43 protein-coding genes (1 of these 43 running past the window's edge) are annotated in these 57,671 nt (G+C 62.6%); 29 read left to right on the top strand and 14 right to left on the bottom strand.

What is annotated here, in order from left to right; all coding sequences use genetic code 11:
* From IAE77_RS10635 to purH, 3 genes are all read left to right on the top strand, one after another.
* Positions 1–20: the 3' end of a hypothetical protein gene (locus IAE77_RS10635; RefSeq protein WP_294225903.1), read on the top strand. 403 nt of this gene lie to the left of the window's left edge; 20 of the gene's 423 nt are visible here — the last part of the coding sequence; the start codon falls outside the window, past its left edge; the stop codon is at positions 18–20.
* A gap of 11 nt (positions 21–31) precedes the next feature.
* On the top strand, positions 32–472 hold the full coding sequence (locus tag IAE77_RS10630) for a hypothetical protein (RefSeq protein ID WP_294225901.1): 441 nt from the start codon (positions 32–34) through the stop codon (positions 470–472).
* A 118-nt stretch (positions 473–590) separates the two neighbouring features.
* Positions 591–2,129, top strand: coding sequence for a bifunctional phosphoribosylaminoimidazolecarboxamide formyltransferase/IMP cyclohydrolase (gene purH / locus IAE77_RS10625; RefSeq protein WP_294225898.1), 1,539 nt, complete (start codon positions 591–593; stop codon positions 2,127–2,129).
* Positions 2,130–2,171: 42 nt separating this feature from the next.
* Here the strand turns inward: purH and IAE77_RS10620 are convergent, their stop codons facing one another.
* On the bottom strand, positions 2,172–2,465 hold the full coding sequence (locus IAE77_RS10620) for a 4a-hydroxytetrahydrobiopterin dehydratase (RefSeq protein WP_294225895.1): 294 nt from the start codon (positions 2,463–2,465) through the stop codon (positions 2,172–2,174).
* A gap of 96 nt (positions 2,466–2,561) precedes the next feature.
* On the opposite strand from IAE77_RS10620, the gene lepA reads away from it, so the two are divergent.
* Positions 2,562–4,358: a translation elongation factor 4 gene (gene lepA / locus IAE77_RS10615; RefSeq protein ID WP_294225892.1), complete on the top strand. Its 1,797-nt coding sequence runs from the start codon at positions 2,562–2,564 to the stop codon at positions 4,356–4,358.
* A gap of 12 nt (positions 4,359–4,370) precedes the next feature.
* On the opposite strand, the gene IAE77_RS10610 is transcribed toward lepA, so the two are convergent.
* Positions 4,371–5,117 (bottom strand): hypothetical protein, encoded by a 747-nt coding sequence (locus tag IAE77_RS10610; RefSeq protein WP_294225889.1) that lies wholly within the window; start codon positions 5,115–5,117, stop codon positions 4,371–4,373.
* 112 nt (positions 5,118–5,229) lie between these two features.
* The gene (locus IAE77_RS10605) at positions 5,230–8,352 is read right to left on the bottom strand and encodes a bifunctional serine/threonine-protein kinase/formylglycine-generating enzyme family protein (RefSeq protein WP_294225886.1); all 3,123 of its coding nucleotides are present in this window, start codon (positions 8,350–8,352) and stop codon (positions 5,230–5,232) included.
* Positions 8,353–9,088: 736 nt separating this feature from the next.
* On the opposite strand from IAE77_RS10605, the gene IAE77_RS10600 reads away from it, so the two are divergent.
* The 7 genes from IAE77_RS10600 (at position 9,089) to IAE77_RS10570 (ending at position 27,525) form a co-directional block, all read left to right on the top strand.
* The gene (locus IAE77_RS10600; protein WP_294225883.1) at positions 9,089–9,790 is read left to right on the top strand and encodes a hypothetical protein; all 702 of its coding nucleotides are present in this window, start codon (positions 9,089–9,091) and stop codon (positions 9,788–9,790) included.
* A gap of 120 nt (positions 9,791–9,910) precedes the next feature.
* Positions 9,911–10,519, top strand: a complete 609-nt coding sequence (locus tag IAE77_RS10595) for a hypothetical protein (RefSeq protein WP_294225880.1) — start codon at positions 9,911–9,913, stop codon at positions 10,517–10,519.
* 139 nt (positions 10,520–10,658) lie between these two features.
* Entirely contained in the window at positions 10,659–11,474 is an 816-nt protein-coding gene (locus IAE77_RS10590; RefSeq protein WP_294225877.1) for a LuxR C-terminal-related transcriptional regulator, read from the top strand.
* 174 nt (positions 11,475–11,648) lie between these two features.
* Positions 11,649–19,796 carry a cadherin-like beta sandwich domain-containing protein gene (locus IAE77_RS10585; RefSeq protein ID WP_294225874.1) on the top strand — a complete coding sequence of 2,716 codons (8,148 nt, stop codon included), beginning with the start codon at positions 11,649–11,651 and terminating at the stop codon, positions 19,794–19,796.
* 214 nt (positions 19,797–20,010) lie between these two features.
* On the top strand, positions 20,011–23,466 hold the full coding sequence (locus tag IAE77_RS10580; RefSeq protein WP_294225871.1) for a hypothetical protein: 3,456 nt from the start codon (positions 20,011–20,013) through the stop codon (positions 23,464–23,466).
* Between the two features lie 131 nt (positions 23,467–23,597).
* Complete coding sequence (locus tag IAE77_RS10575; protein ID WP_294225869.1) at positions 23,598–26,939, top strand: S41 family peptidase; 3,342 nt, start codon at positions 23,598–23,600, stop codon at positions 26,937–26,939.
* 94 nt (positions 26,940–27,033) lie between these two features.
* A complete protein-coding gene (locus IAE77_RS10570; RefSeq protein WP_294225866.1) occupies positions 27,034–27,525 on the top strand; it encodes a hypothetical protein in 492 nt (163 codons plus the stop codon).
* A gap of 81 nt (positions 27,526–27,606) precedes the next feature.
* On the opposite strand, the gene IAE77_RS10565 is transcribed toward IAE77_RS10570, so the two are convergent.
* The 7 genes from IAE77_RS10565 to IAE77_RS10535 all read right to left on the bottom strand — a co-directional run bounded on the left by IAE77_RS10565 (position 27,607) and on the right by IAE77_RS10535 (position 31,029).
* Complete coding sequence (locus IAE77_RS10565; protein WP_294225864.1) at positions 27,607–27,963, bottom strand: hypothetical protein; 357 nt, start codon at positions 27,961–27,963, stop codon at positions 27,607–27,609.
* A gap of 113 nt (positions 27,964–28,076) precedes the next feature.
* Positions 28,077–28,622, bottom strand: coding sequence for an SRPBCC family protein (locus tag IAE77_RS10560; RefSeq protein WP_294225861.1), 546 nt, complete (start codon positions 28,620–28,622; stop codon positions 28,077–28,079).
* Between the two features lie 78 nt (positions 28,623–28,700).
* Positions 28,701–29,012: a hypothetical protein gene (locus IAE77_RS10555; RefSeq protein WP_294225858.1), complete on the bottom strand. Its 312-nt coding sequence runs from the start codon at positions 29,010–29,012 to the stop codon at positions 28,701–28,703.
* Positions 29,013–29,030: 18 nt separating this feature from the next.
* Positions 29,031–29,777 (bottom strand): ROK family protein, encoded by a 747-nt coding sequence (locus IAE77_RS10550; protein WP_294225854.1) that lies wholly within the window; start codon positions 29,775–29,777, stop codon positions 29,031–29,033.
* Positions 29,774–30,466, bottom strand: coding sequence for an HAD family hydrolase (locus IAE77_RS10545; protein ID WP_294225851.1), 693 nt, complete (start codon positions 30,464–30,466; stop codon positions 29,774–29,776). Before IAE77_RS10545 ends, IAE77_RS10550 begins: the two co-directional genes overlap by 4 nt.
* Before the next feature lie 23 nt (positions 30,467–30,489).
* On the bottom strand, positions 30,490–30,618 hold the full coding sequence (locus IAE77_RS10540; protein ID WP_294225848.1) for a hypothetical protein: 129 nt from the start codon (positions 30,616–30,618) through the stop codon (positions 30,490–30,492).
* 174 nt (positions 30,619–30,792) lie between these two features.
* Complete coding sequence (locus IAE77_RS10535) at positions 30,793–31,029, bottom strand: hypothetical protein (RefSeq protein WP_294225846.1); 237 nt, start codon at positions 31,027–31,029, stop codon at positions 30,793–30,795.
* A gap of 197 nt (positions 31,030–31,226) precedes the next feature.
* Between IAE77_RS10535 and IAE77_RS10530 the strand changes: the two genes are divergently transcribed.
* Both IAE77_RS10530 and IAE77_RS10525 read left to right on the top strand, forming a co-directional pair.
* Positions 31,227–31,886: a sigma-70 family RNA polymerase sigma factor gene (locus tag IAE77_RS10530; RefSeq protein ID WP_294225843.1), complete on the top strand. Its 660-nt coding sequence runs from the start codon at positions 31,227–31,229 to the stop codon at positions 31,884–31,886.
* Between the two features lie 182 nt (positions 31,887–32,068).
* Complete coding sequence (locus IAE77_RS10525; RefSeq protein ID WP_294225840.1) at positions 32,069–32,815, top strand: endonuclease/exonuclease/phosphatase family protein; 747 nt, start codon at positions 32,069–32,071, stop codon at positions 32,813–32,815.
* Here the strand turns inward: IAE77_RS10525 and IAE77_RS10520 are convergent.
* Positions 32,799–34,094 carry a phospholipase D-like domain-containing protein gene (locus IAE77_RS10520; RefSeq protein ID WP_294225837.1) on the bottom strand — a complete coding sequence of 432 codons (1,296 nt, stop codon included), beginning with the start codon at positions 34,092–34,094 and terminating at the stop codon, positions 32,799–32,801. The genes IAE77_RS10525 and IAE77_RS10520 overlap by 17 nt on opposite strands.
* 17 nt (positions 34,095–34,111) lie before the next feature.
* Positions 34,112–35,692: a hypothetical protein gene (locus IAE77_RS10515; protein WP_294225836.1), complete on the bottom strand. Its 1,581-nt coding sequence runs from the start codon at positions 35,690–35,692 to the stop codon at positions 34,112–34,114.
* Positions 35,693–35,825: 133 nt separating this feature from the next.
* Here IAE77_RS10515 and IAE77_RS10510 point away from each other — a divergent pair, with 133 nt between their 5' ends.
* The 5 genes from IAE77_RS10510 to IAE77_RS10490 all read left to right on the top strand — a co-directional run bounded on the left by IAE77_RS10510 (position 35,826) and on the right by IAE77_RS10490 (position 43,006).
* Positions 35,826–36,140 (top strand): hypothetical protein, encoded by a 315-nt coding sequence (locus IAE77_RS10510; RefSeq protein WP_294225833.1) that lies wholly within the window; start codon positions 35,826–35,828, stop codon positions 36,138–36,140.
* Positions 36,137–36,556, top strand: coding sequence for a low affinity iron permease family protein (locus tag IAE77_RS10505; protein WP_294225830.1), 420 nt, complete (start codon positions 36,137–36,139; stop codon positions 36,554–36,556). Before IAE77_RS10510 ends, IAE77_RS10505 begins: the two co-directional genes overlap by 4 nt.
* A gap of 57 nt (positions 36,557–36,613) precedes the next feature.
* Complete coding sequence (locus IAE77_RS10500) at positions 36,614–40,411, top strand: translocation/assembly module TamB domain-containing protein (RefSeq protein ID WP_294225827.1); 3,798 nt, start codon at positions 36,614–36,616, stop codon at positions 40,409–40,411.
* Entirely contained in the window at positions 40,408–42,441 is a 2,034-nt protein-coding gene (locus tag IAE77_RS10495; RefSeq protein ID WP_294225824.1) for a BamA/TamA family outer membrane protein, read from the top strand. Before IAE77_RS10500 ends, IAE77_RS10495 begins: the two co-directional genes overlap by 4 nt.
* Positions 42,442–42,556: 115 nt before the next feature.
* Positions 42,557–43,006 carry a hypothetical protein gene (locus tag IAE77_RS10490; RefSeq protein ID WP_294225821.1) on the top strand — a complete coding sequence of 150 codons (450 nt, stop codon included), beginning with the start codon at positions 42,557–42,559 and terminating at the stop codon, positions 43,004–43,006.
* A 34-nt stretch (positions 43,007–43,040) separates the two neighbouring features.
* On the opposite strand, the gene IAE77_RS10485 is transcribed toward IAE77_RS10490, so the two are convergent.
* Both IAE77_RS10485 and IAE77_RS10480 read right to left on the bottom strand, forming a co-directional pair.
* Positions 43,041–43,205 (bottom strand): DUF1328 domain-containing protein, encoded by a 165-nt coding sequence (locus IAE77_RS10485; protein WP_294225818.1) that lies wholly within the window; start codon positions 43,203–43,205, stop codon positions 43,041–43,043.
* A gap of 40 nt (positions 43,206–43,245) precedes the next feature.
* Positions 43,246–43,797 (bottom strand): DUF892 family protein, encoded by a 552-nt coding sequence (locus IAE77_RS10480; RefSeq protein ID WP_294225815.1) that lies wholly within the window; start codon positions 43,795–43,797, stop codon positions 43,246–43,248.
* A gap of 227 nt (positions 43,798–44,024) precedes the next feature.
* On the opposite strand from IAE77_RS10480, the gene IAE77_RS10475 reads away from it, so the two are divergent.
* From IAE77_RS10475 to IAE77_RS10425, 11 genes are all read left to right on the top strand, one after another.
* Complete coding sequence (locus IAE77_RS10475; protein WP_294225812.1) at positions 44,025–45,140, top strand: hybrid sensor histidine kinase/response regulator; 1,116 nt, start codon at positions 44,025–44,027, stop codon at positions 45,138–45,140.
* Between the two features lie 20 nt (positions 45,141–45,160).
* Positions 45,161–46,504, top strand: coding sequence for a sigma-54 dependent transcriptional regulator (locus IAE77_RS10470; protein WP_294225809.1), 1,344 nt, complete (start codon positions 45,161–45,163; stop codon positions 46,502–46,504).
* A 225-nt stretch (positions 46,505–46,729) separates the two neighbouring features.
* On the top strand, positions 46,730–47,059 hold the full coding sequence (locus IAE77_RS10465; RefSeq protein WP_294225805.1) for a hypothetical protein: 330 nt from the start codon (positions 46,730–46,732) through the stop codon (positions 47,057–47,059).
* Positions 47,060–47,159: 100 nt separating this feature from the next.
* The gene (locus IAE77_RS10460; protein WP_294225802.1) at positions 47,160–48,965 is read left to right on the top strand and encodes an AI-2E family transporter; all 1,806 of its coding nucleotides are present in this window, start codon (positions 47,160–47,162) and stop codon (positions 48,963–48,965) included.
* 5 nt (positions 48,966–48,970) lie between these two features.
* Complete coding sequence (locus IAE77_RS10455) at positions 48,971–50,152, top strand: phosphatidylserine/phosphatidylglycerophosphate/cardiolipin synthase family protein (RefSeq protein WP_294225800.1); 1,182 nt, start codon at positions 48,971–48,973, stop codon at positions 50,150–50,152.
* Positions 50,153–50,274: 122 nt separating this feature from the next.
* Positions 50,275–51,705: a malto-oligosyltrehalose trehalohydrolase gene (gene treZ / locus IAE77_RS10450; protein ID WP_294225797.1), complete on the top strand. Its 1,431-nt coding sequence runs from the start codon at positions 50,275–50,277 to the stop codon at positions 51,703–51,705.
* Positions 51,702–53,030 carry a circadian clock protein KaiC gene (kaiC, locus tag IAE77_RS10445; RefSeq protein WP_294225792.1) on the top strand — a complete coding sequence of 443 codons (1,329 nt, stop codon included), beginning with the start codon at positions 51,702–51,704 and terminating at the stop codon, positions 53,028–53,030. Before treZ ends, kaiC begins: the two co-directional genes overlap by 4 nt.
* A complete protein-coding gene (locus IAE77_RS10440; RefSeq protein WP_294225790.1) occupies positions 53,027–53,380 on the top strand; it encodes a circadian clock KaiB family protein in 354 nt (117 codons plus the stop codon). Before kaiC ends, IAE77_RS10440 begins: the two co-directional genes overlap by 4 nt.
* Before the next feature lie 21 nt (positions 53,381–53,401).
* Positions 53,402–53,758, top strand: coding sequence for a circadian clock KaiB family protein (locus IAE77_RS10435; RefSeq protein ID WP_294225788.1), 357 nt, complete (start codon positions 53,402–53,404; stop codon positions 53,756–53,758).
* 3 nt (positions 53,759–53,761) lie between these two features.
* Entirely contained in the window at positions 53,762–55,459 is a 1,698-nt protein-coding gene (locus tag IAE77_RS10430) for an ATP-binding protein (RefSeq protein WP_294225785.1), read from the top strand.
* Positions 55,456–57,648 carry an ATP-binding protein gene (locus IAE77_RS10425; RefSeq protein WP_294225782.1) on the top strand — a complete coding sequence of 731 codons (2,193 nt, stop codon included), beginning with the start codon at positions 55,456–55,458 and terminating at the stop codon, positions 57,646–57,648. Before IAE77_RS10430 ends, IAE77_RS10425 begins: the two co-directional genes overlap by 4 nt.
* Positions 57,649–57,671: the final 23 nt, after the last annotated feature.

Genomic DNA, 57,671 nt, shown 5'->3' with positions numbered 1-57,671 from the left:
AACTCGCCCAGATGGGCTGATCCCACCGTTAATGGCTGTGAATGAAATCCGCGACACGCCCGGACGCCTGCTGTTCGGTTGGGTGGTGCTGCTGACTTCGTTGGTCGTCCTGTCCTGGCGCATTCATCTGCGGCAGACGGAATATGAGTGGACCGAGTATCCCACGGCGCTGGGTGACACGAACTACTACGCCGCTTTGGGGCCGGATGACCGTTACCAGCCGAACCTGCGTTTCAAAGGCCAGGAGAAAGGCCTCTATCGGCGCATGGCAGACGCAGCCTCGTTCGAGGATGCCAGCATGTTCAAGCTCGCGCTCGACAGCACCGGCAGACACCACGTTTACCAAAGAGCCGATGATTTTGGCAGCGCCAAGGCACCGGTTTATCTCAAGACGGCCGAAAACCGCTACATCGAGTTCGGCGCGCGAAAATTTTACCCGCCGTATGTGCCGACGGTCCCTGCGGCACAGTGATGGTTGTCCGGAGCCGTCTGACCGCGTCATAGGGGCACAAAACCGGCCCACAGAATGCTCTTGGCACCCTGCCAAATCTCCCTTTACTCCGCGCCCCCGAACTCCCCCTCCACCACTCATGCCCATCGCCCGCGCCTTGCTTTCTGTTTCTGACAAAACCGGTCTCCTCGACTTCGCCAAGGGGCTCGCGGCGCTCAACGTGGAGCTGCTTTCCACCGGTGGCACGGCAAAGCATCTGAAGGAAGGCGGATTGCAGGTGATCGATGTCTCCGAGCACACCGGGTTTCCTGAAATGTTCGACGGCCGGGTCAAAACGCTGCATCCAAAGGTCCACGGCGGACTCCTCCAGCGCCGCGACAACGAGGAGGACAAGAAAAACGCCACCAAGCACGACATCCCCGTCATCGACCTCGTCGTCGTCAATCTCTACCCCTTTGAGCAGACGGTGGCCAAAAAAGACGTCACGCTTGAGGAGGCCATCGAAAACATCGACATCGGCGGTCCTTCCATGCTCCGCTCCGCGGCGAAAAACCACCGCTGGGTCACTGTCATCACCGATCCGGCCGATTATTCCGTCGTGCTCGACGAGATGAAGGAAAACGGCGGCGACACCACCCTCGCCACCCGTGAGCGTCTCGCCTGCAAGGTCTTCCAGCGCACCGGCAGTTACGACTCCGCCATCGCCGCCTACCTGAACAAGGAGCAGGTCACCCAGAAGACCTTCAATCTTTCCCTGCCGCTCTACGCCGAACTCCGTTACGGCGACAACCCTCACCAGAAGACCTCCCTCTACGGCAACTTCGGCGACTACTTCTCCAAGTTGCACGGCAAGGACCTCAGTTACACCAACGTGCTCGACATCGAGTCCGCCGCGCGCATCGCCCTCGAGTTCCGGCGCCCCACCGTCGCCATTTTGAAGCACACCAACCCCTGCGGCGTCGGTTGCGCCGATGAGGACCTGCGCGAGGCCTGGGACAAGGCCTTCGAGACCGACAAGCAGGCTCCCTTTGGCGGTGTCATTGTCGTCAACCGCAGCATGACACTCGGTCTCGCCCGCATCATCTCCGAGATCTTCACCGACGTCATCATCGCGCCCGACTTCGATGCCGATGCACGCGCCTTGCTGCAGAAAAAGAAAAATCTCCGCCTCATCCAGATGCTCCCCGGCATCGCGGAAGCGCTCGCCGAGCCCGTGATCCGCTCCGCTCCCGGCGGTGTCATGGTCATGGACAGCGACGCACGTGCGCTCGGACTCGACGATCTCGAAACCAAGGTCAAAACCATCCGTCCGCCCACCCGTGAGGAACTGGAGGCCATGCGCTTTGGCTGGCGCGTCGTCAAACACGTCAAATCCAACGCCATCGTCTTCGCCTCCCATGACCGCACCCTCGCCATCGGCGCCGGCCAGATGAGCCGCGTCGATTCCTGCCGCATCGCCGTGTGGAAGGCCAAGGAAGCCGGACTCAGCCTCAAAGGCAGCATCGTCGCCTCCGACGCCATGTTCCCCTTCCCCGATGGCCTGCTTGCCGCGTCCGACGCCGGTGCCACCGCCGCCATCCAGCCCGGCGGCTCCGTGAAGGACGAGGAAGTCATCGCCGCCGCGAACGATAGCAAGATGGCCATGGTCTTCACCGGCTACCGCCACTTCCTGCATTAAGAGCGCATGCGTGGCACTCCAGCGAATGGGGTGCCGACGGTCTCACATCGATGCCAGCAGTGCATCGGCCTTGCGAGCCAGTTCGAAGTCTAGATGAGTCAGTCCACCTGAGCTGTGGGTGCTGAGAGTCATCGTGACCTTTCTCCACCCTACGCGGAGGTCGGGATGGTGGTTCATCGCCTCGGCAACGTGGGCGATTCGATTCACAAAATCGATTCCAGCGAGATAGCTGGGGAATGAGCACTCTTTGACGAGTTCCTTCCCCTCGATCCGCCAGCCTGTCAGTGACGCCAGGGCCTGCTGGGCGGCCGTTTCATCCAAAAGCGCGGGTTTCATGAGCCAGCATCGTCCTGGGGCGCGCGGCTTCAAGTATCGGAATTGCATTCCCTCTGGCTCTGGACTAGATACGCCGCCCCCTGAACCGCCCCCGGAATGTCCATCGCCAACACCCGCAATTTCTCCATCATTGCCCACATCGACCACGGCAAGACCACGCTTTCTGACCGTCTGTTGGAGTTCACCAAGACCATTACCCAGCGTGAGCAGCAGGATCAGCTCCTCGATGCGATGGATCTGGAGCGTGAACGAGGCATCACCATCAAGGCGCATCCCGTGTGCATGAACTACAAGGCGCGTGACGGGCAGATGTACAAGCTGAACCTGCTGGACACTCCGGGCCACGTCGATTTCAGCTATGAGGTCAGCCGTTCGTTGGCCGCCTGTGAGGGGGCGTTGTTGCTGATTGATGCTTCCCAGGGAGTGGAGGCGCAAACCGTGGCGAATTTGAACCTGGCAATGCAGCAGAATCTGCATGTCATCCCGGTGATCAACAAAGTCGATCTTCCCAGCGCCGACATCGACAAGTGCAAACGGCAGTTGGAGGACATCCTGCAGCTTCCGGCCGATGAGGCTGTGCCTGCGAGCGCCAAAATGGGCATCGGAATCGAGGACATCCTTGAGGCGATCGTTGCCTACATCCCTCCGCCCAAGGACCCGGGTGACGGCTACCTCAGGGCTTCCGTTTTTGACTCAGTGTTCGACGCGTATCGTGGGGTGGTGAGCTACGTCCGCGTTGTCAGTGGAACCATCATTCGCGGGCAGAAGGTTCGCATGATGGCCACAGGTCTTGATTACGAAATCAAGGATGTGGGCATTTTCCGGCCGAAGATGACGACGTGTGAGAAGCTCGAAGCCGGGGATGTGGGCTATCTCATCGCCAATGTGAAATCGACGGCGGATGTCAAAATCGGCGATACCATCACAGAATCCCGCAAGCCCTCGCCACAGCCGCTGCCGGGCTTCAAGGAGATCCATCCCCTGGTGTTCAGCGGCATTTATCCCGTGAGCACGGATGACTTCGAGGCGCTCAAGCTCGCCGTGGGCAAGCTTCAAATCAACGACGCGGCCTTCACCTTCATGAGTGAGAGCTCCGCCGCGCTCGGCTTCGGCTTCCGCTGCGGCTTTCTAGGCCTTCTGCACATGGAGATCGTGCAGGAAAGGCTCCGGCGCGAATTCAACATGGACGTCATTTCGACGTATCCTTCGGTCATTTATCAGGTCCGCAAGACCGACGGCACCGAGATGGAGGTGGACAATCCCTGCTTCCTGCCGTCGGCCCAGGAGATCGACGAGATCCGTGAACCCATGGTGAAGGTGAACATCATGATCCCGAACGAATACATCGGTGACATGATGCAGCTGGTCATGGACAAGCGTGGAATGGTGAACAACACGGAAACGTTGGACGATCGTCGTGTGCTGCTGCACACGGTGATGCCGCTCAATGAGATCCTGGTCGATTTCAACGACAAGCTGAAGTCCATCACCCGCGGATACGGCAGCATGGACTATGAGCACGCCGGCTACGAGCCTGCGGAGCTCGTGAAGATGGACATCCTCATCGCGGGCGACCCCGTGGACGCGTTTTCCTGCATCGTGCATCGTTCGAAGGCGGAAAGCCGCGGTCGTCAGCTCTGCGGCAAGCTCAAGGAGGTCATTCCCCAGCAGCTCTTCGTCGTCGCCATCCAGGCGGCCATCGGCGGGAAGATCATCGCCCGTGAATCCATCAGCGCCCTGCGCAAGGACGTGACGGCGAAGTGCTACGGCGGCGACATCACCCGCAAACGCAAGCTTTTGGAGAAGCAGAAGGAAGGTAAGAAGAAGATGAAAGCCATCGGCAAGGTGAACATCCCCCAGGAGGCGTTCATTGAGGTGCTGAAGACGAACTAGACGTCGGCGAGGTCACTCCTGCTTGAAGAGAACGGCCAGCGCCTGGAATTCCTCCCGGGCCATGTCCTTGTTCTCCACCGTTTGCAGGATCTCATGCCGCAGCGCCTCGCGGTAGTCTTCCAGCAGACGCATGAGGGCGGTGCGCAGGGCACCGGAGCGCATGCCCAGTTCCTCAGCCATGCGCGTGCTGTCAAAGCCGTTGAGGCTGCCTCCGTTCAGCAAAACCGGGCGCAGGGTTTCGAACAAGCGTTCTTTCTTCTTCGCCGCGTACTTTGCACGGAGGCGCAGCAGCACCAGGTTCATGAGTTCCTGCGCCCACTGGCGGTCGTAAAGGCGGTCCGGGCTTTCCTGATGGCCGGTCTCCTCACGTTGAAAGCGGCCCTCGGCAGCGGCGATCGCCGCCTCGGCATCGGCGCTCATTTCACGGGCGCGGTGGCGCAGCGCAGCGCGCCGCCAGTTGATGAGGTAACGTTGCAAGGCCACCAGCAGAAAGGTGCGCAGCCGGCCTTTTTCCGCGTCGGCCATGCCAAAGGAATCGAGCCGCAGCAGCCGGGCCATGAAATCGTGCAGCGCGTCCTCCGCGTCATGATGCGCCAGCCCTCTGCGACGGAGGTAGCAGTAGAGCGGGAAATGGTATTGCGTGCAGAGGTCATCCAGTGCGCGCCTGCTCACCGCCGGATCATCGTGGTGCAGCCGGGCCACCAGCGTCCACTCCGTGGTGGGGAATCTGCCATCGCCTTTGGGGGGAAGTGCTGCCATGCGCTGCGGTGAAGTGATGCGGATGCTGGGTGGGAGTCAAGCCTTTAGGCGATCAGTGACGTTTGCTCTGGACGCACAGCGCCCGGATCAGCCAAAGCCTTCACGCCAACGGTCACGGCAGCCGCTCCGCCACGATGCGGAAGCCAGTGTTGATGGCGCCGCGATCCTGCGGCTGCCCGTTGCGAATCACGGCGGCCACGAATGCGGCGTTGGGCTCTGGATTGCCATTGTTGTAGCTGCTGCCACGGACGGTGATCTTCTGTTGCAAGGAATCGTACCAGTCCGAGCAGAACTCCCACACGTTTCCGGCCAGGTCATGGATGCCCAGCGCATTGGGTGGGAAGCTCATCACCGGCGCGGTGGTGGCAAAGCCATCATCATAGCCGGTTATCACCGGTTCCTGGCCGGTGACGCGCTTCAGCGTCTCGTCACCCAGATTGCCTGCGCCCTTCGGCGGCGGCCACTGCGTGCCCCAGGCGAACACGGATATGAACACCGCACCTCTCACCGTCGGCAGTGCCTCCCGGTCCTCCCGCTCACTGATGCCCACGGCGCAGCTCCACTCGTAATCGGAGGGCAGGCGGTATTTCCGCCCCTCCTTGGTGCTCAGCCAAGCACAAAAGCCCTGACAGTCCCCCAGGTTCACCCATGCCACCGGATGGTCAGGCGTCGGACTCACAGGCGTGTCGCGATAAAACGCTGGCTGCCGCCACAGCGCATCCACCTTCGGCACCGCCGCCGCGTAGGCCGCGTAATCCTGCTTCCGCGTCTCATGAATGCAGAAAAGCACCTCCGTCCCCGGCACCGGCACGAATTTCATCCCCAGCGTGTTCGTGAAGGCCAGCTTCCTGTCCTCCTCGGTCGGCATGTGAGGCCATCGGAGGCCGGTGGCGGCGGAGGTCTTGGCTTTGTCAGGTTTGAGCGGTGCTGGCAGCCGCCATATCTGCACCACGTTCGCGCCTCCTCCCTCCCGAGGTGGATCGTACCGCGCGACCGTGGCGAAAAAGGTACTGTTGTCGGCGATGGTGGCGGAGCTGGACCCATTGTAGGTCTGCCCGGCCCTCGGTGGAGAGAGCGTGGCGAGCCTCTTGCCCGTGTGGCTGTCCCAGATGCCAAAGGGCGCGGAGTAAGCCTGCGGCGTGGCTTTGTTCTTATCCCGCAGCACCGCATCCCCCATCATCACGACGGCACCTGAGCGGGAAATGGCGACGAGATCGGCCTTTTGCGGCGCCCCTTCCAGATTCCTCAGGCGCTGGCGTGTCGAGGTATCCCATACGGCCATCCCGGCGCTGCGATCGCAGGTAACAAGCTGGAGCCCATCCGGGCTGATCGCACTATTAAGTTCCGCCCCCGTTTGCGCGAAAACCTCAGCCTTTCCGGGTTGGGCCACGGTCAGCAGCATGGCCGGACCGTTGCCGGTCGAGAGGAAATGATCCTCGTCCACGCAAAAGATCATGTGCCCATTATGCTCCGCCACCGACCAGCGGGCGACAGGCTCCGCGTGCCCTTCATCCAAGGCCACGAACGTCGTGGGCCCCTTGCCGCTCTTGTCTGCTCCCACCCTCGCCACGAGACGTCTCCCGAAGGGTGCCATCGCCAGTGAGCCGCCCGGCACACTCATGAGCCCGACAGGGACCGTCCAGCTCTGGATCACGGAGCCGTCCTTCGTCGCACGCAGGGTGATCACGGCCTTCTGATCTTCGGGTCGAAAGTCCTTGGCGTTCCGATTCAGCGCGTAGCGATAGTGCGCAAAGCGGCTGCCATCCCGGCTGACGGCCACCGCTTCGGCGTCCCCGCCCGCATCCACGGACCACACCGTGCCCTCGGTCTGGAGGTCGAGCAGTTCCACCCTGCTTCCTTTGAAGGCCAGCATCCTCCGCGAGTCCGGCAGCAGCGCGATGCGGTGCAGAAACGGCTGCGGCGCGAGTGTGATCTCTTTCACCAGCCCCGGCTCACCAGCGGGGATCGCAAGCGGCGGCAGGTCCGGCAGGCCGGGGATGGAGACGGTGGCGCTGGGTAGGGCGCTTGCTCCTGCAAGCGCCGCCGACGGGGCACTCGCGGCTGCTGCGGGACCAGCCGCCCTACCTTCTTCATCCTTCCGCGTCATCCAGAATGCCCCCGCACCGAGCACTATCACCGCCGCCGCACCGACCAGCATCGACATCTTCCGCCGTGTCTTTGCAGCCGCGGACACGCCGTTGCTTGTAGCTGCCGGCGCAAGCCGGTGGTCAGACGAAGCATCTCCTGACCACGCCTTTGCAGGCGCGGCTACAGCCTCCACCTCCGTCTTCATCTCCACCGCGCTGCTGTAGCGCTTCTCGCGGTCCGTCTGCATCGCCTTGTCCACGATGGCGTCGAGCTTCGGATCGCTCTGCGGCACCACCGCGCTGATGGGGGAGAAGCGCCCGCGCGGGATGTGGCCGGTGAGCATTTGATACAGCATCACGCCCACCGCATAGATGTCCGCGCGCTGGTCCACCAGCGTCCCGGCGAGCATGGCCTCCGGTGCCACAAAATCAGGCGTGCCCATCGTGACACTGCTGCGCGTGATGCCACTACTGTCGTGCGCGGTCACCTTCGCGAGGCCAAAGTCCGCCACTTTCACCTGGCCGTCGGCATCGATCATGATGTTCGAGGGCTTGATGTCCCGATGCACCACGCCACGAGCGTGCGCATAGGCCAGCGCGTCACACACCGCGGTGGTGATACGGATCGCCTCCTGCGGTGGAAGCTGGCCGTGCGTGGCGACGAGTTGCGCCACGTCCGTGCCCTCGATGAACTCCATCACAAAGTAGAGCAGCTTCCCACCTTGACTCTCTTGACGCGCAGCTCCTTGACTGTCTTGACCCTGCAATTCCGCCTCCCCCGCCTCGTACACCGTGACGATGCCCGGATGTTTGAACTTCGCCATCGCGCGCGCCTCCTGCTTGAAGCGCTGCGCGTAGTTCGCCTCGCCGTCATCCACGATCTCGGGCGGCAGGATTTTGATGGCCACCGTACGATCCAGCGCGCGCTGCACCCCCTTGTACACCGCGCCCATGCCGCCGCGGGCGATGAAGCCGCTGATCTCATACTGCGGCAGCATCTTCTGCAGTTCCTCGGTGCTCGGCGGATTCCATGCACGCGGACGGGAGGTGCGCCGGGACTCGAAGGCCTCCGCACCCACCGCCATGAGGTTTCCCACCTCCTGAGGAGACAAACCGCCTGCGCCAGCCTGCGGCGTGGACTTGAACATGGGTACGGTGGCGTCGGGATCGTCCATTCGCAGGCGTTGCTGGCCGCGGATGGTAGCGGCGCCCTTGCCATCGGCGCAAGAACTCTCCACCGCCTTTCGGCAAATAAAGTTTGTGACGCTGCTGTGGTGAGTTGGGTAAAGCCGGTGAAACATGAACGCGTCACCGATCTCCCTTTCAGCGGCAGCGACCGGCGGCAACATCACGCGGGCGTTGGCTGGCGGCCTGCACAGGAGGCGTCGTGAAGAGACAGGAAAGACCGGCGTCGGACCCCATCACCTCGCCAGAGTGATGGCCCAACTTTTCAAGGTGATGCACCACGTCGGAAAAGGGAGGCATCACCTTCTCGATTTCCCGGCTCACCTTGTCGCAGGGAGGGATCACCTTGGGAAAGTGAGACCTCACCACCCCGGAGTGAGCGCTCACCCTGCCAGAGTGAGTCATCACCTTCGGAAGGTGATGGCTCACCTTTACAACGGGATGCGTCACTTGGCGGAAGAGAGGGCCCCCATTGAGATCAGGATGCCGCAGACGGGCGGTTTTGGCGCTCTCCTTTCCAAGCCGCATGGCCGCCGCGCCGAAGTCATCGCTCCTCACAGCCCGGATACGCCCCACCTCAGGAGGTCCCGCTAGATGCCCTCCTGGGACCAGTTCGGGAAAACCTGGGATTCCGGCCTTCACTACGACACCGTTTTACCCCCGCTCACCACCCACCTCACATCCAAGAAACGTTCCACCATGAGACATCAAGTCTATTTCCCCGTCCGCATCGGCGACCAGATCGTCTGGTTGCGCAACTTCAAGATCAAGCTGCCCACCCACGCCACCACCCTGGCCCTGGATGCCGGTGACGTGACGGCCATCCTGCTGGATGTGGACACCGCCATCTACGGCCTGGACACCTACCGGGGCGCCCTGGCCCCAGCCAGCTCCGCCTGCTACCAATGCATCGAGGTGGCGCTCTATGGCGACAATGTGGTCGGAAACGTGGCCTGGCAGGGCTTCACCCCGCCTGCCGGGGCTCCCGCCGCCGTGGCCAACGGCTGCATGAAGCGCGTGTTCACCTACATCGGCGACAAGATCAAGACCGCCACCGGTTACAACCCCGCCATCGGCGAGGATCTGGGCGTGGAAGGCACCGTGGCCGCCGCCCCGCCCCCACCGGGCAGCACGGCACCGGACTTTGACCTGCGTTCCACCACCGACGGGAAGATGGAGGTGCTGTGGAGGAAGAACCAGTTCGACGGGGTGAGGATGGAGTTCGACCTGGGAGCGGCCGGCATCAAGAGCGACATCGATCTGCGCCCCAACTACACCCTGAACTGGCTGCCGCCCGCCGGGCAGAGCGTCATCATCAAGGTGCGCCTGCGCTACCTCTACAAAGGCGAGGACTTCGGCACCTGGAGCGACTGGCAGCAGTGGACACTGACCGGCCTGTAAGTGCAGGGCGGAGGGCAAAGAGCCAAGGGCAAAGGGCCAAGAGTCCAAACCGCCCCCCAGCAACCGAGCACCGCCTCCAACCCTCCGCCCTTCGCTGAATCTCCCAAGTCTCAAAGTCTCATGTTCGACCCCGCCCAGCCCGCCGAAGCCAGTGATCTCTCCAGCGCGGTGATGCGTTCGCAGCTCACCAGCCTCAAGGCGCTCATTGATGCCATCATCACCGTCACCGACGCGCAGGTGGACGGCGTCAGCACCGTCAATCCCGGAGATCCCGCCCTCGCGCAGGTCAGTGTGGTGGACCACACGCTGCACTTCACCTTTGCCCTGCCCAGAGGGCAAAACGGGGCCGAAGGACCGCCCGGACAGAATGGCAGTGATGGAGCCGCCGGTCCCGAAGGGCCGCAGGGGCCGCCCTTTGCACAGGCCATCGTGGATGATGTGACCACGCTCGATCCTGGGGAGCCTGCCAGCGCCAGCGTGAGCTTTGATGGCAGCTACGTGCGCTTCACCTTCAGCATCCCCCGGGGCAACGACGGCAACAACGGTGCCGACGGCTCGCCCGGCGAGGTCAGCCAGTCCACGCTGGACGCCGCCATGGCCGCCACCGCGCTGAATCCCGCCGGCGTCTCTCCACTGAGCCTGACCTTCAGCGACCCACCCACCGCCACCGAGCTCAGCCAGGTGCAGGACAAGTTCAACGAACTCCTCACCGCACTGCAGCGGCCGTGAGACACCACCATTGCCAGAATTCAAGGAACCCCGGCATTGGAGGGCAGTGCCACAAGCGCGTCCGAACAATCATGGTCAACATTATGCTGGTACATTTAAGTTAGTTTGTCATTCTCTCCCCGTTCCTGCCGCCGTGATCATGGCTGACACCTCATTCCCGACCGCCCGTGTTTTGGAGACCCTGCACCGCCTCTATGAGGTGAAGGACGTGGGCAACTTCCCACGGCATCTGATGGGGATCATCGCCGAGCTGCTGCCGGCGACTTACATCTCCTTTGACCAGATCGATCTGAAGACGGGAGCGGCGCTGAACGTCTTTGACCGGCCGATTCCCTTCACGCGGGAGGAGTTCATGGCACGGTGGCAGGCGCACTGCCATGAGCATCCGGGCATCGCCCACCTGGATGCTGGCGGCAGCGAGACGGTGTTCACCATCGGCGATTTCCTCTCGCAGCCCCAGTTTCAGGCCACGGGCCTGTATCAGGAGGTGGTGAGGCATTTCGGGGTGCGGGATCAGCTCGGCATCATCCTGCCGGTGCCAGATCACATTTTGGGCGTGGCGGTGAACCGCGAAACCGGCTTCACCGCCGGGGAGAAACAGCTCATGCAGATGCTGCAGCCGCACTTTGTGCGTGCCTTTGAGAACGCGCGTCTCTTCAGCAGCCTGCGGGGCGCGCCGGAGATGGACTATCGCTCCTGGCGGAACCACGGGCTGACCCGCCGGGAGTGTGAGGTGCTGCACTGGCTGTCTGAAGGCAAACGCAACGGCGAGATCGCCATCATTCTGGGCGCGCAGCCACGCACCATCGCGAAGCACGTGGAAAACATCCTCGCCAAGCTCCGCGTCGAAAACCGCGCGGCAGCGGCGGCCGAGGCGCGTCGTCTTCTCGATCCGGCCTGCCTTCTGCCCAATCCCGGTCCCACCCCACCCTCTGCCAGCGGTCCGCATGCGTAAAACGACGTATTTCCAAAGCCGCCAGACCCCGGCAGCATTCGCCCGGCTCCATCCAGGCCGTGCCGTAGGGCAGACGATGCCCACAAGCCATGGACGCTCTACAAAGGCCTCATTCCACGGCTTGGCTGAATCCATTTCCACCCGCCTGTGATGCTCTTCTCCACTTCACCCATCATGAAATCCGCCCCCAGTCTCGTCCTCATGCTTACCGCCCTCATCCTGGCAGCCGCCGCTTCGGCCGCGCCGGGAGATTTAGATACTACCTTTGGCTCTGGGGGGAAGGTGACGACATCCATCGGCAGCAGCAATGAGACGGGCCTGAGTGTGATGATACAGGCGGATGGCAAGGTGGTGGTGGCTGGCGAAACCTACAACGGGAGCAACTGGGATTTTGCCCTGACCCGGTACACCAGCAACGGAACTCTGGATAGCAGCTTCGGAACCGGAGGCAAAGTCACCATGACCATCGGCACGAGCGACGAAAGCGCTAAATCTGTCGTCGTCCAAAGCGATGGTCGAATTCTCGTCGCTGGCTTTACCAATTCGGGTTCCGGATCAGGCACCTTCGAAGACTTCGCCTTGATCCGATTTAATGTGAACGGGACTTTGGATGCCAGCTTTGGCAATGGGGGCAAGGTTGTAACTGATATTGGCAACAGTTCGAACTATGGCAACGCCGCAGCCCTGCAACGTGATGGCAAGATCTTGGTGGTCGGATCAGCGTATACCGGGGGTAGCAACTATGACATCGCCGTGGCCCGCTATAATGCCGATGGCTCGCTTGACACCACATTCGGCGTTGGAGGCAAGGTTACAACCGCAATCGGGACGGGTGACGATGAGGGCACCTGTGTCGCTGTGCAGAATGACGGCAAAATTGTCGTGGCCGGGCAATCCTGGACGTCTGGCAACAAGGACTTCGCGCTAGTGCGCTACGACTCGGACGGCTTGCTCGACCCCACCTTTGGCAGCGGCGGAAAAATGACGCTTTCAGTTGGGTCAGAGGACGACCTTTGCAATGGTCTGGTGCTCCAGAATGACGGAAGGATAGTGGTGGCGGGAGAATACGTCATCAATCCATTTCTAGCCGAGAGCGGGTCTGCGCTGGCGCGGTTTAACACGAACGGCACGGTGGACACCACATTCGGCAACGGTGGCAAAGTGACCACGAATGTCAGTGGCACGAGTCATGATGGCTACCGTGGTGTCTTGGTCATGAGCGATGGTCGGATTCTGGCGGAGGGATACTCCTACTCAACTGGTGGGAACTACGATTTTGCGCTGGCGCGTTACAACGCCAGTGGCGCACTGGACAGCAGCTTCGGCAGCGGCGGCACAAAAACGACCGACTTTGGCAGCACAAGCGAAGAAGCCTATGGCATGGCGTTGCAGAACGATGGCAAAATCCTGCTGGCTGGGTATTACCGATCTGGAAACAATCGCGACTTCGCCATCGCCCGCTACGAGGGCTTCACCACGACGACGACGAACCAACCCGGGTCCGTGAACACGAATCTCTCCGTGGCCCCGACTGCGGGCGCAGCAGAGATTTACAATAACGGCGGCAACAACATCACCAATCCAAACTGGACCAGCGTGGGCACCAGCGGTGTGGGCGTGATGAACTTCTCCGGCGGCGCTTTCTCGCCGCCCGCTTTGTATGTGGGTGAGTTTGGCGGCAGCCAGGGAACCCTGAACGTCTCCGCGGGCACTGTCTCCTCCTCAGGCACGCAGTCGGTGGGGCACGCCGGCGCTGGTACGTTTTATCAGACCGGCGGGTCAAATTCCGGCCAGAATCTGTATCTCGGTTTTTCGACCACTGGGCGTGGAACCTACATCCTGACTGCCTCCACTCTCACGGTCACGAACTCCACGGTGATCGGATATGCCGGAACGGGCAGTTTTCTTCAAAATGGGGGCACTTTCACCGCGAACGGAAATGCCATCGAACTGGCCGACCAGGCCGGGGCCTACGGCAGCTACCAGATGTCTGCCGGAGCCCTGAACTCCACGCAAACGTTGCATGTCGGCTACGCGGGGCAGGGTGTGTTCAATCAAACGGGGGGGGATGTTTCGGTGGCGTTTGTGCGGCTGGGCACCGTGGCCGGTGCCACGGGGCTGTATCAACTCTCCGGCACGGGCACGGTGACGACGACGAGCAACCTCGGCGTGGGCTTTGCGGCCAGCGGCACCTTCACCCAGAGCGCCGGCACGGTGAACGTGGGCGGCATCCTCTCGGTGGGCCGGGCAGCCAACGGCACCATGATCCAAAGCGGAGGCACGAGCACCGCCACGGGCGGCATGTTCGTTGGCGAGCAGTCTGGCGGCACGGGCACCTACACGCTGAGCGCGGGCACGCTGATGATCAACGGCCACTCGCATGTGGGCTTCAATGGTACGGGCACGCTCACGGTCTCCGGAGGGAGTGTGAATCTGGGAACCACCAAGGATCTCTATTTTGGCACCAACGCAACGGGGACGGGCACGCTGAATGCCAACGGCGGCACCATCACGGGACGGGATTTGGCCATCGCTGACAATGCTACGAGCACGGGCACGGTGAACATCAATGGAGGCACGCTGAACTTTACCAACATTCGCACGGGCGCGGGATCGAAGACCATCGTCTTCAACAAGGGCACAGTGAACGCCACCGGCACTGCCATCAGTCCCGGCGCGGGCGGGCTGGTGGTGGGTGATGGCACGAATGCGGCCACGCTGAACCTTGGCAACGGCTCGCACACCATCAGCAACGGGGTGCGCATCAATCCGGCGGCAACGCTCTCGCTCGCCAGCTCGAATCTCGGCGGCCTGCTGGTGGCCCTGCAAGGGGGAAAGATCACGGGGAACGGGACAGTCGGGACCTTTACAGCCACCAGCGGTTCTGTGATTGATCTCGGCGGCTCCAGCGCCTCAACGCTTACCACCACCGGCAATGTCACGCTGGCCTCCGGCGTGAGCTACAATGTGGACCTGGTCAGCGGCCCGGCCTCGGATCAGATCAATGTTTCCGGGACGGTGGATCTAGCCAGTGCCTTCCTCAACATCACCCTGCGCTTCGCGCCATCCATCGGCCAGGTATTCACCATCGTGCAGAACGATGGCACGGACGCCGTCACGGGCACCTTCAATGGCAAGGCGCAGGACAGCATCCACACGCTGACGAATGTGGGAGTGGGCGGCGGCACTTATAAAGCGCAGATTTCCTACACGGGAGGCTCTGGCAATGAGGTGGTACTCCGCATCGTGGACGCGCCGGTTGTCACACTCGCTGCCATCAGCAGCGTTACCCCCTCCAGCGTCACGCTCAACGGCACCGTCAATCCCCAAGGCGCACCGACAACTGCGCAGTTCGAATATGGCCTGACCGCTAGCTACGGCAGCACGGCCAGTGTGACGCTTTCCCCGAACAACGGAACCACGGCGCAGAACGTGAGCGCGAACCTCACGGGCCTCACGCCTGGGACCACATACCACTACCGTCTCACGGCCAGCAACGCGGCAGGCACCGCTACGGCAGCGGGCACATTCAACACAGCGTTGAGCAACAATGCGAATCTCTCAAACCTCACCGCCAGCGCGGGGGCGTTCACGGTGCCCTTTGGCGCCAACACAACGTATCTGGTGATGGCGCCCTACACGACTACCAGCACCACCATCACCCCTACGGTGGCCGCGAGCGGGGCAACGGTGAAGGTGAACGGGGTCACCGTGGCCTCCGGAACCGCCAGCGGGGCTATTCAGCTGGGTCTGGGGGATAACTCGGCGATTTCTGTGGTCTGTACAGCGCCGGATGGGGTGACCACGCAGACGTATGAGGTGATTGTCAGTCGTGCCTACCCAGCGATCGGCAGCCTGGATGTGGGGTATGGAACAGGAGGCGTGGTCAACACAGGAAACATTGTCAATGGCACCGAGGGGAATGACCTGGATATGATCCTTCAACCGGATGGCAGGACGGTGATCACCACGACTTCAAACTTCGGCGGCTCCTCCGAATACGCCGTGCTGCTCCGCCGCAACACGGATGGCAGCGCCAGTTTCAGTCATCTCGGCACCAGCGTCACTCAAAGCGTGTATTCACTCGGGGTTTGCGTGGATGCCGGCGGCAAACTGTGTGTTGTTGGTGCTGAAAGTGGGAATGCGGTTCTGCTGCGCTATACCACCAGCGGGGTGCTGGACGCCACTTTTGACACGGATGGCAAGGTCGTGACTGATTTCGGCGGCGTCAGCGACGAGGCCATTGGGGTCGCAGTGCAAGGCGACGGCAAGATCGTCGTCTGCGGCACAAATGGTGCCGATTTCATCATCGCCCGCTATTTGAGCACGGGCGCACTCGACACTACTTTTGGCATCGCTGGCAAAGTCACGACCGATTTCGGAGGTTCTGAGACGGCGAACAACATCATCGTGCTCAGCGATGGCAAAATCCTCGTCTCAGGCGATTGCGAGCCCGGCGGCACCTCCGGCTTCGTGGTGGCACGCTATCTCACCAACGGCATGCTCGACAGCACCTTTGGCACGGCGGGCAAAGTGGTCACGCCAAGCATCGGCGGGGAAAACGGCTGCGCTTGTGCCATGGCGCTGCAAGAGGATGGCAAGCTCATCGTTGGCGGACGTGATGTGAACGCAAACATCTGCTTTGCCATGGTGCGCTACCTCGCCAACGGCACGGTGGACACCAGTTTTGGCAGCAACGGCTTTGTGCGCACCACTTTTGGTCTCAACAGCTTCACTGAGGGCAATGACATTGCCATCGGTCCGGACGGACGCATCGTCATCGCGGGAACCGCGACCGTCGGTGGCTTCAGTCAGTTCGCCATGGCCCGCTATCTGCCAGACGGCACTCTCGACACCTCCTTTGACGGCGACGGCCTGTTGACAACGAACTTCAACAGCACGGACGCCTATATCGCCTCCATCAAACTCCAGGCGGATGGCAAGATCGTTGCCGCTGGCAATGTGCGCGGCGCGGACGGTCATTACTCCGCCGTGGTCGTACGCTACAACAACATCTCTGCCCCCACTGTCACCACGCAGGGGGCCACGGATGTCACTTCCACCTCTGCCACGCTGAATGGTACTGTGAATGCCAACGGAAACGTTGTGGTGCCGAGTTTCCGCATCAGCACGGATCAGGTGAACTGGAGTCTGGCTGGCGCGGATCAAACACTGATCTCGGGAACGACTCCCCAAGGCATCACCAGGACGACCCTTGCCGGCCTCACCCCTGGAACGCTCTATTATGTGCAGGCACAGGCGGAGCTGGGTGACTACCATGTCACCGGCTTGGGCAACGTCATGACCTTCAGCACGGTCGGCAATTACACGATTGAAAGGGTGGTGGTTGGCAAGAGCATCAGCTACACACAGACTTCCGCGACCAGTGTCGGAGTAAACCCGGAACCTCCCGGTTCCACACCGGATTATGGGGGGGCTTACGGGTTTTCCGTGAATGTCGAGGGCGCGGGCATTGATGCGCTCGGTGCCGCTCCTGTCGTGACCGGTCCCTTCCAGTCATTCCACCTGAGCGATGCGCCTGCGACTCACAATGGAGGTGCCCTGCTCTACAGCAGTCAGGACGCCATGTGGCGTTATGGCAGCCCGAATGCGAATGATTGGGGCTCCCCCTCGCTGGCGGATCTGGACGCACGCTTTGGCAGTGGAACCTACACCGTCACGGTGGGAGGTGTCAGTGTGCCCCTCTCACTGACAGGTGACCTTTACCCGAACACACCCCAAGTGACGCTGGGCGGTGGTGTGTGGTTGGGAGGCAAGTATTACATCTCCCCGAATGCGATCTTGACCGTCGCGACCAACACCTTCGCCGGCTACGGCAGCCATGCCGATGACACGATCAACAGTGGTATCGACGGCATCACCACGCATGATGTGTTTGCTTCCACCTCCCCGGTGACAAATTCTCTTGGCTATCAAGTGCCTGCCGGGACGTTGGTTGCAGGGCAGGAGTACTTAGGCAGGGTGTCGTTCGCTGCGTTGTCTGATGTGAACCATGCCGTTCTCCCTGGAAGTCTCAATGTGGCGTTCTACCAGAAAGAAACGCAGTTCAATGTGGTCGTCACATCGACCCTTCCTGCGATTGGCAGCCCGGATGAGAACTTTGGCAGCAGTGGCATCGCCAGCCATGCCCACAGTGGCACGGAGGGTAACGATGCCGACATGTTTCTCCAGGATGACGGCAAGGTGGTGTTTGTGACGACCTCCAATTTCGGTGGAAACGCAAACAACGTGCTGCTTCTCCGGCGGAATACGGATGGCAGTGTCGATTACACCAGCACCGGCACTGCCACCACTGAGGGAGCCTATGCGCTCGGCATCTGCGCCGACGCTAGCGGGCGGCCACTGGTCGTTGGCAGTCAGGCTGGTGACGCCGTGCTGTTGCGCTATTCCACCAGTGGTGTTCTGGACGGCACATTCGACTCAGATGGCAAAGTCACCACGGATTTTGGGGGCGGAAGTGATGAGGCGATTGGTGTCGCTGTGCAGAGCGATGGCAAGATTGTGGTGTGCGGCGGCAACGGCACGGACTTCGTTATTGCGCGCTATTTGAACACAGGTGCCATCGACAGCACATTTGGTCTGGCCGGGAAGGTGACCACAGATTTTGGCGGGACCGAGACTGCCAACAACGTCATCATCCTGAGCGATGGCATGATTCTGGTGTCCGGTGATCGCGAAGGTGCGGGGGGCGGCCACGTGGTGGCGCGGTATCTTCCCAATGGCACACTGGATGCCAGTTTTGGCACTGCTGGAAAGGTGCTCAATACCAACGCTGGTGGCGAAAACGGCTGTGCGTGGGCCATGGCGATGCAAAGCGATGGCAGGTTTATTGTCGGCGGCCGTAGCGCCGGAACGGATTGCTCCTTTGAAATGGTCCGGTATCTCCCCAACGGATCTGTGGACACCAGTTTCGGCGCCAGTGGCATCGCACGCAGAACGTTCGGCGCTGGCAGCGCCACGGAGGGCAATGACATCGTCATTGGAGTTGATGGTCACATCCTCATTGCTGGAACTGCCACGGTGGGCGGTTTCAACCAGTTTGCGATGGCACGCTTTCTGACGGACGGCACTCCCGACCCGGCATTTGATGGCGACGGCCTGTTGACGACGAATTTCAACAGTTCGGATGCTTACATCGCTTCCGTCAAACTCCAGCCCGACGGCCAGATCGTCGCCGCTGGCAATGTCCGCGGTGCCGACGGCCACTATTCCGCCGTGGTCGTGCGCTACAACAACATCCCGGCACCGACTGTGGTCACGCTGCCTGAATCGAATGTCACCAGCACCACGGCGATTTTGCATGGAACAGTGGACGCGAATGGAGGCACGGCCACACCAGCCTTCTTCATCAGCACGGATCAGGTGAGCTGGATGTACATTGCTCCGGAGCAGCTAATTATTTCAGGCACTTCGATTCAAAGCATCAACGCCACCGCGAATAATCTGACACCAGGAACGCGATACTACATTCTAGCGTATGCTGAAGAGACAAATTACGACCTCTTCAGCGAGGGTGAGATCTTGAGCTTTGTCACGCCTGCCCCGGAGATCGCGGTGGAAGATGCCTTTGCAACCTCCCTCGAGGACGGCGCTTCCAGTGTGCAGTTTGGCACCGCAGTCGTCGGGCAGGGCATGGACCGGCATATCACCATCCGAAACACTGGCGGCGCTGATCTTTTGATTGGCAACGTCATTCCTGGACCCTACATCGACGGAGTGAACGCCTCGCAGTTCACCTTGTTGGAAGCGCCGGTTTCATTTGCAGCGATCCATCCGGGACAGAGCCTGACCTTCACCGTTCGCTACACTCCGCTCAGTGGCGCACCCGAAAGCGCGGTGCTTCATATCGAGTCAAACGACGCGGACGAGCCCTCCTTTGACATCAACTTGAGCGCCACGCTCATGTCGCTCGGCCAATACTGGAGGCTTCAATACTTTGGGACGACCAGCAACACTGGAAACGCGGCAGACAATGCAGATCCGGATCATGATGGGCTCGCTAATCTGATCGAGAGGGGCTGCACCCTCGACCCCACACGGCCGAGCGGCCTGCCTGCCAGCTTGGCTCGCAATGGGGGCAACCTCGAGTTCACCTACACCCGAAGTAAAAATGAGGCGGACGTTGGGACGCAATTCACGGTGGAATGGAGTGACGCCTTGCCTGGAACCACTTGGAGCACTGCGGGAGTGACCGAACAAGTGCTCTCTAACAATGGAACCACGCAGCAGGTGAGGGCGACGATCCCGGCTGGCAGCAATGGAAGACGTTTCGTCCACCTGAAGGTGACGACGCCACCGTGAGCCGTAAACCGGCCGGGCGAAGAGGGTCGAGGTCCCGGACTTCGGGTTGTCACAGAACCTTGGTGGGACCTCAAGTGAGCAGTTCGCCAGGGCCCAAAGCAGGGAGCATCAGGAAATGGATGGCCCAGCGGCTGAAAACTTTGTAACAAGCCGGATCGCATCCGGTATCTGCTAGAGACAGCCGTCGTTCAATCACCTCACTGACCCTTTTGCCATGCACCTTCCACGTTATGCCCTCCCTGGAATTCTCGGCAGTCTCCTGCTTGCCACAACCGCGTTCGCCGCTCCGGTGAATGATAACTTCGCCAGTCGCATCGTGTTGTCGGGGAGTGACTCGATCACGACGTCTGGCACCAATGTCGGTGCGACGAAGGAGAGCGGGGAGCCCAATCACGGAAACAATGCTGGCGGTGCGTCGGTGTGGTGGTCATGGACGGCGCCGACGAGCGGGCTTTACACTATCAAGACGATTGGCAGCAACTTTGACACGACCTTGGGGATCTACACAGGGACGGCTGTTAATAGCCTTACCAGCATCGGCCAGGACGATGATAGTGGGGGAAACTCCACCAGTCTGATGAGCGTCAATGTGACGTCTGGCGCAACATATCAAATAGCAGTGGACGGTTACAGTGGGAGCACCGGTTCGATTGTGCTGGCTATTGATTATCCACAGCCTCCGCCTGCCAACGACAGCTTTGGTGTCGCGATGCCTCTGGCGAGTGGGGCGATTTCTGTGAACGGGACCAATGTGGGTGCATCCAAGGAGAGTGGCGAGCCTGCCCACGGCGGCTACGCTGGAGGGCGTTCGGTTTGGTATTCATGGACCGCCCCGTCGTCCGGCGAGGTTTGGGTGCAGACTTCAAACAGCACGGTATATACCCTGGTTGGGGCTTACACGGGCGCGTCCGTGAACGCCCTGACCACGGTGGCGAGTTCGGCGTTTGGTTCCATTGGGGCATTTCAGGCTGTAGGCGGAGTGACGTATCGAATCGCTGTGGATGATTATTATGCGGTAGGGGGCACTTTCACCCTGTCCGTCAGCGCCCCCGTCCCTCCACCAGCCAACGATGATTTTGGTGCTGCGGCAGTGCTGCCATCGGGGGGGGGAACTCTCAACGGGAGCAACACCGGGGCGACCAAGGAATCCGGAGAGCCGAATCATGCCAGCGAACCTGGTGGACGGTCTGTCTGGTACGTGTGGACAGCGCCTTCTTCAGGTGAGGTGAATGTGCGGTTGTCGAACATTATTCATCCCGCAGTGGTCGGGATTTATTCCGGTGCTTCGGTCAATGGCCTCATTGAACTCGCGAGTGCGGTCGGCGTGGGTGTCGCGAGATTTCAAGCGGTTGGAGGGGCTACCTATCGAATCGCAGTGGACAGCTCGCTTCCGACTTCCGGCAGCTTCACACTCACCGTCAGCGATCCCGTTGCCCCGCCGGCGAATGATGGTTTTGCCAGTGGCACAGTGCTGAATGGGGTGCCCAGATTTGTCTCTGGAACTACCAGCGGAGCTTCCAAGGAGGCGGGAGAACCCAACCATGGCGCTTCCGCCGGAGGCCGTTCTGTCTGGTATGTGTGGACGGCACCTGCCACGGCAACGTTCCACGTGTCCGTGGTCCCCCCCTCGGGCAATTCAATGAATGCGCTGCTGGGGATTTACACTGGGTTCGCTGTGAACTCACTGACTCAGGTCGTGGCTGGAAGCGGCAGTTCCTCTTTCTCAACTGCTCTGAACGCAACGCAGGGGGTCACCTACCAGATCGCCGTTGATGCCTCGTTTGGCAGCGGCAGTTTCGTGCTGGGCATCAGTCAACCGCCGCCAAATGATCAGTTCGCCAATGCGACGGACCTGGGCACGGCGTCCAGCGGATCGAATTCGAGCTGGATCGACCTCAGTGTGAGCTATGAAAACGGGGAGCCGGATGCCCCGGCGTTTTTCTGGCTGACGCCGATCCGGTCCATCTGGTGGAAGTGGACGGCGCCGAGTGACGGTTGGGTGTCGTTTGACACGCTCGGCAGTGGCACGGACACGATCATGGAAGTCTTCACCGGCAGTTCCGTGGTGGCGGAGACACTGACTTTGATCGCCAAGAATGGGGACGCCAGTGAGGCAGGGGAAAACAGTCTCGCGTTCCAGGCTGTCTCAGGAACCACCTATCATATCCGAGTGCGGGATGACGAGTCGCGCCAGTTGGGTGTGGTGAGTCTGCATTTCTCGACTTTGGGGGTTCCGGTGACCGCCGCTGATCACGTGCGCCTCGGGCGGGCAAATCTACAGCTTCAGACGGATGTGGGCCTCAGCGGAGCGGATGCTGCGTTTGCCGCCGCGCTCGCTATCGACGCAAACCATGCGGAGGCCAATTTTTTCAAAGCCATCACCGGTTTTGCCATGCTGGAGCAGGGTGCGGCCTTTCAGAATGCACTGAGCGGACTCGGAATCCTGGACTCAAACATCTATGAACGTGCCCACACCTTCCCGAAGGACGGGATCGGCAACCTGGTGGCGACACCTGGAACGCACACCTCCGCAGGTATCGATTATCTGACGAACAGCGTCCTGCCCGCGCTGGGCACCATCCGCAGCCACTTGAGCAAGGCGTCCTCACCCGCCTTTATCACCTCGTTCTCGGATTCGGAATCGACCAGGTCTTACCTCAAGATCGATGCCGGGGACGTGGGAGCGATCAAGGCGGCCACTTATGCCCTCGAGGCGGTGATTCGTTTGCTCCAAACTTTCGATGCGGGGATGTCAGTGGCCGATGCGATCAGTGACTACAACGCCGGTCAACTCAATGCCGAGAAAGCCATCGAGACCTTCGCCGGGCTTCTTAACTCCACTGGCAACAACCAGCGTGTGGCCTTCAAGAACGCGATCCAGAGTGGCATGACCGAATACACAGCAGCGTCTGAATTCGTGCGGAATTTCAGAGTGGGTGGCTCCGTGGACCATCTGTGCCCGCTGGAGCCCAAAGACTTCGAGGCTGAGCAGAAGATCATGGCCGACGCACAGTCTGCTTCGCAGTCCCTGGATGGACCGACGCTGATCGGCAGTGAGACCACGGACTTGTCGAAGTTCGTCACGTCCACCAAATCACTGCGGGAGCAACTGCCTGTCCTTGTGGGAGACAAGGCCGTGGCCAGCACCGCCCCGGATCCCACCTTTGATGGCACGGTTCCCAATGCGACCCATGCCCGGGTGAACGATTTCCTCCGCAAGAAGGGTCTGCTGCATGAAGTGCAGAGCTTCAGCAGTTGGGCCTCGGCTTTCCTGAAAGGACTGAGTCCGGCAGATCAGGCCAAGGGGGCGAATCCTGACCGCGACCTTCTCAACAACTTCGCCGAATACGCCTTCAACCTGCATCCGGGCGTCCCCAGTGCTCCCGATGCCTATCAGGTGAACCAACTGATGACCAACGTCTCCGACGGGAAAAAGTACCTGCACCTGACCTTCGTCCGGCGGATCGTCAGGCCCGACATCAGCTACGTGGTGGCCGTGTCGGATGATTTGGCGACGTGGGACCGCACGCAGGTCCAAGTGCAGCAGGTCGGAATTCCGGTGCCCTACCCGGATGGTCAGACTGAGTCGGTGACATTCCGTCTGCTGGCATCACCCGAGGTCATCAACCGGAAATTCATTCGCGTCGAAGTCACCGATCTGGCCCCATGACCGAAGGACCTCTTCGACGCGTGGCGGAATGTTGATCGAGACGCTTGCCTGCGCTGACGAAAGCAGCGGGCGTTGCCTGGCGTTTGTCGGAGATGCGTCGAGCTGTTCTTTCATTGCTGTGTCTGTCCATCGTGGCTTCTGCCGAGGTCATCCGTCTGCCTCAGGAGCCGGCGCTTTCGCCGGATGGTTCGTCGCTGGTGTTCGCGTGGCGTGGGGACGTGTGGGAAGTGGGAACGGAGGGCGGTGTGGCGCGGAGGTTGACGCAGCATCCGGCGGTGGAGTCGTCACCCGCCTACTCTGCCGATGGCCAGCAGATCGCCTTTGTGAGCGACCGTGACGGATCGAAGCAGGTGTATGTGATGCCGGCGAAGGGCGGCGAGCCGAAACAGCTCACCTGGCACACGGAAGGCTACCAGATCGAAGAATGGTTTCCGGATGGCAAGGGTTTGCTCGTGAGCGTCACGCGGGATCACTTCTGGAAGTATGCGAACAGGCTCGCACGGCTCGATGTGACGACGCGGAAGGCCGAGGAGGTGCTGCTGGATGATTATGCGACGGAGGGCTCGGTCTCGCCGGATGGGAAGCGGGTGCTGTTCACCCGGGAGGGGGAAGTCTGGTGGCGGCAGGGGTATCGCGGGTCGCGTGCGGGGCAGACATGGCTGCTGAATCGCGAGGACGGCAGTTGCAGGAAGGTCATCGGGGAAAGCACGGAGACGCGCTGGCCGCTGTGGAAGCCGGACGGAAAGGGTTTCTACCATGTCTCCAGCCGCAAGGACGGGGTCTTCAATCTGTGGGAGCATGATCTCGCCAGCGGGAAGAACCGCCAGCTCACCCAGTTCAACACAGACTCGGTGGTGTTTCCCACGCTTTCACGGGATGGCTCGGTCCTGGTGTTCCGGCATCAGTTTGACCTCTATCGCCTGCGCACGGACGGGAAGTCGCAGCCGGAGAAGATCGTCATCGAAGAAGTGGGGGACATCGTGCAGTCGCCCGTGGACCGCACGGTGCTGGATCGCGCGACGAGCATCACCTTCACTGACAACGGCCTGCAGATGGCATTCATCTCCGGCGGGGATGTGTGGGTGATGGACACGGAGCTGAAGGAGCCGCGTCAGGTGACGAAATCGGCCGAGGAGGAGCGTGCGGTCGTGTTTTCGCCGGATGCGAAGGCGTTGTGGTTCGTGAGCGATGCGGAAGGGCAGGCGGACATCTGGAAGGCGGAGCCGGCCAACGCGAAGAAGTTCTGGTGGGAGAATCGTGACTTCAAACTGACACGCATCACGAACGACGTGGAGGTCGAATCGCGCCTGCAATTCTCGCCGGACGGCAAGCGGCTGGCCTACACGAGGGAGCGTGGCGATCTGTGGCTGGCGGATGGCGACGGGAAGAACGCGAAGCGCATTGTGGAGTCGTGGAACCAGCCCAGCTTCAGCTTTTCACCGGACAGCACGTGGATCGTGTATTCGCACAGCGATGAGTGGTTCAACAGCGACATCTGGCTGCTGCCGCTGGATGGTTCGCGGCCGCCCTTCAACCTCTCCCGGCATCCCGACAACGACGAGTCGCCGGTGTGGTCGCCCGACGGCAAGATGATCGCCTGGACCGGCCGGCGGCAGGGGGATGAGATCGACATCTACTATGCCTGGGTGCGTGCAGAGGACGATGAGCAGACGAAACGCGAGCGGGTGCTGGCGAAGGCACGGGAAAAGATCTCCAAATCCCAGCCGCCGCCGGTTCTGGTGCCGGCTGGGAAATCGACCAAGCCTGCGGTGCCGACACGTGCGGTCACGGCGGAGGTGAAGGAGGCGCCGAAAGCTGCCGGCCTGCCGCCAGCCAAGACTGAGGCCAAACCGGTGGACAAAACGAAGGAGGAAGACACGGCCAAGGAAGAACCGAAGAAGGTGGTGCCCGCACCGAAGCCGAAGATGGCGATGAAGATCGACCTGGAGGACATCCACGAGCGCATCCGGCACATCTCATTGCCCAACATGGCCGAGTTCGGCCTCGTGTGGTCGCCGGACTCGAAGAAACTGGCCTTCACCGTGATGCGGGAGGACAAACAGACCGCCACCTACACCGTGGAGTTTCCCGACGACCTGCGGCCAAAACTGCTGGTGCCGAACAGCATCACGCAGGCACGCTGGATCAAGAACAACGACCAGATCGTGGGCCTGAACGAGGGCTCGCCGGTGAGCGTGACAACGAAGACTTCTCCCAGCATGACCACGCATCGCTTCAAAGCGCAGCAAAGCGTGGTCCGCGCTGAAAAGCAGCGGGCCGTGTTCGACCAGTGCTGGCGTGTGATGCGCGATCATTACTACGACGACCATCTGGGAAACCGCGACTGGGATGCCGTGCGTGCCAAATACGCGCCAGTGGCCGCCGCCATGCCGGACATGCGCTCCGTGGTGGAGGTGGTGCAGCTCATGTTGGGGGAATTGAACGGCTCGCACCTCGGATTCACCCTGGAAGCATCGTCTGCTTCATCTGCGAACACCTGGAAGGACGAGACGGCGCATCTGGGGCTGCGATTTGATCCGACGCATGCCGGTCCAGGCTGGAAAGTGCGTGATGTGCTGGCCAAAAGCCCCGCCAGCCAGCGCCAGAGCCGCATCCGGGCCGGGGAACTGATCCTGCGCGTGGATGATCGTGAAGTGCGGCCCGGAATGGACGTGAGCGAGGTGCTGAACGGACCGCCGGAACGCGACATCAGCCTTCGGGTGAAAGCGGCGGACGGGAAGGAGCGCGAGGTCACGCTGCGGCCGATCAGCTACCTGGCTGCGCGGAAGCTGCTCTACGAGCAGTGGATCAAACAGAACCGCACCGTGGTGGAGCAGGCGTCGAAAGGCACGCTGGGCTACCTGCACATCACTGCCATGGACGATGCGAGCTTTGAGCGCTTCCAGGAGGAGCTTTATGCCGCCGGGGCAGGGAAAGACGCCTTGGTGATCGATGTGCGTGAAAACGGCGGCGGATCGACGGCGGACCATCTGCTCACCGCGCTGACGCAGCCGCGGCACGCCATCGCCTTGCCACGGGGCAGTCCGAAGGCTGGCTACCCGCAGGATCGCATGGTGTATGCCACCTGGAGCAAGCCGGTCGTCGTCTTGTGCAATCAGAACAGCTACAGCAATGCAGAGATCTTCAGCCATGCGATGAAGACGCTGCATCGTGGCCAGGTGGTCGGTGTGCCGACCGCCGGCGGAGTCATCAGCACAGGCAGCACTCGGATCATGGACGTGGGATCGCTGCGGTTGCCATTCCGTGGCTGGTATGGGCTGGAAACGGGCATCGACATGGAATTGAACGGAGCTGTGCCTGACCACGTGCTGTGGCCGCAGCCGGGCGACTGGCCGAAGGGCATCGACACGCAGTTGCAAAAAGCCATCGGAGTGCTGACGGCGGACGTCGCCAAGTGGAAGCAGCGCCCGCAGCCGAAATTGCTGAAGGCGAGCGAGCGGAAGCTGCCGTGACGCGGAGCCGCCGCGCATTCAGCTTTCCGCCCGAGACGGACATCGGGCGTCCCGTTCCATGCATACACCCAGTCGGCGTGCGCGAACTCCGGGCATGAAGACACTCACACTTATCATGCTGGCCTCCGCCGCAGCGGTCGCGATCGCTCCCGCGGAGGACAAGAAAGACGACAAGACCCTGGGTGAAAAAACCAAGGAGATGCTGCAGAAGGCCGGTGAAAAGACCAAGGAAGCCGGTCAGGCCGTCGTGGACGGCACCAAGAAGGCCGCCGAGGCTCTCGTTGACGCCGTCACCCCTGATTCCGATGCCAACAAGGTCGATGTGAAGATCGACGACAGCGGGATCGACATGCCCGCCACCTTGAGCGCCGGCAAAACGGCGTTTGTGGTGAAGAACGCCGGCAAGGAGAAGCACAACTTCCGCATCAAATGCGAAGGCCTGGATGAGAAGTTCCTCATGAACGTCAGCAGTGACGACACCAAGGTCATGCACGTGGACCTGAAGCCGGGAACCTATGAAATCACCTGCCCGGAGAAGGAACAGGAAGGCAATCCGATGAAGCGCATGCTGACCGTCGGACAGTGAATGGGTGATCGCTGCCCAAGGTTGCGAATGGAAGCGACGGCCGCAGGGCCGCCGCTTCTTTGCTGTCGTGGGGACAGTTTCTCAATCTTCAATCACGACGCGTTGCACCACGCGGGTGTCGCCATCCATCACGTAATGGACGCTGACCGGCAGTCCCACACGGATGCGTGACTTCACCTCGTCCGCATTGACGACTTTGCCGCCCTTGGTGACGTAGGTCACCGCCTTGCCGTAGCGATAGGTCACGGGTCCGGTGGTTTCCTGCACGATGAAGGTGGTGCCGGGCACAAACTGGCTGATCGTGCCATTGGAGGTGGTCACCTGTGTGGTGGTGGAACCATCCGGATTCAGCGTGGTGGTCCGGGTGGTGGAGTTTTGCGCCAGGGCGGCGGTGGAGGCCAGCAGGGCCAGAGTGAGAATGGAGAGAGATGTTTTCATAGCGATACAGGGAGTGAATCGCCATGAGTGGCGCTGTGGCCGGAGAGGTGCGCCCGGTTAAGGCATCAGGCGGCGGCCTGATCGGGCTCCGGGTGGGGCTCGCGTGGAAAATGTCAGCCCTGGCTGCGCTGGAGCTCCCAAAAGCCGGAGGGTGGCATCCGCGAGGCTCCCATCTCGCTGGAATTGAAGCTCGCGCTCGGCCTTTCCTCCTGATGAATCTCCCCGCGCCAGCCATCTGGCAGCACGATGGCGTTTTCGACGAATTCTTTGAAGCGCAGCAGGTCGCTGCCCACCCGCGCTTTCACCAGCCCGATCGCTGACACCGTCTTCTCCAGCACACCCTCGGGCTCGTAGTCCAAATGCAGGGAAAGGCGCGTGCAGCATCCGCCCACGGCATCAAACTCCACACGTCCGGCCATCTTCACGCCGCCCGTCGTGCGCCAGGTGATGAGGTGATCGGGTTCCTGCTCCAGGATCTCCGCCTCCCAGGTTTTTTTGCGTCCGGCGATCTGCGCCTCCCAGTGCACATGCTGGAAGTCGTCCTGGCGCACATTCGTCACGCCTTCCATGAACAGGGGGAAGTCCTCAAAGCGGGTCCACTGGTTGTAAACGGCTTGCAGAGGCAGATCAATGTCGATGGCGCGGTCGATGGTGTTCATAGGTGACGGAGCTGCGGGATTTAGAGGTGTAATCGCGTGCACGGCCCATTCTGGACGCCTTCTGGCATCGGGCTGCGGCTACAGCCTCTGCATCGGCAGCGCCCGCATCATGATCTCCTTCTGCTGGAAACGCGTGGTCAGCACCTTGCGGTAACGGCCCCACCACGCGGCATCGAGAGTGTCGGTCACCACCTCATACATCACCATCTCATCCCGTGTCTCGCGGGTGCCGTCCTTCCAGCGTCCTTCGGCCGGCGCGTGCACATACGCCGTCACTCCACCAAACTCGAGCGTGAGGCTGGCTTTCACCTCCTCGTGAAGATGCGCCGGCAGCGGATGATGCGCATTGTCGTAGAGCGGCAGGAGGATCTGGACGAGGTGGCCCTGCATGGCAGTGAACCGGGTGCCCTACCGGCCGTGCGTCTTGAGTGTTTTGCCGGCGGTTTTGCGGCGCGGCATGCGTGTGATCCGCAGTGTCGTCGAGCCCTGCTCCGCCAGCATGTCCGCACCCGTCCACAGCCGGATGGCGCCGCGGAAGGCATCCTGATTGTCGCCGATGAAACAGCCTTCGGGGACGGGATCGAGGTGCTTGGCATTTCCGCCACCGAGCTGGAAGCGATCCGGCTGAAAAATGTCACGCAGCAGCAGCACGGCGCGGTTCACGGCTTTGAGCCAGCGGCGTCTGCCACGTGAATCCAGCGCCTCTTTGCTCAGACGGTCGAGAAGGGCCTCTGATTTTGAAAGTGGCATCATGCCGATCTCCAGCGGCACCACCGTGTCATCCGCGATGAGGGCCGCGCCCACGCTGGTGCCCAGGCCGAGGAAGAGCAGTCGTCCGCCGTCGTAATTGGCCAGCGCTTGCATGGCAGCGTCATTGACGATGCGCACGGGCCGCTTGAATGCCTTGGCGAAATCGTAGTTCATCCAGCCTCCGGCGAGGTTCAGCGGCTCGCGTGCGATGCGGCCGTCGCGGACGATGCCGGGGAATCCGAGCGTGATGGCCTCGTACTGCCAGTCATCCGTGGCTGCCAGCACGCCTTTGACCATCTTTGCGGCGGTGAGGGTTCTTCCTGAGGGAAAGCGGCGGAAACCTTCGTGGCCGCTGGCCATGAGCTTCACGCTCGTTCCGCCGACATCGATCATGAGGACTTTCATGGAGTGGATTGCGTGTTTGCCAGCAGGTGTTCGATCAATTCCTCGACACCATCACCGTGGTCACGTGAGGTCACTGCATTCACCTTTTCACGGATGGCGGGAAGCGCGTTGGCGACGGCCACGGACCAGCCGCAGATCTGCAAAAAGGCGTGATCATTCTCCGCGTCGCCGACGCCCACCACCTCTCCCGGATCGAGCCCCATCCGGGACAGCGCCACGTGCAGACCGGTGGCCTTGTTCACGCCGCCTGGCAGGACCATCACCGCGCCTTTGTTAAAGATCACCTGCAGTTCGAGTCCGAGGTCTTTGATCACCTGAAGCACCTCGGTCTCATGCGGCTCCCAGGTCGCGACGATCACCTTTCCCACCTGCACTGGCAGTCCCTTGGCCACCAGACGCGTGACGAACTCCGTCGGCGGCGGTTCCGCCAGCGTTTCCATCGTCTGGGCCGCAGGATCCACCAGCACCGCTCCGTTTTCGATGACCATGAGGTCAAACAGAGCTGTGTGCGGGCAGGTGGCGAGGAGGTCATTCCACTCACGGCCGGTCACCAGGATGAGCCGGTAACCGGCCGCCTTCAGACGCGTCACCGCGTCCAGAGTGGACTGGCTCACCATGCCGTCGTGCGCCAGCGTTCCGTCAAAATCGGTGGCCAGCGCACGATAGGGCAGCGGTGAGGTGGAGTTCACGGCAGAGGGCGTCGGGTCGGCACTCAATCACCACGCAGCAGGTAGATGATCAACAGCACGGGCAGGGGGATGCCCAGCAGCCAGAGCAGGATGTAGCCGATCTTGCCGCTTTCCCAACGTTTCCAGGTCTCGGTGGATGGAAGATGTTTCATGGTGTTTGGATTGGGGTTCGCCCAAGGAATCGCGGACAGCAGCGTCACCGGCTTTGTCGTTTCTTCCTGAGACGGCACTCCTGCCGGCAGTGCCGCTGCCGCAGCCCGGCCATGCATGATGTGATTGAGCATGCGGTGGCCGGACACCTTCGCATCCCTCGTGCGGTGCCGCGGTCAAAGCATGACTGGCTGGCGTGCTCCACGTGACAAGGCCAGCAGCAGCGCCAGTTCCTTGTGCGCGAGTGCCAGCAGCCGGTTGCTGCCGTCCTCCGGTTTCATCACCGTGCAGGCCTGGTCGATCGCACGAGCGATCATGTCGGGGGCAGCGTGGGCAAATTCGCGTCGCAACTCATGATGAACTCGGTTCAGGCTGTGGGCGGGCCAGACGTGGGTGTGGTGGGTGGCTTGCATGGCGCAGATTTTCGTGTTCCCGGCGGAGCGTGGATGTGCGTGGCATGAGGCGTTTTCGTGAACCTGAACGGTGCCTGCGCTGAGTGGCGGCAGTGACGGGATCACTGAGGGATCATGGCTCTCATCAGGCATCGCCTGACCGCGTGAACAGGGCCGGTTCGGGTTGGTGGCTGCGCGAGGGTTTTTACACTGCGCCCATGAACTCACACACCCCCTCCTCTCATACGCTCACCTCCAACTTTAACGTCGTCCTGCCGCCTCCGCCCATGGCCGATGCCGCCGTCGAGGTCACCGACGAGGCGCTCATGGAAGCGATCCAACGCCAGGATGCCTCCGCGCTGGAGACCTTCATCCAACGTTACCGCCGTCTCTGCAAGACCGCGATCCTCCGCACCATCAGTGACGACACCGCCGCGGAAGACGTGCTGCAGGAATGCTTCCTCGAACTCTGGCGCCACGCCGGTCATTACGATCCTGCCAAAGGACGCCCGCTGGCCTGGCTGATGGTGCTGTGCCGCCGCCGTGCCATCGATCATGTGCGCCGTTCGCAGGTTTACTGCCGTGTGAAGGACCGCATGGAGGAGGAATGCCGCAACACCGAGGCGGTCATCCAGGACGCCAACGCCGACAACGAGCAGGCGGATGTCAGCCGCCTGCTCAACGAGCACCTCGACGCGCTGCCGGAATCCCAAAGCCACGTCATCCGGCTGGCCTTCCTCAAAGGGATGACGCAGCGGGAGGTGGCCGCCTACACGCAGCAGCCGCTCGGAACGGTGAAGACGCGCATGGAGCTGGGTCTGCGCAAGCTGCGCGCCTCCTTGCAACGCAGCCACATCAACGCGCTGGAGGCCGCGTGAAAAAATTGCGGCTGAGGCATCCACGAATGCTGTTCCCCGCGATTTCATCAGTGACCACGGATTCGACACTCTGACTCACGGAGGAGCGAAGATGAAGTGATCGTCAGGCGCGAGGTCCCCAAAGGCCCCGCGCCTCTTTTTTGCCTGCAAAACATGCCACCGGAGCTGCTGTGATCCGCATCATGACCTACAACGTGCATGGCTGTGTCGGCCGCGACCGGCGGCTCGATCACGCACGCATCGCGGCGGTGATCGCCGAGGAGAATCCGGACATCGTGGCGCTCCAGGAGCTGGATGTCTCGCGGGATCGCAGCGGCAGGGCGCATCAGGCGCAGGTGATCGCCGCGCACCTCAACATGGAGTTCCATTTCCACCCCGCCTTCCGCATCCGTGAGGAGGAATACGGTGACGCGGTGCTCGCACGCTGGCCGCTGCGCGTCAGAAAGGCCGCCGGACTGCCGACGGTGAACGAACGTCTCGCCTTCGAGCCGCGTGGGGCCCTGTGGGTGAGCGCGGAGGTCGAAGGGAGGCAGATCCAGGTCATCAACACCCACCTGGGCCTCAGCAACAACGAGCGGAAGGCTCAAATCGCCGCCTTGATGGGCGGGGAATGGCTGCAGCACCCGGAATGCACCGCGCCATCGGTGCTGTGCGGTGATTTCAATGCGATTCCCGGCTCCAGCGTCTATCGCAGCGCCATGAAGGGCATGCGCGACACGCAGAGGATGATCCTCGGACAACGGGCGCGGCCGACCTTTCCCTCACGCTGGCCGCTGCTGCGGCTGGATTACATCCTGGTCAGCTCGGACCTGCGTTGCGAAGCTGTGCGTGTGATCAACAGCCGGCTGGCGTGCATGGCCTCGGATCATTTGCCGCTGGTGGCGGATGTGGAGGTGCAGCCGGAGGCGGAGTTCAAAGCTGCGACCTGAGCAGGCAGCCCAGATTTCCCTGGATCTTCTCCGCCAGCGGTCGTGAGCGCCACTGCGGCAGCGTGATCTCATGCGACCTCGCCTTGTCCTTCTCGAACACCTCGACGTGCCGCCGGGCGAATTTTGCGTCGAGCACGTTGAGATTGGCCTCGTCATTCAGGCGCAAGGAGCGGTTGTCGAAGTTGCAGGAGCCGACGGAGGTCCAGAGATCGTCCACGATCATGTATTTGCAGTGATAGCGGGCCTCCTGGTATTCGTGGAAGCGCACGCCGCTCTCCAGCATTCGGCCCCAGCGCGAGCGGCTGACATAACGGGCCAGATGCTGGTCGATGAGAGGGCCGGGAACGATGACATCGATCTCCACGCCGCGCACACGGGCCTCGATGAGCGTGCTGACCGCCAGATCGTCGGGAATGAAGTAGGCGTTGGCGATGCGGATGCTTTTCCGGGCCGCCGCGATGGCGAAGAGGAACATCAGCCGGGCGCTGTCCGCGCCTTCGCAAGAGGAGCTTTGAAACACCTGGCATTCCATTCCGTCCCGGGGCTTCAGTTCCGGGAAATAGGCCGGCCCGTGCAGCACCATGCCGCGTGTCTGGATCCAGTTGTCGAGGAAGGCCTGCTGCATCTGCGCGATGACCGGCCCCTCCACGTGATACTGCGTGTCGCGCCACCGGTCCGGGGCGTCGGCGTCGCCATCCCACTCGTCGGAGATGCCGGCGCCGCCGATGAAGCCGGTGTGGCCATCAATGATGAGCAGCTTGCGGTGCGTGCGCTCGTTGAATCGCAGGTTGATGTAGCGGAAGATCTCCACATCGCAGCCGGCCTGCTTCATGAGCTTCATCTCCTCGCCATGCAGGCAGTTGCAGCCCATCGCGTCCTGAAGGAAGTGCACGTTCACGCCGGCACGCGCGCGTTCGGCCAGCGCCTCGGCGAACTGCCGGGCGATCCTGCCACGGGAGAAGACGAAATTCTCCAGTGTGACGGTCTTTTGGGCTGAGCGGATCGCGTCCAGCATCGCCGGAAAGATCTGGCAGCCGTTTTCGAGGATCGTCACCGAGTTGCCGCCGATGAGCGGCGGTCCGAGCAACTGGCTCACCGTGCGCTCGAACTGCGGATCATCGACGCCATAATCGACGATCAGCGGGTGCTTCACCTTCTTCTCGCTCTCAAAAAAATTCCGCGCCAGGATCGTCGTCACCAGGCCGCCCACCACGGCCGCCACGGCCCGTTTGCGCAGGCTGTGGCGGCGTGGCGGCTGAGGCAGGAAGGGATTCTGCATGACTTCGTCACATTCGGTCACAGGCAGCGCATGAAGGCGACGAGGTCCGTCTTCTCCTGCGCGTTGAGATTGAGGCCGAGCACGAGATTGAAGAACTCCACCGTGTCCTCCAGCGTGAAACAGCGCCCGTCATGCATGTAGGGCGGGCTTTCCTTGATGCCGCGGAGCGTGAAGGTCTTGATCGGTCCGCGTGGCGGCTCGTTGAGGAAGCGCTCGGCTTTCAGGTCATGCAACTGCTGGTCCATGAAGACGGGCGGCGGATGGCACACGGCACACTGCGCCTTGCCGAGGAACAGCGCCTCACCGCGCATCTCGCTCTCGCTGGCCTTCGCCGGGTCAAGCCGGCCCTGCACGGTGAGCTTGGGCGCGGGCGGGAAGTCGAACATGTTCTGCATCTGCGCCATGTGGCTCACGCGGATGCGGTCCAGCGGCACCATGCCCTTTTTCACGGCACGAACCGGGTCGCCATTGAAGTAGGCGGTGCGCTGTTCGAACTCGGTGAAATCCTCGACCGAGCGCAGGCTGCGTTTGGAGCCGTGGACCTGCTGGTTGAACATTCCGCGCAGGCTCACAGTGTCGAGACGGAAGCGGCGATGCTGGGGACGGTCGTCCGGGTTGAGATGGAACTGGCCTGTCGTGTGTCCGTTCACATGGCAGTCCAGGCAGGTGACGCCCAGGCTCGGATGCTCGGTCTTGCGGTCGTCGGTGGCGTTGAACTCCTCCTGCGGCAGCGGCGTCACCAGCATGCGCAGGCCGTCAAGCTGCACTGGCGTCACGAGATCTTTGAAGAGGCGGTGGAAGTTGTTGATGGAGACGACCTCGCCTCGCGACACATCGCCCAGTTCTGGACGGCTTTGCAGGAAGATTGCAGGCGGAAACTCGGGCAGGAAGGCTTCTGGAATGTCGAATTCGACGTCAAAGCGCTCGAGTCGTGGGAACTGCTTGGTTTGCACCTGGGGAAACACCTGTCCGCCCGTCGCATGCTTCGGATGCGGCAGGGAAGGGTAGGGAAAGCAGTCCTTCTCGCGGATCTCGTCGGCCGTCATCTTCGCCAGATCCTCCCAGGTGCGTCCATCCTTCAGCTTTGCCGTGGGGCCCACCGCCAGAGGTTTTCCGCGTGCCATGGTAACCTCGGTGTCGAGCTTCGGAGTGAGGTTGTATCGACTTTCCAGCAACTCCCGCTGCAGGGCGGTCACATCAGGTTTCGCAGCCATGTCCTGCCGCATGATTTCATCGGCGGTCTGGCCGGGACGTTTGGCATTCAGCGGATCGCGGGCGAAGTCGAAGCCGAGCATCCTGCCTTTGTCCACCTGGTCATTGAAGGCAGGTGATGACGGCTGGGCCTTGTCGGGCGCGGTCTTGTCATCGCGACTGACCTGGGTGGGCGGATTGGCGTTGGCAGCCGGTGCCTGCGCTTCTTGAATGGCGTCGCGTGGCGCGGGGCGGTCAATGTCGGATGTGGCCGGTGCTTTGGGCGCGGCTTCCCGCTCGCCTGGGGGCGTTTGCGAGTTTTTGGACTGGCCTACGGCGGTGACTGTGCCGACGAGTAGCAGCAGAAGCATCCGGAAGAGGGAAGGACGAGAGTGTGAGGCGTTCATGCCCGTGCATTCGTGCCGTGGCGGGGTTCTGCGCCTGTCTGCCGTCTCCTGCCGAGCGCTCTCTCAGGGGATGAACCGATGAAAGCCGGAGCACACGGCCGCGCGGCCTTTCGTCCGCGATGTTGAGACAACCATGCCTGACGTCGGACTCTTCTCTGCCAGCGACCCGGTGCCTGACGGCACCGCTGTCATCATCCGCTACTCCGTGGAGGTGGGCGGCCTGCCGGTTTACAACGAATCCTATGATGTGGACACGCTCATCGCCGAACTCGCGCAGGATGAGGCCAAGGCGCTGCAACTGTGGGCGCGTCGTCTGAAATGCGTGGCCGCAGCCCGGCACCGGCCGGGCTTCAGCGCGGCGGTCACACGCTGCCTCACCGACGGCGTGGTGGCGGACTGCGGCAGCACGTCCGGTGTGGCACTTGATTCCCTCGGTCACCCATCATGAACAGTCACAACCAGACCTGGTTCACCCGGTTTGCGAAGCAGACTGCGCGGGCCAGCGGCCGGCCGGCTGCCTTCGCGCTGGCAGTGTCGGTGATCGTTCTCTGGGGCTTGAGCGGCCCTCTGTTCGGCTACAGCGACACCTGGCAGCTCGTGATCAACACCGGCACCACCATCATCACCTTCCTGATGGTGTTTCTCATCCAGAACACGCAGAACCGCGACGCGGAGGCCATGCAGGTGAAGCTCGACGAGCTCATCCGCTCCGTGAAAGGCGCGCACAAGGCCCTGCTGGACCTCGAAGACCTGGAGGAGGATGACCTCGACGAGATCCGCAAGGAGTACACCCGCCTGGCGGAGCGTGCGCGGCATCAACTCGACGAACGCCGTGCAAAGAAAACCGTGCGCGGAAAATCCTGAGAACCCATTCAGGTGAGCGCCCGATTTAACTCCAGCGAGACTGCGGCAAGCAATGGCATGCTTGCGCACACATGGCGGTCACGCTTGCGGTGGTGGATGCGGTGGCTGGCGGTCGTGCTCGGCCTGCTTGTCCTCGTGGCGATTGTGTTTCAGGAGCCGTTGCTGCGCCTCGTCACGCAACGCGCCGGGGTGCACTTTGCCCGAGCGGCGGGCATCGACCTGCAATGGCAGGTGAAGGGCCGCGTGCTGGGCGACCTTCAAATCGCCGATGTGACCGCGCACGGCGGTGTCGTTGAAAAAGCCAGCGTGGGTGAGGTGCGGGTCGAATACGATGCGTGGCGGCTCGTGCGCACTTTCAATCCCGATGTCGTGCATCGCGTGGTGTTGAAGGACGTCGATGTGGCGCTGGATCTGCGAAACAGTCCGCCACCCGTCGAAAAAGAGCCGCAGCCCGCTCCGACGAAGCCGCCACCGCTGGTGTGGCCGGACATCATCGACATCGACAATGTGAGCGCTGACCTCACGTTGCGTGATGGCAGCCGCGTCATCGTGCGCGGGCTCGCGCTGCGTGTCGGGGAGGGCATGCCGGGAATCCTGCGCTGTGCCGAGCTCCGCATGGATTCCGCCGGCATCCACGTGACTGATGCGGAAGCGCAGGTGCGGTGGGGGGAGCGCGAGCTTGTCATCTCGGATCTGGAACTGCCCTATGCGGTGAAACTGATCCGGCTGGCCGTCGATCTCACCAAGTTCAGCGACGACACGGTGAAACTGAGTCTGGAGGCGGGAAAAGGAGACGGAACGCTGCGGATCGATGCCGCTGCGGATCGCGTGTTCGCAGGTCCTTTGCAGGTTGTCGCTGATCTGCATCTGCATGAGCTCGGCAGCGATGATTTGTCCGGCGTGCCGCTGCCGGACGATGTGGTCTTCGAGTCGATCCGGGCGGATTTGCATGCGGAAGGCCCGCAAAACGCCGTGATGAATGGCGAGATCACCGCGTCGGGCATTCGTGCCGCCGGAGTGGTGATTGACGAGGTGAAACTGCCGCTACGCATCGCAAACAACCACGGTGTGATCGATGCGCTGCGTGTGATTCGCGGCGGCAACGAGGTGACGATCCGAGCCCAGGCCGATCTGCCGCCGGATTTGCGCGAATGGCAGAAGATCGCGTGGAAAGCACAGGGGCAGGCGACATTGCGTGATGTGAGCCAGGCGCTGGAGAACGGCATCCCGGCGCGGGGCACGATGATCGTCACCGCTGATGCGGAAGGCACCGGACAGACCACACGCACGCTGAAAGGGCGTGTGGAAAGCACCGATGTGGGCTTTGAGGACTACCAACTGCCCCAGGTCGCACTGGAGTTCGGTTTGAACGGTCAGGAAGCCACGCTGGACATTCCGGCGCTGCGTCTGGGCGGATCGAACATGCTCTCGGTGAAGGCCTCCATGCGCATGGTGGAGGTGATGCCGGTCACGCTGGATTGGAAACTCGTGGTGGATGATCCCACGGCCTTTGTCACGACCGTCGGACTGCCTGCGTTGGGACGACCGGCCAGCGGTCGTGCGGTGGCGACCGGCCGTGCGTCGTTCGACGCGGTCGATCCGCTGCGGCGGCTCAATGGCGTGGTGGATGTCAGCCTTCAAAACGGCCAGATCGGCGAGGCCGCGCTTCCAGCGGTCGAGCTGCATGCCAGCGCCGCCGGCAGTGAGGTCACGCTGGGTGCGGCTGAGATTGTATTCGACGATCAGAACCGCATCAGCGTCAAAGGCAGCAGCAAACTGGCCGCGCCATGGAGCTTTGCGGTGGATGCGGCGCTCGGGCTGCATGACTTGCGAAGACTCAACCCGCTGCTGGCGGAATGGGGGCAGGCGATGCTGCATTCGGGCAAGGTTGACGCCCGCATCGACCTTTCCGGGGATGCGCAGCCGTGGCGCGCTGAAGGTTCTGCCAAAGTGACGGCTGCGGAACTTCGCGTGGGATCGATGCCTGAAAGCGTGAACCTCGATCTTGAGACGACGTTTGCGTGCAAGAAGGCGGAGATCGGTCAATTGAACCTGGCTTTGGGGCCATGGACGCTGCGTGCGAACGGAACGGTGACAGACAGGCTGGCCGATCTGAACGAACTGACGCTGTTGCAAGGCGATCAGGCCCTGCTGGCCGGTCACGCCCGTGTGCCGTTCGATTTGATGCAGACCGGCGTGGCGGCGGGGCAGCCCGTGGACGTGGCGCTCGTGGCCACGGAGCTTCCTTTGGATCAAATCGCGAAAGCAGCCGGTTTGAAGGACCTGCCGACCGCGGTTGTGACAGTGGATCTCAAAGCCCGTGGCAGACTGGATTCGCTTGATGCCGCTTTGGACGTCGGATTGCGCGATGTCACATCACCACTCGTTCCGGCGTCGCTCAAACCGGCGTCGGTTGATGTGGCGATGACGTTTCAGTCCGACCGCCTCAAAATTGACGCTCAGGTTTTGCAGCCGCCGCTGAAAAAGCTGACGTTGAAGGCCGACGTGCCGGTGAAACTGGCTGAAGTGGCCCGCAAACCGGAGCTGGCAATGAATCTGCCGCTGAAAGCCACGCTGGACCTGCCCAAGAGCGATCTCAGCTTTGTGCGCGAGTTCGCCTCGGAGATCGTGCGCTCCGTTCCTGGCACCGTGAGCATTCACACCACGGTGGAAGGCACGGTGAAGTCGCCGCGATTGCAGTCGTCGATCGATCTGCATGTGCCGGAGGTCACGTTTGTGCAGCCCGACATGCCGAGCGTCCGTGACGTGCATGTGCACATCCGTGGCGACAACCAGCGCGTGACGCTGGACGACGTCTCCGTCATGCTGGCCGGCGGCCGCGTGAAGGCCGGTGGCGAGGTGGACGTGGCGCCGCTGAACAATCCGAAGCTCGAGCTGACCTTGCGTGCGCAGGAGGCGCTGATCTTTCGCAACCCCACCTCCAGCCTGCGTGCGAACGCGGATCTGGCCTGTTCCGGCCGTTTGCAGACCGCTCATGTCAGCGGCTCGGTCGAGGCGGTGCGCGGACGCATTTTTCAGGAGATCGACCTGCTGCCCGATCTGGTGGACATCATCCCGCAGGGTGAGAAGCTGCCGCCCGTGCCGCCGGCGACCTCGCGGGTCGAGTCGCAGATCGAACTGCCGCCGCTGATGAAGGACTGGACCTTTGACGTGAAGGTGCGCACGCGTGATCCGGTGGTGATCTCTGGAAACCTGATCAACGGAGCCATCTCCGCCGACATCGCCCTCGGTGGCACGGGCGCTGATCCGCAGGTGACGGGGTTCGCCAACGTGGACCGCATGCTGGTGAAACTGCCCTTCAGCCTGATGAAGATCACACGTGGAGTGGCGTGGATGGATCCGGAGAATCCGCTGACACCGAAGCTCGACGTGCGCGGCGAGTCACGCGTGGGCATGTACGACATCACCATGTATGCCTACGGCAACGCGCCGATGCCGAAGACGCGCTTCACCAGCTCCCCGCCGCTGTCCGAGGCCGACATCGTGACGCTGCTGAGCACCGGCATGACCTTCAGCGGCGACAGCAGCCAGGTGGCGAGCGAAGCTGCGACGCGGGCGTTGTTTCTCGTCATCTCCGAGGCCTATCGGAAGCTGTTCAACAAGAAGAAGACCATCCGTGCCGAGCCGCCGAAGCTGCGCCTGAGCTACAATCCCGGAGCAGGCGACCGGACGAGCGACAACGTGGAGGCGACCTACGATGTGACGCCGAACGTGCGCTTCACCGGGCGGTTCATGCAAGGCGGCCGTGTGAAGGCGCTGCTTGGCTATGTGCTGCGTTTTGGCAAGGCCGCGCGTGCCAAGGATGACCCCAGCGGACCGGAGGCCGTCCGATGAAACGGACCGCACTCGTGCTGATGATGCTGCTGGCGCTGCTGATGCCGTTGCCGGCCTATGAAGTGGCGCTGAACAACGTCCGCGTGCAGGTGGACGGGCTGGAGGAGGCGCAGTGGGACGAGGTGGCCACGATGCTGCGTAATCAGATCACCCTGAACGGCTCCGCGCCTGTGGGCGAGCCGCTGGCCGATGATCTGGCCTTTTTCACGCGGCAACTGCTCGTGCGTGAAGGCTGGGAGGATGTCGCCGTGACGTGGAAACTCGATGCGAATGTCATCGGCCTTGCGGTGGACCTTGGAACGCGGATCACAGTGGGAACGATCACCATCATCGGCAACACGGTGCTGCCGGACGATGAATTGAGGAAGTATCTGGTGAAACCGACGCTGGAGCGGCCCGAGTCCGACGAGAAGCCGGTGCCGTGGGTGGACGCGGACTTGAAACAAGGCGTGAGCCTCGTGCAGCGGCGCTACATCGCGGAGGGTTACTTGAAAGCGACGGTGGTGATGACACCCGCGGAGGAACTGGATGCTGAGAAGCGGCGGGACATCACTCTCACCATCAGCCAGGGGCCGCGCTTTGTGTTTGGCGACAGCAGCATCGACGGCGAACCGCCGACGCTCCGGCAGCGCATGCAGGCGGAACTGACCGCCGTGGCAGGCACGCCCTTCAACGAGGCGCGGGTGCAGCGGATTGAGAAGCAGCTCAGCTCGATTTGCGTGGAGCAGGGCTGGCTGCACGCGGAGACGAAGTCGGAATACCGGCTGGGACGACGTGGCGGCACGGTGGACGTGCTGTTTCATGTGAATCCGGGCCAGCAGGTGCGCATCACCGGCCTCAGTGTTCATCCCGACTTCAGCCGCGGTGCGGAACGTGTGCTGCGGGCACGGTTCCGGCCGTTGCAGGGGCGGATTTATCGCTCCGAGGAGTCAGACTTCTACTTCAGGCGGGCGCTGGACACGCGGATGTTCGACCTGCTCGACACCGAAGTGCTGCCTGTCGCCGGAGATCCCACGCGTGGCGTGCTGCGCATCACGGGCGAGGAGCGGAAGCCGGTCACGCTGGGCTTTGAAGTGGGATTCGATACGTTTCTCGGCGGCCAGGCCGGCGTGAGCTATGAGAACACCAACTGGCGCGACACCGGCAACACGCTGGATGGGGAGCTCAGCTACAGCGTGGCGGGGCCTGGCGGCTTCGTGCGCTGGATCAATCCCGCTTTTTATGGCAGCGACTACGCGGTGACTCTGCGCCTCGCGTTGGAGCAGTTCAACCGCTTCGAGTATGACCGGCTCGGATCCAGCCTGAGCCTGGATGTGGCACGAAGGGTGAGCGTTCCGTTCAGCTACAGTTTCTTTGTGAATGCCTCCGCCAACACGGTGGACCCGAAAAATCTCACGCTGCCCGAAACCGGTCCCACGGACTACACGCTGGCGACGATCGGCGCGAACCTGATGCATGACCGGCGGGACAATCCCGTGCTGCCGAAAAAAGGCTGGTATGTCTCCGCACGGCTGGAGAGCACGCTGAACGTCGCCGGCTCCGATGTCAGCTTTCTGCGCTCCGAACTGCGTGGCGCGTGGTATCGCCCGATCACGCGCCGGTTCCGCTTTGCGGCGGGCGGGCAGCTCACGTCGATCCAGGGAGCGGGCGTCGAGGAACTGCCCATCGATGCGCGTGTCTTCAACGGCGGCCCCACCAGCGTGCGTTCTTTCGCGCAACGGGAGCTGGGGCCGGTCACGCCGGGTGGAACGCCGCTGGGCGGCACCTCGGCGATGTTTCTGAGCGCCGAGTTTTCGTATGAGATCGTGAAGAACCTCGAATTCGCCGTCTTTGCGGACATGGGCAGCCTGGGGCGTGACAGGAACTCGTCGCCCTTCGCATATTCGTCGGACTTTCGTTACGCCGTGGGTGCCGGCCTGCGGTATCACCTGCCTTTCGGTCCCATCCGCATCGATTACGGTCACAATCCGAACCCACGTGCGAATGAAAAGAGCGGCATGCTGCACGTGACGGTCGGTTTTTCGTTCTGACAACCGCTCCAGCCTCCGGGAAAGTCCGTAACCGCAATGGCGGACCATAAATCGTATCCAGAGGTCGGGGACTGCCCCACGTCCAGCGTCGTGCGCTGCCACGATGCGCCGGGTTATGAACGCGCTCGCCTCATTTATCTCCGACCAGTTGAAGGAACAGCAGTTTGATCTGGCTGCCGCCGTCGTGCATCCGCTGTGGCGGAAGGCCTCGGCCTTCGCCGCCTCCGCGCATGGTGTCATCGCGGACGAACACCGGGTGCCGGAGTCACTGGCGCATGCCACCCGCGTCGCGGTGATGATTTCCGCGCTGTTCCGCTGCCAGGAAATGAATGTGCTGGCCACGGCACTGCTGCACAATGTGCAGGAGGAGACTGACGTGGAGTTCGAGGAGCTGGAGGAGCATTTTGGCCGGCTGGTGGCGTCACGCGTGGAGCGTCTCACCCGCGATCCTGAAGTGGACGACCTAGTGCACATCAAACGCCTGCAGGCCTGCGACTGGCAGACGCGGCTGGTGATGCTGGCGGATGCCGTGGATCATCTTTCCGAAGCTCATGCCCGACGATGAGGCTTGCATCGTGCGCGCCATTAAAGGACGGGCGTCAGACGCTCGGCCGGCGTCCGGTGACGAACGAGATCAGAAACAGCACCAGAAAGACGAAGAAGAGGATCTGGGCGATGCCGGTCGCGGTTCCAGCGACTCCGCTGAATCCAAGGGCGGCGGCGATGAGGGCGACGACGAGAAAGACGATGGTGTAGTGTAGCATGACAACAATGGGGTGTGGGGTTTGCGTTTGACGAAAAGGGTCACCGTGCAGGCACACGTTTCCGGGTGTTCGCACCTTTGGGCCGGCGTGGTTTCACGCTGTCAGAGGAGGCGGCCGTCGCCGTTCCGCTGCCGAGCTTTTCCAGCAGCCGGTTGTGGTAGTCGGCACGGTTTGCCAGCATGGCCAGCAGCACGCAGGCATCCTCCTGCCCGGCGGAATTGGCGAAGGTGCAGGCCAGGTCGAAGCTGGCGATCTCGTAGTGCACGATCTGGCGTGCGTTCGCCATGAGCTGCTGATCGGTCACGACACCCTCTTTGGCCGCCTGCGTCGCGGCGCTGGCCTCGCGGATGAGATCCTGCATCGTTTTGCACACGACGCCGGTCGGTGAGGTGTCGAGCAGATGACAGATGGTCTGGATGTGGTCGATGTTTTCCATCGTGTCGCCGCGAATCTCGACGAGACCGTGGCGCAGGCTGTCATCGGTGGTTTTTTCGATCATCCGCGGCAGGAGGACGTTGAACTGCGTCTCGGCGTCGAAAAGGCTGCGCAACTGATGCTGCAGGAGCTGGTGGAGAGGATGGATGCTTTTCATGGGTGACTATCTCCATGGCATATCGCGTGCCAGGCCCGTCGCGGCGGTCTCTCCCAGTGTCACGCGCACGCGGCCGCCTTCCGCCGCCGTGAGCGGGCTGCGAATTGCAAGGCATCACTGCATGTTGCAATCAGGGAAACCCTGTCGATTTCAAACTTGTATTCAAAAGGCCTCCGGTCTCTGCTCAAACAGCCGCGCCACCAGCGGAATCGAACAGGATCGCATTCATGAACACACCGCCGTTGGAGACCATTCTCATTGTGGACGATCAGGAGGAGAACCGCCGGATTGTGAGCAAGGTGCTTTCGATGATGCATTACGCGACCCTGCTGGCCTCCAGCGCGGAGGAGGCGCTGCAGACGCTGGAGAAGCAGACGCCGGACCTGATCCTGCTGGATGTGATGATGCCGGGCACGGACGGCATCACTACCTGCCAGAAGATCAAGGCGAACGACCGCTGGGCCGGCATCCCGGTAATCTTCCTTTCCGCCGCGGATGACAAGAACCTCATCGTGCAGGCGCTGGAGGTCGGTGGCGTGGACTTCGTGACGAAGCCCTTCAACCGGGCCGAGCTGGTGTCCCGCGTGCGCACGCAACTGGCGCTGAAGCGCACGAGCGACCAGTTGCGCATGCTGGCGGAGGACAAGGACGAGATCCTCGGCATCATCGCACATGACCTGAAGAACAGCCTGGCTGGAATGAAGCTGAGCGCGGGCCTGCTGCAGGCACGTCTTGCCGAACTGCCTCCGCGTTGCGCTCCCCTGGTGGAGAACATCATGCACGCCACGGAGCGCATGCTGTCGTTCATGAAGGAATTTCTGGCGAACCAGCGTGCGGAACAGCTCCGTCTGCGCAAGGAGTTGGTGAAGCTGGCGGACGCGGTGCGCATCCTGGCTGCGAGCCACCAGCCCGCCGCCGCGGCGAAGAATCTGACACTGACCACGGCGCTGCCGAAGGCCGATGTCGTGGTGGAGGCGGACCGCGAGGGCGTGATGCAGGTTTTTGAGAACCTGTTGTCGAATGCGATCAAGTTCTCCCCGCCCGGCGGCAGCGTGCACATCGTGCTGGAGGATCCATCCGGCGGAGTGGTCCGCTGCGTGGTGAAGGACTCGGGTCCGGGCTTCACCGCGGAGGACCGGGCGCAGATGTTCCGCCGCTACGGCCGCCTGAGCGCCCAGCCCACAGGCGACGAGCCATCGACCGGTCTCGGGCTTTCGATCGTGAAGCGCCTCGTGGACGGCATGGGCGGCAGCATCGTGCTGGCCGAGAACGGGCAGGATGAGAATGGCGCGAAATTCATCGTCACGCTGCCGGTGCCAGCGCTGCGCGACCCGGCCAACTGACTTTCACACACTCCTTGGGCATGGACGTTCTCATCGTTGACGACGAAAAGATCATTCGCGACGCCGTAAGCCAGCTGGTGGAGGACGAAGGGCACTATGCCGAGACCGCGAGCAGCGGAGACACGGCACTGAAATCGCTCAAGGAGGCCGCCTTCGACCTCGTGCTGCTCGATGTGAATCTGGACGTCGAAAACGGGCTCGATCTGCTGGTCAAATTCCAGGCCCAGAACCCGAACATCCCGGTCGTCGTGTTCACCGCCGCCGCAACGACGAAGACCGCCGTGGAGGCCATGCGCCGCGGAGCTCTCGATTTCCTGGAGAAGCCGTTCACGCCGGAGCAGTTCCGCATCGTGCTCTCAAGAGTGCAGAAACACCGCAGGCTGGCCGGACGTGTGGTCGAACTGCAGACCCAGGTGGAAAACCAGACACCCGAGTCGGTCTTCGAGTCGGGCAGCCGTGCGGTCCGGGAGGTGCTTGATGTGCTGTTCCGTGCCGCCTCCACCTCAGCGTCCATTTTGATCCTGGGGGAAAGCGGAACGGGCAAAAGCGTGGCTGCTCGTGAGGTGCATCAGCGCAGCCGGCGTGCGGACAAGCCGTTCATCACCGTGCACTGCCCCGGTTTGTCCCGTGAACTGCTGGAAAGCGAGCTGTTCGGCCACACGAAGGGCGCGTTCACCGGCGCGGTGCGCGACCATTGGGGAAAGGTGAAGGCCGCGGACGGCGGAACGCTGTTCCTCGACGAGATCGGGGAGCTGCCGCTGGAGCTGCAGCCAAAGCTGCTGCGGCTGCTGCAGGACCGCGAATACGAACGCATCGGCGAGACGCGCACACGCACCGCCGATGTGCGCATCATCGCCGCCACCAATCGTGATCTGAAGAAGGCGGTGGAGGCCGGCACGTTCCGCGAGGATTTGTTTTACCGGCTGAACGTCATCACCGTCGAAATGCCGCCGCTGCGTGACCGTCTCGATGACCTGCTGCCATTTGCCGAAAACTTCGTCGGCTTCTTCGGCCGTCAGTTCGGCCGGCCGGTACAGCTTTCGGCCGATGCGCGCCAGCATGTGCTCGCCCACGAGTGGCCGGGGAACCTGCGTGAACTGCGCAATGCGATCGAACGCGCGGTGATCCTCGCAAAGGGGACGGAGGTGACGGCGGCTGATTTTCCCGCGCCAGGCGCGGCTCCGGGGGCAAGCAGCGATGGCAATGGACCTGCGGTTGGTGCGCCGGTGTCGTTGGACAAGCTGGAGGAGGCGCACATCCGGGCGCTGATGCGGAAGCTTTCGAACCTGGCCGAGGTGGCTCGCGTTTTGGACATCGACCAGGCGACACTGTATCGGAAGCGAAAGAAGATGGGCCTCGCGTGAGCCGCCTCGTGCAAGCTGCAACGCGGGCCGCCGTGATCTCATGCACATTGCAAATGCGAGGTGTGCCGCCGGTGCGCGGCGGCCGCGCGAATCACAAGCGCAGGACAGGCGGCGGGCACGATGGCACGGGCGATGCAAGGAGGTGATTCGTCCCCACCCCCTTGCCGCTCGTAACCTTTGAAAGGTCCGCAAGGACGAACAACAACCCCAAACCACCCCACCATCATGAGAACGACATTCTTCTCCGGATCTCCGACCACAGACACTCTGCGAAAGGACGTGCGCGTCCTTGCCGAGGACACTGCGAAGATGGCACGCGAGCGCGTGCTCGATCCCGCCGTAGAGGCGGTGAACCGCGCCGGCTCCAAGGCCCGCCATGCGATGCATGACGCGCAGGACCGCCTTTCGAAGCAGTTCAACGATGCCGAGCGTTATGCATCGCAGCAGTATGAGCGCACCGAGCGCTGGGTTTCCGCCAATCCGGTGACCGCCATCGGCATCGCCTTCGCGGTCGGCGTGGTGATCTCCGCGTTTCTGCGTTCGTCAAAGCACTGAGCGTTTTGAAACCGCCATTTCGCAGCGCAGGCCGGCTGCAGGCCTGACGCTGCATCCCCACCACGCAGCCGGGGTTCGCTGAACACTCGACATCATCTTCATGGACACGCTCAACCGCACGTTGTCCCGCTTTCTGGGCTTTTTCACCGCGCTGTTGTTGATCGCGACGCTGTATCTGGCACGACAGATCCTCGTGCCGGTGGCGCTGGCGTGCCTGCTCACCTTTCTGCTGCATCCGCTGGTCAATGTGCTGGGCCGGCTGCGTTGTCCGCGGATGGTCGGAGTGGGCGTGGTGACGTTGAGCAGTTTCACCATCCTCGCCGTGGTGGCGTGGCTGCTGGGCGGGGAACTCGCACGGCTGGCCAACGATCTGCCCAACCACCGGCAGAACATCCAGAGCCGCGTGAGGACGGTGAAGCAACTGGGTGACAACAACGTCGTCCAGGGCCTGCGGAGGCTCGTGGGAGATGTCAGTCGTGCCGAGGAGGCTGAAACCTCCGGCACCTCGGGCCAGCCGCCCGCACCCACGCCGCCGCCGCCACCTGCGCACGTGGAGACGGCGTTGATGAGCGCCTTGAACACCATCGTGCCCGCTTTGGCGGATGTGCTGGGCACCGCGGCACTCGTGATCGTGTTCGTCATCTTCATGCTGCTGCGTCTCGACGACATCAGCCAGCGGCTGGCGCGTCTCGTCGGCCACAGCCGCCTCACGGTCACCACGAAGGCCATCGAGGAATCGGGCGCGCGCATCAGCCGCTATCTGCTCATGCAGGGCACGGTGAATGCCGGTTACGGAGTGTGTCTGGCAGGAGGGCTGGCGTTGATCGGGCTGCCCTACGTCGTGTTGTGGGGATCGCTGGCCGCCATGTCGCGGTTCATTCCGTATGTGGGGCCGTGGCTTGCCGCCGTGCTGCCGGTGAGCCTGAGCCTCGCCGTGTTCGATGGGTGGTCGCATCCGCTGATGGTTCTCACCCTCGTGGTCTCGCTGGAACTGATGACCAACATGATCGTGGAACCGTTGCTGTATGGTCACAGCGCCGGCGTTTCCGATTTCGCGTTGCTGCTGGCCATCGCGTTCTGGACGTGGCTGTGGGGCGGTGTGGGCCTCGTGCTGGCCACACCCTTGACGGTCTGCATCGTCGTGTTCTGCAAACACATCCCGTCCCTGGAGTGGGTGGAGATCATGATGGGCGACAATCCGCCGCCCCAGCCGCATCTGAGCTACTACCAGCATCACCTCGCGGACAACGAGGAGACGGCGCAGGAACTGCTGGAATCCGCAGTGAAGCAGGATGGCAAGGAGCTGGCGCTGGAAAACATCGCATTGCCGGCGCTGGCCTTGACGCGACGCGAGGAGGTTTTCGGCAATCTGGACCACGACGAGGCCGGCCAGATGTATCAAAGCATGCGCTCCAGCCTGGCGTTGCTGGAAGAAGACCAGCCTCAGGGCGAGAACAGCGCGGACGACGCGGCAAACGACCGGCCGGTCATCCGCATGTTCGCGCGTGCGTTGCATGGAGAGGCGGATGCGCAGGCGCTGGAGATGCTGGAGAAGATCCTGCCGCGTGGCGTGGTGATGGAAAAGTCATCCGAGGACTGTCTCATCGGCGAAATGGTGGACGAGCTGGCAAAAAACAAGCCGGGTCTGGTGTGCATCAGCGCCCTGCCTCCACGGGCCCAACTGGCGGCAAACACGCTCTGCCGCCGTCTGCGCAACAAGCTTCCCGGCTTGAAAATCCTCGTGTGTCGCTGGGGGCTTCCCGGGGAAGACCGTGATCCACGCCCCCTGCGTGAATCGGGTGCCACCTGGATCGTCTCCTCGCTGCATGAGGCCCGCGAGCTGTTGCAAACGATGGTTGATCAAGGTGGCGATCTCATCCCGCCGCCACCGCCGCTGAAATCCTGATGTCCATGAAGCCTGCTGTGATCAAAACGCCCGACGACCATGTCGTGCAATGGCATGACACGGGGCGCAAATGGCTGGAGGCCGAGCTGCAGGCGGTCCAGCAGGCCACCGAGAGCATCCGCTTCGAGCATTACATCTTCCGCGCCTCACCGATCGGCGAACGGTTTCGCGATGCCTTCACCGAGGCGGCACGACGCGGGGTGCAGGTGACGTTGCTGCTCGATTATGTCGGCTGCATCGGCCTGCCGGCCACCTACTTCAGCGAACTGGCCGAGCTCGGCGGCCAAGTCATGTGGTTCAATCCCATGCGCTGGCGTCTGTGGCCGTTTCGCGATCACCGGAAGATTCTCGTCGTCGATGACAGCGAGGCCTTCATCGGCGGCTGCAATGTGGCGCCTGAATATGAGGGCGATGGCGTGGATGACGGCTGGAGGGACGGCGGAATCAGCATCCAGGGTCCGGTGGTGGAGCATCTCGTGGCGGCGTTCGATTCCCAGTTGAAGAAGGCCGGCAGCCGCGTCTGGACGCCACGCCGGCGCGGCCACACAGGATGGGTGAAGGCGGGCAGGGATGTGTCGCTGCTGCTCCTGCGCCCGGGCGTGCAACGCAGCGCCTTGCAACGGGCGCTGCGGGCTGATCTGCTCGGAGCGAAGGATGTGGCGATCACGATGGCCTACTTCCTTCCCGTGGGCCGGTTGAAGGCGGCGCTGCTACGCACGTGCAAGCTGGCCGGGAGCTTCCGGCTGCTGTTTCCCGGCAAGAGCGACGTGCCGCTGATGCAGACCGCGTCACGGGCTCTCTACGGGCGGTTTCAACGCAGCGGGGCGCAGATCTACGAATATCAGCCGCAGGTGCTTCACGCGAAGGTCATTGTCATCGACGACATTGTGTACGTCGGCTCGGCGAACCTCGATCCGCGCAGCCTGAACATCAATTTCGAGATCATGCTGCGCATTCACAGCCCGAAACTCGCCCAGCAGGCCAGGGCCACGTTTGAGCGTGATCTGACGCGAAGCAGGGCGGTTCCGGAGCTGTCATGGCGCGATCCGGTGAACTGGTGGGTGCGGTTCAAGCAACGCATCGCGCGCCTGCTGTTCACGCGGCTCGATCTCAGTCTGGCCCAGTACTTTGCGCAGCGGTTTGAGCGGCGGAGCGGCGGGAAAGCCTGGCCTGCGACGCAGTCGTGACACGGGAGCCTTCAAAGAGGTCCAAAATCCGCGATTCACTACGCTCGCACGGGCTTCGGCGCCCGATGAATAAGCGAACCGCGTCCGACCATCGTATGAGCCATTCTTCGACGCAGCCAAGCATGCCCGTGGGGGCCGAGGTGCTGCCTGAAGGCGGCGTGCGTTTTCGTGTCTGGGCGCCGGCGTCGCGTCATGTCGCGGTACAAGTCGCGCAATGTGAGTCACTCGCGGATGCGATGAGCTTTGAATTGAAGGCGGAGCCGCATGGCTACTGGTCTGGGACCTGTGTCAAGGCAGCCGCCGGCATGCATTACCGCTACAGGCTCGACAGCGGTGAGTTTCCCGATCCTGCGTCACGTTTCCAACCTGAAGGGCCGCATGGTCCGTCCCGCATCATCGATCCCACGAAGTTCGGGTGGACTGACGGGCAATGGAAAGGCGTGTCACGCAAAGGACAGGTGCTTTACGAGATGCACATCGGCACCTTCACGCCACAGGGCACCTGGGACGCGGCGATGGAGCAATTGCCGCATCTGGCGGAGTTGGGTGTCACCTTGCTGGAGATCATGCCTGTCGCCGATTTTCCAGGTCTGTATGGCTGGGGTTACGATGGCGTGAACTTCTTCGCGCCGACGCGGTTGTATGGCGAGCCGGACGATTTGCGTCGTTTCGTCAATCGTGCGCACGCCAACGGCCTCGGAGTCATCCTGGACGTCGTTTACAACCACCTCGGGCCGGATGGGAATCATCTGAAGCAGTTCTCGCCGAGTTACTTCAGCACGAAATACAGCACCGAGTGGGGCGAGGCGCTCAACTTCGACGGCGAGGGCTACGAACCGGTACGCGAGTGGATCCTTTCGAATGCGGCCTATTGGGTCCGCGAGTTCCACTTCGACGGCCTGCGTCTGGATGCCACGCAGCAGATCTTTGACTCATCCACGGACCACATTCTGGCCGCAGTCACGCGTCGTGCGCGTGAAGCGGCCGGCGGGCGGGGCATCTTCGTGGTCGCGGAGAACGAGCCGCAGCATGCGAAACTGCTGCGTTCCCCGGAACGGGGCGGACATGGCATCGATGCGTTGTGGAATGATGATTTTCATCACGCGGCGGTCGTGGCGATGACCGGGCGGAACGAGGCCTATTACTCGGACTACCACGGTTCCCCGCAGGAGTTCATCTCGGCGGCGAAGTGGGGCTTCCTGTTCCAAGGACAACGCTACAAATGGCAGCGCGCACGACGCGGCACGCCCACACTCGACCTGGAATCGGAGAACTTTGTCAATTTCCTCCAGAACCATGACCAGATCGCCAACTCGCTGTGGGGACGACGCGTTCATACCCTGACCAGCGCGGCCAAGTTCCGGGCGTTGACCGCATTGCTGCTGCTGGGGCCGAACACGCCGATGTTGTTCCAGGGGCAGGAGTTCGCGTCGTCATCACCATTTCTCTACTTCGCCGATCACAACCCTGAACTGGCGGCTCTCGTGGCCCAAGGCCGCGCGAAGTTCCTGGAGCAGTTTCCATCCGCGTCGCGCACGCGGTCGCCACGGTGAAGGCGAAGCGTGTGGTGCTCGACACGCTGGAAACCTTGTTCTCCGGGCTGCAAAACGAGGCGATCCTGCGCTCCGAGCTGCAACGGCTGTTCCGTTGGCTCAAAAGCAAGGGACTGACGACGGTGATCACCGGGGAGCGGGGGAAGGGGCAGCTCACCCGCCAGGGCCTGGAGGAATATGTCTCGGATTGCGTGGTGCTGCTGGATAACCGGGTGGTCGGGCAGGTGTCCACGCGCAGGGTGCGCATCGTGAAATACCGCGGATCGGTCCACGGGACGAACGAGTATCCTTTTCTCATCGACGAGAACGGCATCTCCGTGCTGCCGATCACCGGCGCGTCCATGGATTATCCGGTGTCGAACGAGCGCTTCTCAACGGGGGTCGCCGGGCTGGATGAGATGCTGGGTGGGAAGGGGCCGTATCGCGGCAGTGCCACGCTGATTTCCGGCACGGCCGGCACGGGGAAGACCAGCCTGGCGCTGCACCTCGCCGAGGCGGCCTGCAACCGGGGCGAAAAGTGCGCGTATTTCTCGTTCGAAGAGTCGCCGCAGCAGCTTGTGCGCAACGCCAGGAGCATCGGCATCCATCTGCAAAAGCATGTGGACAAGGGACTGCTGTCATTCCAGTCGGCGCGGCCGACGACGCATGGACTGGAGATGCATCTGGTGCGCATGCACAAGCTGGTGGACACCTTCAACCCGTCCATGGTCATCCTGGATCCGGTGTCGAACCTGCAGGCTGCCGGCACGCTGGATGATTCAGCCGCGATCCTGGTGCGGCTGATGGATCACCTGCGGAAGAATGGGGTGACCTGCGTGTTCACCAGCCTGGTCGGCGGTGGCAGGGCGCAGGAGGCCACGGACGAGGGCCTTTCCTCGCTGGTGGACACCTGGCTGCTGGCCCGAGGCGTCGAGGTGGCCGGGGAACGCAACCGCGTGCTCTACGTGCTGAAGGCCCGTGGCATGGCGCACTCGAACCAGTTGCGTGAGTTCCTCATCACCGCAAAAGGAGTGCGCCTGGTGCCTGCCTATCTGGGGCAGGGTGGTGTGCTCACCGGCTCCGCCCGCGCCGCGCAGGAGGCGGGAGAGCGGCTGGAAATGCAGCGTGCGAAGGAGGAGATGGAGCGGCAGCGGATCGCGTTCGAGCACCGCCGCGCCGCCCTGGAGTCGCAGATCGCCAACCTGCGCGCCGGGCTTGCCGCGGAGGAGCAGGAGTACAAGCGCCTCCATGCCGTGCATGAGGAGAAGGCACGGCGCACGGAACTCGATCGGGAAGCGATGAGCCGCAGCCGGTCCAAAGGAATTTCAAACAAGTCCAAGTCATGAGATCTTCGCCTGAAAAGAAAAACTCCGGCCGGCAGAAACCGGCGCGTCGCAAGGCATCCGCCAAGAAGCATGAGGGCTGGATCCTGCGCCTCTACGTCGCCGGCCAGACGCCTAAGTCCCTGGCGGCCTTCTCCAACCTCAAGCGCATCTGCGAGGAGCATCTGCAGGCGAACTACGAGATCGAGATCATCGATTTGATGCAGCAGCCGCAACTGGCGGCCACCGACCAGATCGTGGCGCTGCCCACGCTCGTGCGCCGGCTGCCGTCACCCATCAAACGCATCGTTGGCGATCTCTCAAACATCGACCGCGTGCTGGTCGGTATGGATTTCACCACAATCACTCGTTAGCCCCCTGACGATTTGTTCCCAATGTCATCGTCCAAGCCGCCTGCCACCAAGACGCACCTGACTCCTGTGGAGTACGAGGGCCAGATAGCCGCCGCGGCGGAAGAGGACTACGTGCTGCACCTTTACGTGGCGGGGACGGGGCCCTTGTCCTCCCAGGCGGTTGAGAATCTGAACCGCCTCTGCAAGCAGCACCTGGAGGGCCATTATCAGTTGAAGGTCATCGACATCCACCAGCAGCCGGAGGCTGTCGCGGAGGCGCAGCTCGTCGCCGCGCCGACGCTGGTGAAGATGCATCCGCCGCCCCGGCGGAAGTTCATCGGCAATCTGGGCCGGAGCGACCGCATCCTCCGGGGCATCACTCAACCCGCACGTCAGTGACCGATGAAAAAGACCGTACGCAGGCCCGTGCTGCGCAAGCCGTCCCGCCGGACGGCCATGGCAGACATCCAGGAACTCCAGGATCGCCTGGAGGAGGCTGAGGAGACCATCGACGCCCTGCGTCGTGGCGCGGTGGACGCCGTCGTGGTTCATGATCAGGACAACCATCAGGTGTATTCCCTCACCGGTGCCGACCAGCCGTACCGCGTCTATGTGGAAAGGATGCAGGAAGGCGCGGTCACCGTCTCGGGAGATGGCGTCATCCTGTTTTGTAATCTGCGCTTTGCGGAGATGGTGGAGTCGTCGCTGGAACGCGTCATCGGCTCCTTGATCACGGCGCATCTGCCTGCGGACACGTGGCTGCGGCTGGCGCAGGTCGTCACCGGCGATGGCGGCGTGGTGAAGGAACGTGCCGAGATGAACGGGCTGGCGGCCCGGCAAACACCGGTGCTTTTGACCGCGAGCGAGCTGCCGCTGGGCGATCACCGCGTGCTGTGCCTGGTGGTGACAGATCTGAGCGAGCAGGAGGAGAATGTCCGCCTGCGCACGGCCAAGGAGGAGGCGGAAAACGCCAGCATGGCCAAGGATCACTTCTTCGCGGCGCTGAGTCATGAGCTGCGCACGCCGCTGAAGCCGGTCTTGATGACCCTGTCTGCCCTGGAGGCGGACTCCAGCCTGCGTGCGGATGTGCGCGCCGACGTGCTGATGATGAAACGGAACATCGAGCTCGAAACGAAGCTGGTGGACGACCTGCTGGACCTCAACCGCATCGCCACGGGCAAGTTGAAGCTCGTGGTGGAGGCGGTGGACCTGAACGAGGCCGTACGGCAGGCCTGCGACATCTGCCGGTCGCAGGAAGGGAACGAGCATGTGCAGTTCGAGTTCGATTTTGACAGCGCCGCCGGTTCCGTGGCGGCAGATCCCTCCCGCCTGCATCAGGTGCTCTGGAACGTGCTGAAGAACTCCATCAAGTTCGCGCGCGACAAGGGGCCGATCCGCGTCAGCACGCGGAAGCTGCCCGCCGGCCTCGGGGAGGTGCGGGTGCAGGACCAGGGCATCGGCATCTCCGCGGCCGCGCTGCCGCGCATCTTCGATGCCTTTGAGCAGGGCGGGGCGAACATCACACGGCAGTTTGGCGGTCTCGGGCTCGGCCTGGCCATCAGCCGCGCGATCATTGACCGCCATGAGGGCTCCATCCGCGCGGAAAGCGATGGCTTGGGCCACGGGGCGACGTTCATCATCGAAATCCCGGCCTGCGACGCGGATCCTGCGGCTGAGCAGGGCGATGCGCTGCCCGAAGCCAGGCCGCATGACCGGAGGCTGCGTCTGCTGGTGGTGGAGGATCACGCCGACACCTTGCGCACGCTGACACGGCTGCTGACTCGGGCGGGTTTCGACGTGCTGGGCGTCTCCAACGTGAAACGTGCGGTCGAAGTGGCAACCACGGAGCGTTTTGACCTGGTGCTGAGCGATCTCGGCCTCCCGGACGGCAGCGGCTATGAGGTCATGCGCCGGGTCCGGTCGTTGCGGGACGTCCCAGGCATCGCCATGAGCGGCTATGGGATGGACAACGACCTCCAGCGCAGCCGTGAGGCGGGATTTTCCGAGCACCTGACCAAACCGGTGGAGTTTGCCGCGTTGCGTCGTGCCATCGTTCGTCTTGCCAGCGGCGCGTCCGTGGTGCCAGAATCGGAGACATGAGTGATCCTGATGCCGAGCCACCGTTCAGCTTTCTCGTCGGTGGTGGCGAGATGGCCCGGCGCATCCGCGAGTTTGACTGGAGCCGCACGGCGCTGGGGCCGCCGGACGGATGGCCGCAGAGCCTGCGGTCCGCGCTGAGCATCTGCCTGGGCTGCGGTTTCCCCATCGCCATCTACTGGGGGCGTGATCTGGCGCTGGTGTACAATGACGCGTGGAGCCCGATCCCAGCGGCGAAGCATCCCTGGGCGCTGGGACATCCCGCGCATGAGGTGTGGCCGGAGATCTGGGAGGACATCGCCCCCCTTTTCGCCCAGGTGCAGTCCACCGGCGAGGCGGTGCGGCGCAGCGACCAGCTCCTGCCGATGCACCGGCGTGGCTTCACCGAGGAATGCTACTTCGACTTCACCTTCAGCCCGATCCACGACGAGAGCGGCCATGTGGCGGGCATTTTCAATGCCGCGATCGAGACCACGGCACGCGTGCTGGCGGAACGCCGTGCACGGCTGCTGCGTGACCTCGCCGCCGGCACGTTGGATGCTCCCACGCCCGCTGCCGTGGCCCATGCTGCCGCGTTGGCCTTCGAGGAGCACCGGAACGACCTCCCCTTCACGCTTCTCTATCTCGTGGAGGCGGATGGCACCGCGCGTCTCGCCGCAGGCAGCGGCCTTTCCGATGCTGCGTTTGCGCGGGTGCCGCAATCATGTGATCCACGCGGGGCGGGGACGCCGTTCCGCTTCCTGGAGGCCGGGCAGAGGGCTGAAGGTGAGGGGCTGCTGCTGGGAAAAGAGGGGCTCGCGGTCTTCGGTGAGGCGGTGGCCGGCAGTCCGTGGCCGCATGCCGTGGAGCGCGTGGTCGTCCACGTGCTGCCACGTGCAGGAGGGGAGGGACCGGCGGGATTTTTCATCGCCGGCGTGAGTCCGCGGCTGGCCTGGGACGAGGAATACAGCGGTGCCGTCGCCCAGGCGGCGCGTGGCGTGGCCACGGCGCTGCATCGCGCGCGGGCGCACGCCGCGGAGCGTGAACGCGCGGAGAAACTGGCGGAGATCGACCGCGCGAAGACGGCTTTCTTCAGCAACGTCAGCCATGAGTTCCGCACCCCGCTCACGCTGCTGCTCGGGCCGCTGGAGGAGATCGTCAACACGAGGAACGGCCACATCTTTGATGAAAGCCGCGAGCTGGCCACGGTGGCGCATCGCAACGCGCTGCGGCTGCTGCGGCTGGTGAACACGCTGCTCGACTTCTCCCGCATGGAGGCCGGGCGTGCACGGGCACACTTTGCGCCGACCGACCTCGCGGCCTTCACCGCGGAGCTGGCCAGCTCGTTCCGTTCCGCGATGGAGAAGGCGGGGCTGCGTTTCACGGTGGAATGCCCGCCGCTGGCGAACGCCTTCCACATCGACCGCGAGATGTGGGAGAAGATCGTGTTCAACCTGCTCTCCAACGCCTTCAAATTCACGCTGCGGGGAGAGGTGGGTGTGATCCTCCGCCCGGTGGAAGGCGGCGCGGAACTCACGGTGAGGGACACCGGCCAGGGCATCCCTGCCGAAGCCCAGCCGCACCTGTTTGAGCGGTTCTATCGCGTGCAGGGCATGCAGGGCCGCTCCCACGAAGGCAGCGGCATCGGCCTGGCGCTGGTCAACGAGCTGGTGAAGCTGCACGGCGGCACCCTGCGCGTGGAAAGCGTGCCGGATCAGGGCAGCACTTTCATCGTGACACTGCCCGCGCGTCCGGATGCCGCCGGGTCCGGGCCGGCGGAACGGCCTGCGGCGTCACAGGCCGCGCCGTTTGTCACGGAGGCCTTCCGCTGGCTGCCGGGGAGTGATGAGATGGCCGGTTCCGCTCCGGTCGAGGCGATTTCATCCCCTTCCACGGGGCCAGGGCCGCAGTTCCATGTGCTGCTGGCTGATGACAACGCTGACATGCGCGACTACATCGCGCGTCTGCTGCGGCCTCACTTTGAAGTCACCGCCGTTCCTGATGGTGAAAGCGCCCTGGAGGCCATTCGTGGAGCGAAGCCCGACCTGGTGCTCAGCGACATCATGATGCCACGCCTGGACGGCCTGGGGCTGCTGCATGCGCTGCGGGGTGATCCCGCCACCGCCACGCTGCCAGTCATCCTGCTTTCCGCCCGTGCTGGCGAGGAGGCACGTGTGGAAGGCGTGGAGCATCTGTCTCTTATACACATCTGACGCTGCCGACGACGGAGAGAGTG

Source organism: Prosthecobacter sp. (genome assembly GCF_014879935.1).
Classification (GTDB): domain Bacteria; phylum Verrucomicrobiota; class Verrucomicrobiia; order Verrucomicrobiales; family Verrucomicrobiaceae; genus Prosthecobacter.
The sequence above is the reverse complement of the archived record's forward strand: the minus strand, read 5'-3'. Positions and strand labels throughout refer to the sequence as shown.

Excerpts from the sequence above, each read along its gene's own strand:
- IAE77_RS10525 (WP_294225840.1), top strand. The coding sequence starts at position 32,069 with ATGACCTACAACGTGCATGGCTGTGTCGGCCGCGACCGGCGGCTCGAT.
- IAE77_RS10540 (WP_294225848.1), bottom strand. The coding sequence starts at position 30,618 with ATGAAACATCTTCCATCCACCGAGACCTGGAAACGTTGGGAAAGCGGC.
- IAE77_RS10595 (WP_294225880.1), top strand. The coding sequence starts at position 9,911 with ATGTTCGACCCCGCCCAGCCCGCCGAAGCCAGTGATCTCTCCAGCGCG.
- IAE77_RS10430 (WP_294225785.1), top strand. The coding sequence starts at position 53,762 with ATGAAAAAGACCGTACGCAGGCCCGTGCTGCGCAAGCCGTCCCGCCGG.
- lepA (WP_294225892.1), top strand. The coding sequence starts at position 2,562 with ATGTCCATCGCCAACACCCGCAATTTCTCCATCATTGCCCACATCGAC.
- IAE77_RS10520 (WP_294225837.1), bottom strand. The coding sequence starts at position 34,094 with ATGCAGAATCCCTTCCTGCCTCAGCCGCCACGCCGCCACAGCCTGCGC.
- IAE77_RS10555 (WP_294225858.1), bottom strand. The coding sequence starts at position 29,012 with ATGCAGGGCCACCTCGTCCAGATCCTCCTGCCGCTCTACGACAATGCG.
- IAE77_RS10465 (WP_294225805.1), top strand. The coding sequence starts at position 46,730 with ATGAGAACGACATTCTTCTCCGGATCTCCGACCACAGACACTCTGCGA.
- IAE77_RS10455 (WP_294225800.1), top strand. The coding sequence starts at position 48,971 with ATGAAGCCTGCTGTGATCAAAACGCCCGACGACCATGTCGTGCAATGG.
- IAE77_RS10565 (WP_294225864.1), bottom strand. The coding sequence starts at position 27,963 with ATGAAAACATCTCTCTCCATTCTCACTCTGGCCCTGCTGGCCTCCACC.
- IAE77_RS10480 (WP_294225815.1), bottom strand. The coding sequence starts at position 43,797 with ATGAAAAGCATCCATCCTCTCCACCAGCTCCTGCAGCATCAGTTGCGC.
- IAE77_RS10585 (WP_294225874.1), top strand. The coding sequence starts at position 11,649 with ATGAAATCCGCCCCCAGTCTCGTCCTCATGCTTACCGCCCTCATCCTG.
- IAE77_RS10580 (WP_294225871.1), top strand. The coding sequence starts at position 20,011 with ATGCACCTTCCACGTTATGCCCTCCCTGGAATTCTCGGCAGTCTCCTG.
- IAE77_RS10515 (WP_294225836.1), bottom strand. The coding sequence starts at position 35,692 with ATGAACGCCTCACACTCTCGTCCTTCCCTCTTCCGGATGCTTCTGCTG.
- treZ (WP_294225797.1), top strand. The coding sequence starts at position 50,275 with ATGCCCGTGGGGGCCGAGGTGCTGCCTGAAGGCGGCGTGCGTTTTCGT.
- IAE77_RS10490 (WP_294225821.1), top strand. The coding sequence starts at position 42,557 with ATGAACGCGCTCGCCTCATTTATCTCCGACCAGTTGAAGGAACAGCAG.
- IAE77_RS10470 (WP_294225809.1), top strand. The coding sequence starts at position 45,161 with ATGGACGTTCTCATCGTTGACGACGAAAAGATCATTCGCGACGCCGTA.
- purH (WP_294225898.1), top strand. The coding sequence starts at position 591 with ATGCCCATCGCCCGCGCCTTGCTTTCTGTTTCTGACAAAACCGGTCTC.
- IAE77_RS10610 (WP_294225889.1), bottom strand. The coding sequence starts at position 5,117 with ATGGCAGCACTTCCCCCCAAAGGCGATGGCAGATTCCCCACCACGGAG.
- IAE77_RS10550 (WP_294225854.1), bottom strand. The coding sequence starts at position 29,777 with ATGAAAGTCCTCATGATCGATGTCGGCGGAACGAGCGTGAAGCTCATG.
- IAE77_RS10600 (WP_294225883.1), top strand. The coding sequence starts at position 9,089 with ATGAGACATCAAGTCTATTTCCCCGTCCGCATCGGCGACCAGATCGTC.
- IAE77_RS10560 (WP_294225861.1), bottom strand. The coding sequence starts at position 28,622 with ATGAACACCATCGACCGCGCCATCGACATTGATCTGCCTCTGCAAGCC.
- IAE77_RS10440 (WP_294225790.1), top strand. The coding sequence starts at position 53,027 with ATGAGATCTTCGCCTGAAAAGAAAAACTCCGGCCGGCAGAAACCGGCG.
- IAE77_RS10510 (WP_294225833.1), top strand. The coding sequence starts at position 35,826 with ATGCCTGACGTCGGACTCTTCTCTGCCAGCGACCCGGTGCCTGACGGC.
- IAE77_RS10460 (WP_294225802.1), top strand. The coding sequence starts at position 47,160 with ATGGACACGCTCAACCGCACGTTGTCCCGCTTTCTGGGCTTTTTCACC.
- IAE77_RS10475 (WP_294225812.1), top strand. The coding sequence starts at position 44,025 with ATGAACACACCGCCGTTGGAGACCATTCTCATTGTGGACGATCAGGAG.
- IAE77_RS10630 (WP_294225901.1), top strand. The coding sequence starts at position 32 with ATGGCTGTGAATGAAATCCGCGACACGCCCGGACGCCTGCTGTTCGGT.
- IAE77_RS10425 (WP_294225782.1), top strand. The coding sequence starts at position 55,456 with ATGAGTGATCCTGATGCCGAGCCACCGTTCAGCTTTCTCGTCGGTGGT.
- IAE77_RS10535 (WP_294225846.1), bottom strand. The coding sequence starts at position 31,029 with ATGCAAGCCACCCACCACACCCACGTCTGGCCCGCCCACAGCCTGAAC.
- IAE77_RS10530 (WP_294225843.1), top strand. The coding sequence starts at position 31,227 with ATGAACTCACACACCCCCTCCTCTCATACGCTCACCTCCAACTTTAAC.
- IAE77_RS10500 (WP_294225827.1), top strand. The coding sequence starts at position 36,614 with ATGCTTGCGCACACATGGCGGTCACGCTTGCGGTGGTGGATGCGGTGG.
- IAE77_RS10570 (WP_294225866.1), top strand. The coding sequence starts at position 27,034 with ATGAAGACACTCACACTTATCATGCTGGCCTCCGCCGCAGCGGTCGCG.
- IAE77_RS10505 (WP_294225830.1), top strand. The coding sequence starts at position 36,137 with ATGAACAGTCACAACCAGACCTGGTTCACCCGGTTTGCGAAGCAGACT.
- IAE77_RS10605 (WP_294225886.1), bottom strand. The coding sequence starts at position 8,352 with ATGTTCAAGTCCACGCCGCAGGCTGGCGCAGGCGGTTTGTCTCCTCAG.
- IAE77_RS10435 (WP_294225788.1), top strand. The coding sequence starts at position 53,402 with ATGTCATCGTCCAAGCCGCCTGCCACCAAGACGCACCTGACTCCTGTG.
- IAE77_RS10495 (WP_294225824.1), top strand. The coding sequence starts at position 40,408 with ATGAAACGGACCGCACTCGTGCTGATGATGCTGCTGGCGCTGCTGATG.
- IAE77_RS10590 (WP_294225877.1), top strand. The coding sequence starts at position 10,659 with ATGGCTGACACCTCATTCCCGACCGCCCGTGTTTTGGAGACCCTGCAC.
- IAE77_RS10620 (WP_294225895.1), bottom strand. The coding sequence starts at position 2,465 with ATGAAACCCGCGCTTTTGGATGAAACGGCCGCCCAGCAGGCCCTGGCG.
- IAE77_RS10485 (WP_294225818.1), bottom strand. The coding sequence starts at position 43,205 with ATGCTACACTACACCATCGTCTTTCTCGTCGTCGCCCTCATCGCCGCC.